Annotated in this window: 53 protein-coding genes and 2 tRNA genes (2 of these 55 running past the window's edge); 15 read left to right on the top strand and 40 right to left on the bottom strand. The window is 62.7% G+C overall.

What is annotated here, in order from left to right; translation table 11 throughout:
• Nucleotides 1-888 carry the 5' portion of a LysR family transcriptional regulator gene (locus ACEN9O_RS18400; protein WP_495613283.1) on the bottom strand. It extends 18 nt beyond the left edge of the window, so only the first 888 of its 906 coding nucleotides appear in the window; it begins with the start codon at nucleotides 886-888; its stop codon lies off the left edge, out of view.
• Between the two features lie 111 nt (nucleotides 889-999).
• On the opposite strand from ACEN9O_RS18400, the gene ACEN9O_RS18395 reads away from it, so the two are divergent.
• From ACEN9O_RS18395 to ACEN9O_RS18385, 3 genes are read left to right on the top strand one after another with little or no spacing between them, the layout of a single operon-like run.
• The gene (locus tag ACEN9O_RS18395; protein WP_495613282.1) at nucleotides 1,000-1,869 is read left to right on the top strand and encodes an NmrA family NAD(P)-binding protein; all 870 of its coding nucleotides are present in this window, start codon (nucleotides 1,000-1,002) and stop codon (nucleotides 1,867-1,869) included.
• Entirely contained in the window at nucleotides 1,866-2,591 is a 726-nt protein-coding gene (locus ACEN9O_RS18390; RefSeq protein ID WP_495613281.1) for an SDR family oxidoreductase, read from the top strand. Before ACEN9O_RS18395 ends, ACEN9O_RS18390 begins: the two co-directional genes overlap by 4 nt.
• 47 nt (nucleotides 2,592-2,638) lie before the next feature.
• Entirely contained in the window at nucleotides 2,639-3,052 is a 414-nt protein-coding gene (locus ACEN9O_RS18385; RefSeq protein WP_495613280.1) for a DUF433 domain-containing protein, read from the top strand.
• Here the strand turns inward: ACEN9O_RS18385 and ispF are convergent.
• The 37 genes from ispF to ACEN9O_RS18200 form a co-directional block, all read right to left on the bottom strand.
• On the bottom strand, nucleotides 2,992-3,480 hold the full coding sequence (gene ispF, locus ACEN9O_RS18380; protein WP_070268912.1) for a 2-C-methyl-D-erythritol 2,4-cyclodiphosphate synthase: 489 nt from the start codon (nucleotides 3,478-3,480) through the stop codon (nucleotides 2,992-2,994). The two genes, ACEN9O_RS18385 and ispF, sit on opposite strands and share 61 nt — an antisense overlap.
• A 14-nt stretch (nucleotides 3,481-3,494) precedes the next feature.
• Complete coding sequence (gene ispD / locus ACEN9O_RS18375) at nucleotides 3,495-4,208, bottom strand: 2-C-methyl-D-erythritol 4-phosphate cytidylyltransferase (protein WP_495613279.1); 714 nt, start codon at nucleotides 4,206-4,208, stop codon at nucleotides 3,495-3,497.
• A gap of 9 nt (nucleotides 4,209-4,217) precedes the next feature.
• Nucleotides 4,218-4,910 carry a hypothetical protein gene (locus tag ACEN9O_RS18370; protein ID WP_495613278.1) on the bottom strand — a complete coding sequence of 231 codons (693 nt, stop codon included), beginning with the start codon at nucleotides 4,908-4,910 and terminating at the stop codon, nucleotides 4,218-4,220.
• Nucleotides 4,907-5,461, bottom strand: coding sequence for an NUDIX domain-containing protein (locus ACEN9O_RS18365; RefSeq protein WP_495613277.1), 555 nt, complete (start codon nucleotides 5,459-5,461; stop codon nucleotides 4,907-4,909). The genes ACEN9O_RS18370 and ACEN9O_RS18365 overlap by 4 nt, the downstream gene beginning before the upstream one ends.
• A 33-nt stretch (nucleotides 5,462-5,494) precedes the next feature.
• Nucleotides 5,495-5,800 carry a DUF2818 family protein gene (locus ACEN9O_RS18360; RefSeq protein ID WP_495613276.1) on the bottom strand — a complete coding sequence of 102 codons (306 nt, stop codon included), beginning with the start codon at nucleotides 5,798-5,800 and terminating at the stop codon, nucleotides 5,495-5,497.
• Entirely contained in the window at nucleotides 5,800-7,305 is a 1,506-nt protein-coding gene (gene nuoN / locus ACEN9O_RS18355) for an NADH-quinone oxidoreductase subunit NuoN (protein ID WP_495613275.1), read from the bottom strand. Before nuoN ends, ACEN9O_RS18360 begins: the two co-directional genes overlap by 1 nt.
• A 16-nt stretch (nucleotides 7,306-7,321) precedes the next feature.
• Entirely contained in the window at nucleotides 7,322-8,827 is a 1,506-nt protein-coding gene (locus tag ACEN9O_RS18350; protein WP_495613274.1) for an NADH-quinone oxidoreductase subunit M, read from the bottom strand.
• A gap of 31 nt (nucleotides 8,828-8,858) precedes the next feature.
• Nucleotides 8,859-10,949 carry an NADH-quinone oxidoreductase subunit L gene (gene nuoL, locus ACEN9O_RS18345; RefSeq protein WP_495613273.1) on the bottom strand — a complete coding sequence of 697 codons (2,091 nt, stop codon included), beginning with the start codon at nucleotides 10,947-10,949 and terminating at the stop codon, nucleotides 8,859-8,861.
• A gap of 48 nt (nucleotides 10,950-10,997) precedes the next feature.
• The gene (gene nuoK, locus ACEN9O_RS18340) at nucleotides 10,998-11,306 is read right to left on the bottom strand and encodes an NADH-quinone oxidoreductase subunit NuoK (RefSeq protein WP_008450334.1); all 309 of its coding nucleotides are present in this window, start codon (nucleotides 11,304-11,306) and stop codon (nucleotides 10,998-11,000) included.
• Entirely contained in the window at nucleotides 11,303-11,932 is a 630-nt protein-coding gene (locus ACEN9O_RS18335; RefSeq protein ID WP_495613272.1) for an NADH-quinone oxidoreductase subunit J, read from the bottom strand. The genes nuoK and ACEN9O_RS18335 overlap by 4 nt, the downstream gene beginning before the upstream one ends.
• A 95-nt stretch (nucleotides 11,933-12,027) precedes the next feature.
• Nucleotides 12,028-12,516: an NADH-quinone oxidoreductase subunit NuoI gene (gene nuoI, locus ACEN9O_RS18330; RefSeq protein WP_020702142.1), complete on the bottom strand. Its 489-nt coding sequence runs from the start codon at nucleotides 12,514-12,516 to the stop codon at nucleotides 12,028-12,030.
• Nucleotides 12,517-12,528: 12 nt separating this feature from the next.
• Nucleotides 12,529-13,614, bottom strand: a complete 1,086-nt coding sequence (nuoH, locus tag ACEN9O_RS18325; RefSeq protein ID WP_495613271.1) for an NADH-quinone oxidoreductase subunit NuoH — start codon at nucleotides 13,612-13,614, stop codon at nucleotides 12,529-12,531.
• A complete protein-coding gene (gene nuoG / locus ACEN9O_RS18320; RefSeq protein ID WP_495613270.1) occupies nucleotides 13,614-15,935 on the bottom strand; it encodes an NADH-quinone oxidoreductase subunit NuoG in 2,322 nt (773 codons plus the stop codon). Before nuoG ends, nuoH begins: the two co-directional genes overlap by 1 nt.
• A 22-nt stretch (nucleotides 15,936-15,957) precedes the next feature.
• Nucleotides 15,958-17,253, bottom strand: a complete 1,296-nt coding sequence (nuoF, locus tag ACEN9O_RS18315; protein WP_008450345.1) for an NADH-quinone oxidoreductase subunit NuoF — start codon at nucleotides 17,251-17,253, stop codon at nucleotides 15,958-15,960.
• Nucleotides 17,250-17,729, bottom strand: a complete 480-nt coding sequence (gene nuoE / locus ACEN9O_RS18310; RefSeq protein WP_495613269.1) for an NADH-quinone oxidoreductase subunit NuoE — start codon at nucleotides 17,727-17,729, stop codon at nucleotides 17,250-17,252. Before nuoE ends, nuoF begins: the two co-directional genes overlap by 4 nt.
• Nucleotides 17,730-17,739: 10 nt before the next feature.
• Nucleotides 17,740-18,993 carry an NADH-quinone oxidoreductase subunit D gene (locus ACEN9O_RS18305; protein WP_495613268.1) on the bottom strand — a complete coding sequence of 418 codons (1,254 nt, stop codon included), beginning with the start codon at nucleotides 18,991-18,993 and terminating at the stop codon, nucleotides 17,740-17,742.
• Nucleotides 18,994-18,996: 3 nt separating this feature from the next.
• Nucleotides 18,997-19,587, bottom strand: a complete 591-nt coding sequence (locus tag ACEN9O_RS18300) for an NADH-quinone oxidoreductase subunit C (RefSeq protein ID WP_495613267.1) — start codon at nucleotides 19,585-19,587, stop codon at nucleotides 18,997-18,999.
• An 18-nt stretch (nucleotides 19,588-19,605) separates the two neighbouring features.
• The gene (locus ACEN9O_RS18295) at nucleotides 19,606-20,082 is read right to left on the bottom strand and encodes a NuoB/complex I 20 kDa subunit family protein (protein ID WP_008450353.1); all 477 of its coding nucleotides are present in this window, start codon (nucleotides 20,080-20,082) and stop codon (nucleotides 19,606-19,608) included.
• Between the two features lie 3 nt (nucleotides 20,083-20,085).
• Nucleotides 20,086-20,445: an NADH-quinone oxidoreductase subunit A gene (locus ACEN9O_RS18290; RefSeq protein ID WP_028819535.1), complete on the bottom strand. Its 360-nt coding sequence runs from the start codon at nucleotides 20,443-20,445 to the stop codon at nucleotides 20,086-20,088.
• A 172-nt stretch (nucleotides 20,446-20,617) separates the two neighbouring features.
• Nucleotides 20,618-20,702 (bottom strand) — tRNA-Leu (locus tag ACEN9O_RS18285).
• A 204-nt stretch (nucleotides 20,703-20,906) separates the two neighbouring features.
• On the bottom strand, nucleotides 20,907-21,314 hold the full coding sequence (gene secG, locus ACEN9O_RS18280) for a preprotein translocase subunit SecG (protein WP_495613266.1): 408 nt from the start codon (nucleotides 21,312-21,314) through the stop codon (nucleotides 20,907-20,909).
• Nucleotides 21,315-21,374: 60 nt separating this feature from the next.
• The gene (gene tpiA, locus ACEN9O_RS18275) at nucleotides 21,375-22,121 is read right to left on the bottom strand and encodes a triose-phosphate isomerase (protein ID WP_495613265.1); all 747 of its coding nucleotides are present in this window, start codon (nucleotides 22,119-22,121) and stop codon (nucleotides 21,375-21,377) included.
• Nucleotides 22,122-22,323: 202 nt separating this feature from the next.
• A complete protein-coding gene (locus ACEN9O_RS18270; protein WP_495613264.1) occupies nucleotides 22,324-23,304 on the bottom strand; it encodes an NAD(P)H-quinone oxidoreductase in 981 nt (326 codons plus the stop codon).
• A gap of 117 nt (nucleotides 23,305-23,421) precedes the next feature.
• Nucleotides 23,422-24,030 carry a tetratricopeptide repeat protein gene (locus ACEN9O_RS18265; RefSeq protein ID WP_495613263.1) on the bottom strand — a complete coding sequence of 203 codons (609 nt, stop codon included), beginning with the start codon at nucleotides 24,028-24,030 and terminating at the stop codon, nucleotides 23,422-23,424.
• Between the two features lie 20 nt (nucleotides 24,031-24,050).
• On the bottom strand, nucleotides 24,051-24,818 hold the full coding sequence (locus ACEN9O_RS18260; protein WP_495613262.1) for a GIN domain-containing protein: 768 nt from the start codon (nucleotides 24,816-24,818) through the stop codon (nucleotides 24,051-24,053).
• Nucleotides 24,819-24,917: 99 nt separating this feature from the next.
• Nucleotides 24,918-25,118, bottom strand: coding sequence for a hypothetical protein (locus tag ACEN9O_RS18255; protein WP_495613261.1), 201 nt, complete (start codon nucleotides 25,116-25,118; stop codon nucleotides 24,918-24,920).
• Between the two features lie 142 nt (nucleotides 25,119-25,260).
• Nucleotides 25,261-26,736 (bottom strand): ATP-binding protein, encoded by a 1,476-nt coding sequence (locus tag ACEN9O_RS18250; protein WP_495613260.1) that lies wholly within the window; start codon nucleotides 26,734-26,736, stop codon nucleotides 25,261-25,263.
• Nucleotides 26,729-27,436: a response regulator gene (locus ACEN9O_RS18245; protein ID WP_495613259.1), complete on the bottom strand. Its 708-nt coding sequence runs from the start codon at nucleotides 27,434-27,436 to the stop codon at nucleotides 26,729-26,731. Before ACEN9O_RS18245 ends, ACEN9O_RS18250 begins: the two co-directional genes overlap by 8 nt.
• On the bottom strand, nucleotides 27,408-28,841 hold the full coding sequence (locus ACEN9O_RS18240; protein WP_495613258.1) for an ABC transporter substrate-binding protein: 1,434 nt from the start codon (nucleotides 28,839-28,841) through the stop codon (nucleotides 27,408-27,410). Before ACEN9O_RS18240 ends, ACEN9O_RS18245 begins: the two co-directional genes overlap by 29 nt.
• An 89-nt stretch (nucleotides 28,842-28,930) precedes the next feature.
• The gene (locus tag ACEN9O_RS18235; protein WP_495613257.1) at nucleotides 28,931-31,504 is read right to left on the bottom strand and encodes a family 20 glycosylhydrolase; all 2,574 of its coding nucleotides are present in this window, start codon (nucleotides 31,502-31,504) and stop codon (nucleotides 28,931-28,933) included.
• Between the two features lie 88 nt (nucleotides 31,505-31,592).
• Nucleotides 31,593-34,232, bottom strand: coding sequence for a TonB-dependent receptor (locus ACEN9O_RS18230; RefSeq protein ID WP_495613256.1), 2,640 nt, complete (start codon nucleotides 34,230-34,232; stop codon nucleotides 31,593-31,595).
• 40 nt (nucleotides 34,233-34,272) lie between these two features.
• On the bottom strand, nucleotides 34,273-35,412 hold the full coding sequence (locus ACEN9O_RS18225) for an ABC transporter ATP-binding protein (RefSeq protein ID WP_495613255.1): 1,140 nt from the start codon (nucleotides 35,410-35,412) through the stop codon (nucleotides 34,273-34,275).
• 95 nt (nucleotides 35,413-35,507) lie between these two features.
• Entirely contained in the window at nucleotides 35,508-36,374 is an 867-nt protein-coding gene (locus ACEN9O_RS18220) for a carbohydrate ABC transporter permease (RefSeq protein WP_495613254.1), read from the bottom strand.
• Nucleotides 36,375-36,384: 10 nt separating this feature from the next.
• The gene (locus tag ACEN9O_RS18215) at nucleotides 36,385-37,311 is read right to left on the bottom strand and encodes a carbohydrate ABC transporter permease (RefSeq protein WP_495613253.1); all 927 of its coding nucleotides are present in this window, start codon (nucleotides 37,309-37,311) and stop codon (nucleotides 36,385-36,387) included.
• 93 nt (nucleotides 37,312-37,404) lie between these two features.
• Complete coding sequence (locus ACEN9O_RS18210) at nucleotides 37,405-38,655, bottom strand: ABC transporter substrate-binding protein (protein WP_495613252.1); 1,251 nt, start codon at nucleotides 38,653-38,655, stop codon at nucleotides 37,405-37,407.
• A 231-nt stretch (nucleotides 38,656-38,886) separates the two neighbouring features.
• Nucleotides 38,887-40,245, bottom strand: coding sequence for a glycoside hydrolase 5 family protein (locus tag ACEN9O_RS18205; RefSeq protein WP_495613251.1), 1,359 nt, complete (start codon nucleotides 40,243-40,245; stop codon nucleotides 38,887-38,889).
• A gap of 3 nt (nucleotides 40,246-40,248) precedes the next feature.
• Nucleotides 40,249-41,523: a sugar MFS transporter gene (locus ACEN9O_RS18200; protein WP_495613250.1), complete on the bottom strand. Its 1,275-nt coding sequence runs from the start codon at nucleotides 41,521-41,523 to the stop codon at nucleotides 40,249-40,251.
• Between the two features lie 34 nt (nucleotides 41,524-41,557).
• On the opposite strand from ACEN9O_RS18200, the gene ACEN9O_RS18195 reads away from it, so the two are divergent.
• From ACEN9O_RS18195 to ACEN9O_RS18145, 11 genes are all read left to right on the top strand, one after another.
• Nucleotides 41,558-41,737, top strand: coding sequence for a hypothetical protein (locus ACEN9O_RS18195; RefSeq protein ID WP_495613249.1), 180 nt, complete (start codon nucleotides 41,558-41,560; stop codon nucleotides 41,735-41,737).
• 99 nt (nucleotides 41,738-41,836) lie between these two features.
• Nucleotides 41,837-42,859: a LacI family DNA-binding transcriptional regulator gene (locus ACEN9O_RS18190; protein WP_495613248.1), complete on the top strand. Its 1,023-nt coding sequence runs from the start codon at nucleotides 41,837-41,839 to the stop codon at nucleotides 42,857-42,859.
• Between the two features lie 136 nt (nucleotides 42,860-42,995).
• Entirely contained in the window at nucleotides 42,996-44,204 is a 1,209-nt protein-coding gene (locus ACEN9O_RS18185) for an AGE family epimerase/isomerase (RefSeq protein WP_495613247.1), read from the top strand.
• 1 nt (nucleotide 44,205) lies between these two features.
• Nucleotides 44,206-45,114, top strand: coding sequence for a carbohydrate kinase family protein (locus ACEN9O_RS18180; RefSeq protein ID WP_495613246.1), 909 nt, complete (start codon nucleotides 44,206-44,208; stop codon nucleotides 45,112-45,114).
• 146 nt (nucleotides 45,115-45,260) lie between these two features.
• Nucleotides 45,261-48,332 (top strand): formate dehydrogenase-N subunit alpha, encoded by a 3,072-nt coding sequence (gene fdnG / locus ACEN9O_RS18175; protein ID WP_495613245.1) that lies wholly within the window; start codon nucleotides 45,261-45,263, stop codon nucleotides 48,330-48,332.
• A gap of 19 nt (nucleotides 48,333-48,351) precedes the next feature.
• Nucleotides 48,352-49,266, top strand: coding sequence for a formate dehydrogenase subunit beta (gene fdxH, locus ACEN9O_RS18170; RefSeq protein ID WP_495613244.1), 915 nt, complete (start codon nucleotides 48,352-48,354; stop codon nucleotides 49,264-49,266).
• On the top strand, nucleotides 49,263-49,916 hold the full coding sequence (locus ACEN9O_RS18165) for a formate dehydrogenase subunit gamma (protein ID WP_495613243.1): 654 nt from the start codon (nucleotides 49,263-49,265) through the stop codon (nucleotides 49,914-49,916). The genes fdxH and ACEN9O_RS18165 overlap by 4 nt, the downstream gene beginning before the upstream one ends.
• A 70-nt stretch (nucleotides 49,917-49,986) precedes the next feature.
• Entirely contained in the window at nucleotides 49,987-50,988 is a 1,002-nt protein-coding gene (gene fdhE / locus ACEN9O_RS18160) for a formate dehydrogenase accessory protein FdhE (RefSeq protein WP_495613242.1), read from the top strand.
• Nucleotides 50,985-52,493: an L-seryl-tRNA(Sec) selenium transferase gene (selA, locus tag ACEN9O_RS18155; RefSeq protein ID WP_495613241.1), complete on the top strand. Its 1,509-nt coding sequence runs from the start codon at nucleotides 50,985-50,987 to the stop codon at nucleotides 52,491-52,493. Before fdhE ends, selA begins: the two co-directional genes overlap by 4 nt.
• Nucleotides 52,490-54,403 carry a selenocysteine-specific translation elongation factor gene (selB, locus tag ACEN9O_RS18150; RefSeq protein ID WP_495613240.1) on the top strand — a complete coding sequence of 638 codons (1,914 nt, stop codon included), beginning with the start codon at nucleotides 52,490-52,492 and terminating at the stop codon, nucleotides 54,401-54,403. The genes selA and selB overlap by 4 nt, the downstream gene beginning before the upstream one ends.
• 6 nt (nucleotides 54,404-54,409) lie before the next feature.
• Nucleotides 54,410-54,505: transfer RNA gene (locus tag ACEN9O_RS18145), tRNA-Sec, on the top strand.
• On the opposite strand, the gene ACEN9O_RS18140 is transcribed toward ACEN9O_RS18145, so the two are convergent.
• Nucleotides 54,490-55,197: an alpha/beta hydrolase gene (locus tag ACEN9O_RS18140; RefSeq protein ID WP_495613239.1), complete on the bottom strand. Its 708-nt coding sequence runs from the start codon at nucleotides 55,195-55,197 to the stop codon at nucleotides 54,490-54,492. The two genes, ACEN9O_RS18145 and ACEN9O_RS18140, sit on opposite strands and share 16 nt — an antisense overlap.
• Nucleotides 55,194-56,039 (bottom strand): subclass B3 metallo-beta-lactamase, encoded by an 846-nt coding sequence (gene bla / locus ACEN9O_RS18135; protein WP_495613238.1) that lies wholly within the window; start codon nucleotides 56,037-56,039, stop codon nucleotides 55,194-55,196. The genes ACEN9O_RS18140 and bla overlap by 4 nt, the downstream gene beginning before the upstream one ends.
• A gap of 103 nt (nucleotides 56,040-56,142) precedes the next feature.
• On the opposite strand from bla, the gene ACEN9O_RS18130 reads away from it, so the two are divergent.
• Nucleotides 56,143-56,806, top strand: partial view of a methyl-accepting chemotaxis protein gene (locus tag ACEN9O_RS18130; protein ID WP_495613237.1) — the beginning only. 998 nt of this gene lie beyond the right edge of the window; 664 of the gene's 1,662 nt are visible here — the first part of the coding sequence; it begins with the start codon at nucleotides 56,143-56,145; the stop codon falls past the right edge of the window.

The following is a 56,806-nucleotide window of genomic DNA, read 5'->3' as shown; positions in this document are numbered from 1 at the left end:
AACGAACTCCAGGAAGGCCAGCGTTTTCGCCGGCGGATGATAGCGCGACGGGTAATAGGCATACATCGGAAAGCGTTCGTCCGGCCAGGCCGTCAGCACCGGCGTCAGCGCGCCTGAACGCAGCAGCGGTTCCACCGCCAGGTCGATCACCTGCGCCAGGCCGTAACCGGCCAGCAGTACACTTTCCATGGTGCCGGCGTCGTTCAGCGTGAGCTGGCCGCGCGGACTGACCACCGTGGTTTTGCCGCCGCGATGGAACTCCCATTCGTAGGGCCGGCCTGTGGCCGGATTACGGAAATGGATGCAGGTATGGTCTTCGCTTTCCAGATCGGCCGGCTTCTTCGGCACACCGTTGCGGCGCAGGTAAGCCGGCGTGGCCACGGTGAGCACGCGCGTGTCCATCAGCTTGCGGGCGATCAGCGATGACGATTGCGGATCGCCGAAACGTATCGCCAGATCGAAGCCGTCGCCCACCATGTCGCCCAACTGGTCGCGCGCCACCAGATCCAGATCCAGTTCCGGATGCCGCTTCAGGAAGGCACCCAGTTTGGGGCCCAGCAGCAGCCGCGCCAGCAAAGGCTCGATGTTGACGCGCAGGCGGCCGCGCACCACGACCGCACCCTCTCCGGCCGAGGTCACCGCCTCCTCCAGCCCCGCCAGCAGCGGTCCGATTTGCGCGTAGAAGCGGCGCCCTTCGTCCGTCAGCGATACCTTGCGCGTGGTGCGGTCGAACAGCCGGATGTTGAGCCGCGCCTCCAGCTTGGCGATGGCGCGGCTGACGCCAGACTGCGACATCTCCAACGCCTCGCCCGCGCGCACAAAGCTGCCGGCATCGACGATCGCCGCCAGCACGCGCATGCCGTTTACTACCCGTTCGTCAAACGCCATGATATATGCCAATTAGTCATGAATGATATGAGTTCCATGTTATCGGAGTATCAGTGGTTATGCATCAAAATTCTTGCATGCGGACTTTCCGTCTCATTCAAGGAGAACACGATGTATGCAATTACAGGTATCACAGGTCAGGTAGGTTCGGAACTGGGCAGGCTGCTGCTGGCGGCCGGGCTGCCGGTGCGCGCGGTGTTGCGGGATGCTGCCAAGGGCGAGCAATGGTCGGCGCGCGGCGCACAGGTGGCATTGGCGGATATCGCCGATGCGACGGCGCTCACCAACGCGTTCAAGGGTGCCGAAGCTGTGTTCGTGCTGCTACCGCCAACCTTCGATCCGGACGAGGGCTTTCCGCAAGCACGCGCGCAGATCGAGGCGCTGTACCAGGCGTTGACAGCAGCCCGGCCGGCGCGCGTGGTAGTCCTGTCCACTGTCGGGGCGCAAGCCGCGCAGCCCAACCTGCTGAAGCAACTGGGCTTGATGGAGCGCCGGTTCCGCGAACTGGATATGCCGGTCACCTTCCTGCGCGCGGCCTGGTTCATGGAAAACAGTCTGTGGGACGTGGCGGCGGTACGCGCCAACGGCGTCATGCCGAGCTTTTTGCAGCCACTGGACCACGCCGTGCCGATGATCGCCTGCCGCGATATCTCGGCCGTTGTGGCGGAGCTGCTGCAGCAAACCTGGCACGGCGTACGCGTGGTGGAGCTGGAGGCCAGCGCGCGCGTCAGCCCGAATGATATCGCTGCCTCATTCGGCCGCTTGCTGGGCAAACCAGTGCGCGCGGTCGCGGTGCCACGCGATACCTGGATGGAGCTCTTCACGTCGCAGGGGATGAAGAATCCAACGCCGCGCATGCGGATGCTGGACGGCTTCAACGAAGGCTGGATCGAGTTTGAGGGCGGACGCGAAGGCTTACGCAAAGGTGTCACCACGCTAGATCAAGCCATCGCCGCATTGCTGGAACGGGTGCCGGCATGAGCGGTCGATTGCTAGGTCAACGCGTGATCTTACTGGGCGCATCGTCGGGCATCGGACTGGCGGTGGCACGGGAGGCCTTGCGCGAGGGGGCGGAGGTGCTGGTGGCGTCGAGCCAGATTGCGCGCATCGAAAAGGCACTGGAGTACCTCGGCAGCAAGGCCCAGGGCTGCGCGCTGGACCTGCTGGACGAGCGGGCCATTGAGCGCTTCTTCGCCACAATCGGCGAATTCGATCATCTGGTCTACACGGCGGGCGATGCACTGAAGACTGGTGCGCTATCCGATACTAATCTGCCGGCGGCGCGTTCGGCGTTCGACCTGCGCTACTGGGGCGCACTGGCGGCGGCCAAACACGGCGCGCGGCATATCCGGGCCGGAGGCTCGATCACCTTCACGACCGGCATCGCGGCGGCGCGTCCACAAGCAGGATGGTCGCTGACGGCCAGCGTCTGTGGTGCCGTTGAGGCGTTGACGCGGGCGTTGGCGATGGAACTGGCGCCAGTGCGGGTCAATGCCGTATCGCCCGGATTGATCGCGACAAATCTGTGGGCGGATTTTGCGCAGGCGCAGCGCGAACAACTGTTCGCCGATGCGGGCGACGCCTTGCTGGTAGGGCGCGTGGGCTCGGCCGAAGATGCCGCCGCAGCCTACCTGTTCCTGATGACCAGCGGCTACGCCACCGGCCAGACCCACGTCGTCGACGGTGGAGCACTATTGATCTGATCGTAGTACGGTTGAGAATAGCAGGCACAGGATATCGGATCAATGCCATGCCCAATTATGATGACGAGATCGAGATTGATGAGGATGGCCCGGAATACGATCCGCGATACTTTACCGAGCCCGTTCACAAAATTAACGGAAGGATTATTCCGCCACGAAAATCTCCAACCGATCCGATTGACCCGGAGGTTTTGGCGTTTATGAAGTCGATCACGCCGCTGGTGCAGATGGAACCGGAAATCTTGGGCGGGATGCCGGTGTTCAGGGGAACGCTGGTGCCCATCAAGCGCATGTTCGACTATCTGCTGGCGGGAAAACCAATGAATGATTTTTTGGCAGACTATCCAACGGTTTCCCGCGACATGGCCATTGGCGTGCTGGAAAACGACGCGACCTTGTTTTACGAGGCGATCAGCAAGGCGATCGACTCCGCCGCGATGCCCTCTTCCCTGCCCAGGTAACCCAGCTTCTCGTTGGTCTTGGCCTTGATGTTGACCTGGCCAACCGCCACACCCAAATCCTCCGCGATATTGGCGCACATGCTGGCGATGTGCGGCGCCATCTTCGGCCGCTGCGCGATGATGGTCGCGTCGATGTTGCCGATGCTGTAGCCGGTGGCCACCACGCGCCGCGCAGCCTCCTTCAGCAAGGTGCGCGAGTCGGCACCCTTGAACTGCGGATCGGTATCCGGAAAATGCTTGCCGATGTCGCCCAGCGCCGCAGCGCCCAGGATCGAATCGGTGATCGCATGCAGCAGCACGTCGGCGTCCGAGTGCCCCAGCAGACCCACATGATGCGGGATGTCGACGCCGCCGATAATCAGCTTGCGTCCCTCCACCAGTGCGTGGCAATCGTAACCCTGGCCGATGCGGAATGGGAGTTTGGTCATTTTTCTATCCTGTGTTATTCGCCGGCAGCCAGATACATTTCCGCGATGCGGATGTCGGCCGGCAGCGTGACTTTCAAATTACGTGGATGGCCTTCGATCAGCCGCGGCGACAGGCCAAGCATCTCGACGGCACTGGCGTCATCAGTGATGGCGTTGGCGTCCGGCGCGCTGCCCAGGGCGCGCAGCAGCAGCTCGTAGCTGAACATCTGCGGCGTCTGCGCCAGCCACAGGCCGTTGCGCGACACCGTCGTCGCGGCCACCGGCACCACGCCGGTCGCGCGCTTGACTGTGTCCACCACCGGCAGCGCCAGCAGGCCGCCCGCCGCGTCGTCGCCCACGCCGTCTATCAGCTTGGCGATCAGCGCCGGCGTCAGGCCGGGACGCGCGGCATCGTGCACCATGATCATGTCGCCGCCGGCGACTACGCCTTGCAGCTCGCGCAAGGCATTCAGCACCGTGTCCATGCGGGTGGCGCCGCCGCAGCGCAGCACCGTCACGCCATCCAGGTCCGCCGGCAGCACGCCGTCGATCTGGCCGTCAGCCGCGCTGACCACCACATAGGTATGCGCCACCAGCTCGCTGGCGCGGAAGGCGTCCACCGCGTGCCGCAGCATCGGCTTACCGCCTACCGTCAGGTATTGTTTGGGTCCGTCCGCCGCCATGCGCGCGCCGACGCCGGCGGCGGGCAGCAGCGCAAAGTAGCGCGGTGTGTGTTTGGATGCAGTCATCGTGTTCAATTATTTATGGCGACGCAGCAGGATCGCACCGATCTCGCCGTCGCAAACCTTGCCCAAGCGGGCGTATTCTTCGGGCGAATCGATCTCCGCCTGCTTCGCCTTGCCCTTGTCAAATTCATCCCGGATGAACGGGAACCAGCTGCCGTTGATCTCATGCTCCAGCGCCGACATCGCGGTGCCGGACGGCCCATAGAGCGGCTTGGCCTCGAAACGCTTGTTCAAGGCATCGCGCACCACCTGCTCCACGCGCGCCAGGTTTTCCATATACGCCTGCATATGGCGCTGCTCGTGTTCCAGGATCGCCGTGTACGCGCAAGTACCCGGCGCGAACTCGTTGCCGACATAGATCAGCACCGGCGAATAATTCAGCTTCAATTCCACGCGCGGCGCGATGCATTCATAGCCGCTGACCGGGTCCTGCAAAATCTGGCCGCCCAGGTCCACCGCGTACTGGCCCTTGGTCACGGTCAGGCCGAGCGTCACCATCTTGTTATCGATGTTGCCGTATTTAGCGGTCAATGCGCGGTACGGCAGCTGGTTGTTGATGGTATAGCCATTCTGTTTGACCGACAGCACCGACACCGTCTTCGCAATCGTATCCTCGCAACGGATCTGGAACGGCGTGCGCTGCGCGGCGGCGCTTGCGGTGCCGCTGGCCAGCAGGCCCAGACCGACGAGAATGACGAGCTTCATAGCTTCCAGTCGCCCGCGCGCAGCTTGTCCAGCCAGAAGATGCCGATGACGGTTTTGACGTCGGTGATTTTCCCTTCGCGTACCCATTGCAGCAGCTCGTCGATGGTAGCCGTGAAGGTTTCGAGGAACTCGCCTTCGTCCAGCTTCTGCGGGCCCGCTTTGAGGCCGCGCGCCAGGTACAGGTCCAGATGCTCGTCCGAATAGGCGATGGCGTTGTGGATGGTGCTGACGAACTGCCATTCGCTGGCGGTGTAGCCGGTTTCTTCTTCCAGTTCGCGCTTGGCGCTGGCCAGCGGATCTTCGTTGTGGTCGATTTTCCCGGCCGGGAATTCGATGAACACCTGGTGCAGCGGATAGCGGTATTGGCGCTCCATCAGCACCGTACCGTCGTCCAGCAGCGGCAGGATCACCACGGCGCCAGGGTGCAGCACGTATTCGCGCGCGGTGTGCTTGCCGTCGGGGAGTTCGATAGTGTCGCGTTGGACTTTGAGGAAATGGCCGTCGTAGACCATTTCACCGTCGATACGGGTTTCTGTCAGATGCTTGTCCATGCCTGCTCCACGTCGTTGAAGAACGATAGTGTATCAGCCGTGACGCTTGCGCAGGTAGCGGACAATGAATCCTGGGAAGCCCAGGACGATGAAAATACAGGCGGAGATTGCGTAGAACTCCCACGTCTGCGGGAAGCGGTTGCCGATCTGGGCTTCGAGGGCGAAGCCGATGGCGCCAACAACAAAGTACAGCACCGCCATCTCCGCCAGCCGCACGATCAGCGGCTTGCGGGGCCACTTGGTGGCCACCAGCGCGAATACTTTGTCGTTGAAAAACGGCAGGTTGGCGGCCACCAATGCAGCGGCGATCACCAACCAGCTTGCGACGGAAACATCCATCAGGTGTTCAGCGTCAGGGTCATGGCTTTCAGGCAGGCCGCCAGCAGCGGGCCTGGCAGCAGGCCCAGTGCGACGATGGCCAGGCCGTTCAGGCTCAGTGCGAAGCTCATGTCGCCCTTGACCACGATCGGTGCATTGTCGGTCGGCTCATCGAACCACATCATCTTGACGACGCGCAGGTAGTAGAACGCGCCGATCAGCGAGAACATCACCGCCAATACGGTCAGCCAGACCTGGCCGGTGCCCAGCACGGCGGTCAGCACCGAGAACTTGGCGGCAAAGCCCATCATCGGCGGCACGCCGGCCAGCGAGAACAGCAGGATCGACATCACCACCGCGAACCAGCCGTTACGCTTGCTCAGGCCCTTGAAGTCGGCCAGGTTTTCGGCTTCGAAGCCGGCGCGCGACAACAGCATCAGCATGCCGAAGCTGCCGATGGTGGTCAGCACGTAGGTGATGGTGTAGTACATCGCAGCGCTGTAGGCAGCGGCGGCGCCCGTGCGGTCGGTGCTGCCAACCACGCCAGCCAGCAGGCCAAGCAGCACGAAGCCCATTTGCGCGATGGTGGAGTAAGCCAGCATGCGCTTCAAATTGGTCTGCGCGATCGCGGTCAGGTTACCGATGGCCAGCGACATCACCGCCAGCACCATCAGCATCTGCTGCCAATCGACTGCCATCGGCAGCAGGCCTTCCACCAGCAGGCGGATGCAGATGGCGAAGGTAGCGATCTTCGGTGCGCCGCCCAGCAGCAGGGTCACTGCGGTTGGCGAACCTTCATAGACGTCCGGTACCCACATGTGGAACGGCACGGCGCCCAGCTTGAACGCCAGGCCGGCGACCAGGAACACCAGGCCGAAGACCAGGATGGTCGGCTTGATGGTGCCGGCTGCGACAGCGGTGGCCACTTTGGCGATGTCCAGCGTGCCGGTCGCGCCGTACAGCATCGAGATACCGTACAACAGGAAACCGGAAGCCAGCGCGCCCAGGATGAAGTACTTCATCGCGGCTTCGGTGGCCTTGTGGTTGTCGCGGCGGATCGCCACCAGCGCGTACAGCGACAGCGACATCAGTTCCACGCCCAGGTACACGGACAGGAAGTTGGAGCCGGAGATCATCACCAGCTGGCCCATCGTGGCGAACAGCGCCAGCACGTAGAACTCGCCGCCCAGGTTACCGCTCAACATGCCGCGGTCGTCCGCGTATTGGCGCGAGTAGACCAGCGTCAGGCCGACGGCCAGGTAGGTGAACAGCTTGAGCAGGTTCGACATCGGGTCGGACACGAACATGCCGTTGAAGGTGTAGACCGTGGTGCCGGCCGCAAAGTCGTGGTAGCTCAGCGCACCGCAGACCAACAACGTCAGCAGCGACAGCACGTAAGTCACCGAGCGCTTACCCTGCGACAGGAACATATCGATCAACAGGACCGCGCAGGCGCCGATCAGCAGAGCGATTTCTGCGGACAGCGGCATCATGTCGACAGCCGTTTGTGGAAGTGGAGTAGTCATTTATGTGTTTCCGTTTTCAGTAAGGCAGCTTGCTGTGGGCAACGTGCGCCAGCAGGTCTGCAACCGAGGTTTGCATCGTGTCGGTGAATGGCGCTGGGTACAGGCCCATATACAGCACAGCCACGGCCAGAATGCCCAGCATCAGGAATTCGCGGCCGTTGATGTCGACCAGTTCAGCGACGTGGTGGTTGGCCACCTTGCCGAAGATGACGCGCTTGGCCATCCACAGCGAGTAGGCGGCGCCCAGGATCAGCGCGGTCGCGGCCAGCAGGCCGATCCAGAAGTTGAACTGGGTGGCGCCCAGGATCACCATGAACTCGCCGACGAAGCCGGAAGTCGCTGGCAGACCGCAGTTGGCCATCGAGAAGAAGATGAACAGCGCGGCGAACTTCGGCATCTTGTTGACGACACCACCGTAGTCGGCGATCTGGCGCGAGTGCGCCTGGTCGTACAGCACGCCGATGCACAGGAACATCGCGCCGGAGATGAAGCCGTGCGAGATCATTTGTGCGATCGCGCCCTGCACGCCGATGTTATTGAAGATGAAGAAGCCCAGGGTGACAAAGCCCATGTGCGCGATCGACGAATAGGCGACCAGCTTTTTCATGTCCTTCTGTACCAGCGCGACCAGGCCGATGTAGATCACGGCGATCAGCGACAGGGTGATGACGAACGGCGCCATGTAGTGCGATGCATCCGGCACGATAGGCAGCGAAAAGCGGAGGAAACCGTATGCACCCAGCTTCAGCATGATCGCGGCCAGCACGGCGGAACCGCCGGTAGGCGCTTCCACGTGGACGTCCGGCAGCCAGGTGTGGACCGGGAACATCGGAACCTTGACGGCGAAGGCCATGAAGAAGGCGATGAAGATGAAGATCTGCTCTTTCATCGTCAGGGCGATCTTGTGCCACATCAGGATGTCGAAGCTGCCGCCCGATGCCTTGTACAGGTAGATGATGGCGACCAGCGTCAGCAGCGAGCCGAAGAAGGTATAGAGGAAGAACTTGAATGACGCGTACACGCGGTTCTCGCCGCCCCAGATACCGATGATGATGTACATCGGGATCAGCGTGGCTTCGAAGAAGAAGTAGAACAGCAGGCCGTCCATGGCGCAGAACACGCCGATCATCAGTCCGGACAGGATCAGGAAGGCGCCCATGTACTGGGCCACGCGCTTCTGGATCACCTGCCAGGCCGAGATCACGACGATCACGGTGATGAAGGCGGTCAGCGGCACGAACCACAGCGACAGGCCGTCGATGCCCAGCGAGTAGTAGATGTTGAAGCGCTCGATCCACGGCGACTTCTCGACGAACTGCATGCCGTGGGCGGCGTTGCTGAAATTGGTGATCAGCGGGATGGTCGCGATGAAGCTGACGATGGCGCCGATCAGCGAACCCACGCGGACCATCGCCGCGTTGGTGTCACGGCCTACTGCCAGCACGATCAGGCCGAAGATAATCGGGAGCCAGATCGCGAGGCTCAGGTATGGAGGTAGTGTAGATATAGTTGACTGCATCATGGTTATCGTTATCTCTTTGCGTATCAGCTAATTAAGCGTGCCAAAACGGCAGGAAGTAGACCAGGAACCCCAGAATGCCGAGGATCATGACGAACGCATAGTGGTAGATGTAACCAGTCTGCGCCAGGCGGGTCAGCGACGAGAACCAGCCCACCACTTTGGCGCTGCCGTTGACCAGCAGGCCGTCGATCAGGGTCTTGTCGCCGATGTTCCACAAGCCATTGCCGATCAGGCGCGCGCCGCCGGCAAACACCACCTCGTTGAACTTGTCCATGTAGTACTTGTTGTCCAGCAGCGTGTGCAGGAACTTGAACTTCTCATAGAACCAGGCCGGTACGCGTGGATTGATCATGTAGCAGTAGTACGCGGTAGCGACACCGGAGATGGCCAGCCACAGTGGCAGCGACGTCAGCGAGTGCATCGCCATCGCCATCGGGCCGTGGAACTCGTGCGTCAGTTCTTCCATCGCAGGGTGGTTTTCGCCGAAGGTGATCACGCCCTTGAAGAAGTCGCCGAACAGCATAGGACCGATGGTCAGGTAGCCGATGATGACCGAAGGGATGGCCAGCATCGCCAGCGGGAACCAGACCACGAATGGCGATTCATGCGGCTTCTGACCTGGCTCCAGGCCATGGTGGCCGTGGTCTTCTTCTTCGTCGTGACCATGGTCGTCGTGACCGTGGCCATCGTCATGAGCGGCAGCTGCCGGAGCATGATGGTGATCGTCATGCGCGTGGGCCTTGCCGAAACGCTCTTCGCCATGGAACACCAGGAAGTACATACGGAACGAGTAGAACGCGGTCACGAACACGCCAGCCAGCACGGCGAAGTTGGCGAAGCCTGCGCCCCAGATATGGGTCGCGGCGACGGCTTCGATGATCGAATCCTTCGAGTAGAAGCCGGAGAAGAACGGCGTACCGATCAACGCCAGGGAACCGAGCAAGGAAGTGATCCAGGTGATAGGCATGTACTTGCGCAGGCCGCCCATGTTGCGGATGTCCTGGTCGTGGTGCATGCCGATGATGACCGAACCGGCGCCAAGGAACAGCAGCGCTTTAAAGAATGCGTGGGTCATCAGGTGGAACACAGCCACCGAGTAAGCGGACGAACCCAGCGCCACGGTCATGTAGCCCAGCTGCGACAAGGTCGAGTAAGCGACCACGCGCTTGATGTCGTTCTGGATGATGCCCAGGAAGCCCATGAACAGCGCGGTGATCGAGCCGATGACCAGGATGAAGGACAGCGCGGTGTCCGACAGTTCGAACAGCGGCGACATGCGGGTCACCATGAAGATACCGGCGGTAACCATGGTCGCCGCGTGGATCAGTGCCGAGATCGGGGTTGGGCCTTCCATCGAGTCAGGCAGCCAGACGTGCAGCGGGAACTGCGCCGACTTGCCCATCGCGCCGATGAACAGGCAGATACAGGCAACGGTCAGCAGCGCCCAGTCGGTGCCCGGCAGGGTCAGCGTCATCAGCTGTTCCTTCTTGGCGAAGACTTCCTGATAGTCCATCGAACCGGCGTAGGCCAGCAACAGGCCGATACCCAGGATGAAACCGAAGTCGCCGACGCGGTTGACCAGGAAGGCCTTCATGTTGGCCACGATCGCCGTCGGGCGGGTGTACCAGAAGCCGATCAGCAGGTAGGAAACCAGGCCCACCGCTTCCCAGCCGAAGAACAGCTGCAGGAAGTTGTTCGCCATGACCAGCATCAGCATCGAGAACGTGAACAGCGAGATGTAGGCGAAGAAGCGGTTGTAACCTTCATCTTCGGCCATGTAGCCGATGGTGTAGACGTGCACCATCAGCGACACGAAGGTCACCACGCACATCATCATCGCCGACAGCGCGTCGATCTGGAAGCCGACCACCAGCTTCAGGCCGGCCACGGTCATCCAGTTGTAGACGGTGCCGTTGTAGCTGGAACCGTTGACGACGTCGTTGAGCGTCATCGCCGACAGGATAAAGGCAACCAGCACGCCCAGGATGGTCGCGGTGTGCGAGGTCTTGCGACCTACGACGTTGCCAAAGAATTTAGTTCCTAACAAGCCCGCAATCGCGGCGCCGGCCAGCGGCGCCAAGGGTATGGCTAGCAGGAGATTAGGGTTAAGTGTAACCGCCATGATGAACCTTAATCGTTATTTTTCGAGGTTTGAACTTTAGCCACGGGATCAACCCTTCAGGCTATCCAGGTCTTCAACGTTGATGGTGTCCAGGTTACGGAACATCACCACCAGGATCGCGAGGCCGATTGCCGATTCGGCAGCCGCCACGGTCAGGATGAAGAACACAAAGATCTGCCCGGCCGCATCGCCCAGGTAGTGCGAGAACGCGATGAAGTTCATGTTCACTGCCAGCAGCATCAATTCGATGGCCATCAGCAGAACGATGATGTTCTTGCGGTTCAGGAAAATACCGACGATCGAGATCGCGAACAGTATCGCGCCAAGAACGAGGTAGTGAGCGAGCGATAACGTCATGGTGCCTCCTTAACTTCAGCTTCGGCCTGGCCACGCGTGGTGACCGGCGCGATCTTGACGATCTTCAGGCGGTCATTGCGCTTGACGCGTACAGCGTCGGCAGGGTCGAAATGTTTGGTGTCCTTGCGCTTGCGCAGGGTCAGCGCCACGGCGGCGATGATCGCGACCAGCAGGATGACGCCGGCGATTTCAAAGCCGTAGACGTATTTGGTGTAGATCTGGATACCCAGCTCCTTGGTGCCGCCGATGTTGCCGGCGTTGACCGCCTGCTGGTCGAACGACAGGAAGGAGCGCCACAGTACAGCAGCCATTTCCAGCACGATGATGACGCCGACGAAGGACGCCAGCGGCAGGTAGCCCCAGAAGCCTTCGCGCATCTTGTCGGTGTCGATGTCGAGCATCATGACCACGAACAGGAACAGCACCATGACGGCGCCCACGTAGACCAGCACCAGCACGATGGCGAGGAACTCAGCCTCCAGCAGCATCCAGATGCCGGCAGCCGAGAAGAACGCCAGCACCAGGAACAGTGCGGCGTGGACCGGATTGCGGGCCGTGATAACGCGCGTCGCAGCCAATATCATGATGGCTGAGAAGGCGTAGAACAAAGCAGTTTTAAATTCCATAACTAACCCAAGAGACGTACATTATTGATCGACACGCTGACTGTGGGTTTGCCCATGGCCTCGCCTTGGCGAGGTCAGGACAACCCCAATTAATGTCAGCGGTAAGGAGCGTCCGCTGCGCGGGCTGCGGCGATCTCGTTTTCATAACGATCGCCAACGGCCAGCAGCATCTCTTTCGTGTAGTACAGATCGCCGCGTTTTTCGCCGTGGTATTCCAGCACGTGCGTTTCAACGATCGAATCAACCGGGCACGACTCTTCGCAGAAACCGCAGAAGATGCACTTGGTCAGGTCGATGTCGTAACGCGTGGTGCGGCGCGAACCATCGTCGCGCTGCTCGGATTCGATGGTGATCGCCATCGCCGGGCACACCGCTTCGCACAGTTTGCAGGCGATGCAGCGCTCTTCACCGTTCGGATAGCGGCGCAGCGCGTGCAGGCCGCGGAAGCGCGGCGACATCGGCGTCTTCTCTTCCGGGTACTGCACGGTGATCTTGCGCGAGAACATATACTTGCCCGTCAGCGCCATCCCTTTGATCAGTTCGGTCAGCATGAAGCTGCCGATAAAGTCTTTTAAACGTTCCATTTTTTCCAGTCCTTACTTCCAGATATTCCAGGATGTCTGCATCCAGCCGGCCACGAACACCAGGTACACCAGCGTCAGAGGGATAAACACTTTCCAGCCCAGACGCATGATCTGGTCATAGCGGTAGCGTGGGAAAGTACCGCGCACCCAGATGAAGACGGACACCAGGAAGAACGCCTTGGCGAACAACCAGAAGAAGCCGCCGAAACCGCCCCAGAATTCCAGGAACTTGAATGGTGCAGCCCAGCCGCCCAGGAACATGATCGAACCCAGGGTCGCGATCAGGATCATGTTGGCGTATTCGGCCAGCATGAACATGGCGTAGGCCATGCCCGAGTACTCGACCATGTGGCCGGCAACGATCTCGGACTCGCCCTCGACCACGTCGAACGGGTGACGGTTGCACTCCGCCAGGCCCGAGGTCAGGTAGACCACGAACAGCGGCAGCAGCGGCAGCCAGTTCCACGACAGGAAGTTCAGGCCGTGCTCGACCATCATGCCCTTTTGCTGGCCGGCGACGATGTCGCCGAAGTTCAGCGAACCGGACACCATCAGCACGACCACCAGCACGAAGCCCATCGGGATTTCGTAGGAGATCATCTGGGCCGAGGCGCGCATCGCGCCCATGAACGAGTACTTCGAGTTCGAAGCCCAGCCGGCGATGATGATGCCGTAGACTTCCATCGAGGTGATCGCCATCAGCAGCAGCAGGCCGGCGTTGACGTTGGCCAGCACGGCTTCGGCGCCGAACGGCACCACCGCCCAGGCGGCCAGTGCCGGCATGATGGTCATGATAGGACCGATCACGAACAGGCCGCGGTTGGCCTTGGCCGGGGTGATGATCTCTTTAAACAGCAGCTTGAGCGCATCGGCGATCGGCTGCAGCAGGCCCATCGGACCGACGCGGTTAGGACCGACGCGGATCTGAATCCAGCCGATGAACTTACGTTCCCACAGCGTCAGATAGGCAACCAGGCCCATCAGCGGCAGCAGCACGACGATGACGCGGATCAGTGCCCAGATCAGCGGCCAGGCCGGAGCCAGCACGCTGTTGGCGCCCATGGCGTTAATAGTAGTGACGAATTCAGGCAGAGCCATTATTTACCCTCCCCTGCTTTTTCAACGGTGATGGAACCGAACATGCCGCCCAGTGCAGCGGTCGACGCGTGAGCGGCGGCGACACGGACTGCGTTGGCTGGCAGTTTGGCATCAACAGCGGCGACCAGGATCGCGCTGCCGGAACCTTGCGTTACCTTGACCTTGTCGCCGGCGGCGACACCCAGCTGCTGCGCCAGAGCGCTCGACAGGTGCGCTTTAGGCGCAGCCGCGTCGGCCATCTTCTGCAGCGACTCGGCGCGACGCACCACTGCGTCGGCGAAGTAGATAGGCACGTCAGCAATACGTTCCGTACCGGTCGAAGCAGCGGAGGCTGCAACAACAGCTTGTTTGGTGACATTGTTCAGCCTGGCCGACAGGTCGGTCACGCCGGCACCCAGCACTTCGTCGCGGATCGCTTCCGAGGTTTCGTATTCGAAACCGGACAGGCCGAGGATGTTGCCCAGCACGCGCAGGACTTTCCACGCAGGGCGGGTTTCCAGCAGCGGCTTGACGGTGCCGTTGAAGCTTTGCGCGCGGCCTTCGCAGTTGACGAAGGTGCCCGAGGTTTCGCTGAATGGCGAGACCGGCAGCAGCACGTCGGCGTATTCCATGCCGTGCTTGTAGGCCGACATCACAACAACCATTTCCGCGTGTTTCAGTGCGGCGGCGGCGGCTTGCGGGTTTTGCGCGTCCAGCTCAGGCTCGACGTTCAGCAGCACGTAGGCTTGCTTCGGCTCCGAGAACGCCGGCACCTTGGTGCCGTTGGCGTTGACCAGGTAAGCGCCGACGGTGTTGGCGGCTTCGGTCAGGTAGCCCAGCTTGGCGCCGGTTTGTTCGGCGATCCATTGTGCGGCAGCGTGCAGCGCGGCGGCTTGCGGGTGCTGCGTTGCCGCGTTACCCAGGAACACGCCCTTGTTCTCGCCCGAGATCAGCGAGGCGGCGATCGCGTTGGCGGCGTCGGAAGCTTGTACGCCTTCGAAGCCTGCAGGAGCAGCAACTTCTTTAGCCTTAGCCACGGCAACTACCACTTGCGACAATGCCGACAGCCACTCCGACGGAGCAACGATCATCTTGTTCGCAACGTTCATCAGCAGGTCATCGTCGGTCGCGTGCAGGATGGACAGCTTGGCGCCGCCCTTCACTGCCGTACGCAGACGGGTAGCCAGCAGCGGGTGATCCTTGCGCAGGAACGAGCCGATGACGAAGGCGCGGTTCAGCTGGCCGAACTCGGTGATCGACATGCCCAGCCAAGGGGTCACATCGCTCAGCGAGAAGTCGCCGTGACGCAGGCGCGTGTCCACGCTGTCCGAGCCCATGGCGCGAGTCAGCTTTTGCAGCAGGTGCAGCTCTTCCAGCGTCGAGTGCGGCGTGGCCAGTGCGGCCAGCGCGTTGGCGCCGTGTTCGTGCTTGATGTTCTTCAGGCCGTGCGCCACGTATTCCAGCGCGGTCTGCCAGTCGACTTCCTTCCACTCGCCGCCCTGCTTCAGCATCGGCTGGGTCAGGCGATCGGCGGCTTCCAGGCCTTCGTACGAGAAGCGGTCCTTGTCGGAAATCCAGCACTCGTTGACGGCGTCGTTTTCCAGCGGCAGCACGCGCTTGACCTTGCCGCCCTTGACCTGAACGATCAGGTTGGCGCCCAGGCCGTCGTGCGGCGAGACCGATTTGCGGCGCGACAGTTCCCACGAACGGGCGCTGTAGCGGAACGGCTTCGACGTCAGCGCGCCTACCGGGCACAGGTCGATCATGTTGCCGGACATTTCCGAGTTCACGGTCTGGCCGACGAACGCGGTGATTTCCGAATGTTCGCCGCGGCCGATCATGCCCAGTTCCATCACGCCGGCCACTTCCTGGCCGAAACGTACGCAACGGGTGCACTGGATGCAGCGCGCCATCTCCTGCATGGAGACCAGCGGGCCGGCATCTTTCGGCACGACGACGCGCTTGTCTTCTTCGTAGCGCGATTCGCCCTTGCCGTAGCCGACTGCCAAGTCTTGCAACTGGCACTCGCCGCCCTGATCGCAGATCGGGCAGTCCAGCGGGTGGTTAATCAGCAGGAATTCCATCACGGACTTCTGTGCCTGTACGGCCTTGTCCGAAGCGGAGCGCACAATCATGCCTGCCGAGACCGGCGTTGCGCATGCTGGCAAAGGCTTGGGCGCCTTTTCCACTTCGACGAGGCACATACGGCAGTTCGCGGCGATCGACAATTTCTTGTGATAGCAGAAGTGCGGAATGTAGGTTCCCAATTTGTTGGCGGCGTCCATCACCATGCTACCAGCAGGGACTTCGACTTTTTTGCCGTCTATTTCGATTTCAACCATGGTGATCGTTACCTGACGCAGCTTAGATGTAAGCGGGCACTAAGCAATGCTTGTGCTCGACGTGATATTCAAATTCTTCGCGGAATTGCTTGATGAACGCGCGCATCGGCATCGCCGCGGCATCGCCCAGTGCACAAATGGTGCGGCCCTGGATGTTGTCGCAGATCGAGTTCAGCACGTCCAGGTCCGAAGGACGTCCCTGGCCGTTTTCGATGCGGTGGATCATGCGGTACATCCAACCCGTACCCTCGCGGCATGGGGTGCACTGGCCACACGATTCTTCAAAGTAGAAGTACGCCAGACGCTCCATCGCCTTGACCATGCAACGCGTTTCGTCCATGACGATGACGGCGCCCGAACCGAGCATCGAGCCAGCCTTGGCGATCGAGTCGTAGTCCAGGTCGGTGTTCATCATCAGTTCGCCGCGGATCACCGGAGCGGACGAGCCGCCAGGGATCACAGCCTTGATCTTTTTGCCGCCGCGCATGCCGCCTGCCAGTTCCAGCAGTTTGGCGAACGGGGTGCCCAGCGGGACCTCGTAGTTGCCCGGCAGTTCAACGTCGCCCGAGATCGAGAAGATCTTCGAGCCGCCGTTGTTCGGACGTCCCATGCCCAGGTACTTTTCAGGACCCATGTTCAGGATGAACGGAACAGCCGCGAACGTCTCGGTGTTGTTGATGGTGGTCGGCTTGCCGTACAGGCCGAACGACGCAGGGAAAGGCGGCTTGAAGCGCGGCTGGCCTTTTTTGCCTTCCAGCGATTCCAGCAGCGCGGTTTCCTCGCCGCAGATGTAGGCGCCATAGCCGTGGTGCGCGTGCAGCTGGAAGCTGAACTCGCTGCCCATGATCTTGTCGCCCAGGAAGCCGGCGGCGCGCGCCTCTTCCAGTGCATCTTCAAACTGGGTGTAGACCTCGAAGATCTCGCCGTGGATGTAGTTGTAGCCCACGGTGATGCCCATGGCGTAAGCGCCAATGGCCATGCCCTCGATCAGCGCATGCGGGTTGTAGCGCATGATGTCGCGGTCCTTGAAAGTGCCCGGTTCGCCTTCATCTGAGTTGCATACCAGGTACTTCTGGCCGGGGAACTGACGCGGCATGAAGCTCCACTTCAGGCCGGTAGGGAAACCCGCGCCGCCACGGCCGCGCAGCGACGACGCTTTGAGGTCGGCGATGATTTGTTCCGGGGTGATCTTCTCTTCGAGGATCTTGCGCAGGGCGCTGTAGCCGCCGCGCTTGACGTAATCTTCCAGGTGCCAGTTCTTGCCGTCCAGGCCGGCGAGAATGACTGGGTCGATGTGACGATTGTGGAGTGACGTCATTTCTTGAGTTCCTCCACCAGGGTATCGATTTTGTCGTTGGACATGAAGCTGCACATGCGCTGATCGTTCACCAGCATCACCGGCGCGTCGCCGCAGGCGCCCATGCACTCGCCTTCCACCAGCGTGAAGGCGCCGTCTGCCGTGGTGTCACGGAAGTCGATGCCCAGCTTTTCCTTCAGGTGGTTGGCCGCGCGCACGCCGCCCGACAAGGCGCATGGCAGGTTGGTGCACACGGAGATCTTGTGCTTGCCGACCGGCTTGAGGTTGTACATATTGTAGAAAGTGGCGACTTCCTGCACGGCGATGGCCGGCATGCGGATGTACTCGGCCAGCTCGGCCATCACTTCCGACGAGACCCAGCCCAGTTCAACCTGGGCGTGGGCCAGCGCGGCCATCACGGCCGACTGACGCTGGTCGGCCGGATACTTGGCCAACTCGCGGTCGATTTTTTTGTAGCACTGCTCTGATAACAACATACTTTTTTCCTTAGCGGTCGATACTGCCGAACACGATATCTTGCGTGCCGATGATGGTTACGGCGTCGGCGATCATGTGGCCGCGCGCCATTTCATCGAGCGCTTGCAAGTGCGCGTAGTCGGGAGCGCGCAGCTTCATGCGGTATGGCTTGTTGGCGCCGTCGGAAATCAGATAGATGCCGAACTCGCCCTTCGGATGCTCCACCGCGCTGTACGCTTCGCCCGGCGGCACGTGCATGCCTTCGGTGAACAGCTTGAAGTGGTGAATCAGCGATTCCATATTGGTCTTCATGTCCACGCGGCCAGGTGGCGCCACCTTGCGGTTGTCGGTCATGACCGGACCCGGATTGTTGCGCAGCCATTCCACGCACTGCTTGATGATCTTGTTCGACTGGCGCAGTTCTTCCACGCGCACCAGGTAGCGGTCATAGCAGTCGCCGTTGGTGCCGATAGGCACGTCGAAGTCCATCAGATCGTACACTTCGTACGGCTGGTGCTTGCGCAAGTCCCACTGGATGCCCGAACCGCGCAGCATGGCGCCGGTGAAGCCCATGGCCAGCGCATCTTCCGGCGCAACCACGCCGATGCCGACGGTACGCTGTTTCCAGATACGGTTGTCGGTCAGCAGGGTCTCGTATTCGTCAACATAGGTCGGGAAACGGCGGGTGAAGTCTTCGATGAAGTCCAGCAGCGAACCCTGGCGGTTTTCGTTCAGGTTGGCGACTGCCTTGGCCGAGCGGATGATCGACGGCTTGTGCTGCGGCATCGCGTCCGGCAGGTCGCGGTAGACGCCGCCCGGACGGTAGTAGGCCGCGTGCATGCGCGCGCCCGACACCGCTTCGTAGCAGTCGAACAGGTCTTCGCGGTCGCGGAAGCAGTACAGGAACGGGCCCATGGCGCCGACGTCCAGCGCGTGCGCGCCCAGCCACATCAGGTGGTTCAGGATGCGGGTGATCTCGTCGAACATCACGCGGATGTATTGCGCGCGCAGCGGCACTTCCAGGCCCAGCAGCTTCTCGATGGCCATCACGTAGGCGTGCTCGTTGCACATCATCGAGACGTAGTCGAGGCGGTCCATGTACGGCACGGATTGCAGGTAGGTCTTCTGTTCCGCCAGCTTCTCGGTACCGCGGTGCAGCAGGCCGATGTGCGGGTCGGCACGCTGGATGACTTCGCCGTCCAGCTCCAGCACCAGGCGCAGCACGCCGTGCGCGGCCGGGTGTTGCGGACCGAAGTTCAGGGTGTAGTTCTTAATTTCAGCCATGTTTTACTTCCCGTAGTTTTCTTCGCGGATCACGCGAGGCACGTTTTCACGCGGCTCGATGGTGACCGGCTGGTAGATCACGCGCTTCTGCTCGGGGTCGTAACGCATTTCGACATAGCCCGATACCGGGAAGTCCTTGCGGAACGGATGGCCGATGAAACCGTAGTCGGTCAGGATGCGGCGCAGGTCGTTGTGGCCTTCGAACAGGATGCCGAACATGTCGAACGCTTCGCGCTCGTACCAGTTGACGGCGCGCCACAGCGGCACCAGCGACGGCAGCAGCGGCATGTCGTCGTCGGCGCAGAACGCGCGCACGCGCACGCGCCAGTTGTGCTTGACCGACAGCAGATGGACGACCACTGCGAATCGCAGGCCGTCCCAGGCGCCTTCGCCGTAGTTCAGGTAGTCGACGCCGGCCAGGTCGATCAGCTGATCGAAGCCCAGCGACTTGTCGTCGCGCAGCGTTTGCATCACGCCGTAGTAGTCGGCGGCTTTCACGACCAGCGTGATTTCGCCCAACGCAACGGTCGTAGTAACGCGATCGCCCAGGGCAGTGCCGAGGGCGGTTTGCAGTTGTTCCAGATGTGTAGTCATATTCTTGAAGCGACCCCGTTAGCGTGCGATCGTATTGGTGCGCTTGATCTTGTTTTGCAGCTGCATGATGCCGTACAGCAGAGCCTCAGCCGTGGGCGGGCAGCCCGGCACATAGACGTCCACTGGCACGATGCGGTCGCAACCGCGCACCACGGAGTAGGAGTAGTGATAGTAGCCGCCGCCGTTGGCGCAGGAGCCCATCGAGATGACCCAGCGCGGTTCCGGCATCTGGTCGTAGACCTTGCGCAGCGCGGGCGCCATCTTGTTGCACAGCGTGCCGGCCACGATCATCACGTCGGACTGACGTGGCGACGGGCGGAACACGACGCCGAAGCGGTCCATGTCGTAACGGGCTGCGCCCACGTGCATCATTTCAACCGCGCAGCATGCCAGACCGAACGTCATCGGGAACATCGAACCCGTGCGCGCCCAGTTGATCAGCTTGTCGGCCGAGGTGGTGATGAAACCTTCGTTTAATACGCCTTCAATAGCCATGGCTTATTCCCAATCAAGGGCACCTTTCTTCCAGATATACCAAAAACCGACGACGAATTCAGCGATGAAGCTCATCATCACCAGGAATCCGTTCCAGCCCAGTTCGCGCATGGATACGCCCCACGGGAAGAAGAATGCCGTTTCCAGATCGAACAAAATAAAGAGAATTGCGACGAGGTAGTAACGCACGTCGAATTTCATGCGCGCGTCTTCGAACGCTTCGAAGCCGCATTCATACGGGGAGAGCTTAGCCGCATCTGGCTTGTTAGGCCCGAGGAGGTGGCCCAGAACTTGGGGAGCGATGCCTACGCCGAGACCGACGAGGATGAACAACAGGACGGGGAGATAATTTTCGAGGTTCACGATTGATGAGCTTATATTGAACGGTCGGTTAAAAGGACACACTGCGGTGTTCTGCGGTGCTCTTAACGTTCGTCCCAATCGTAAGACTGCTTAGACCAGGATCGAACGACACATCCTCGTAAAAAAGCCAGCTCAGGTACACTTCGGTGCTCCCTTGCTGGCCTTATATTTCTGGTGCCGACGACGAGACTCGAACTCGTACAGCTTGCGCCACTACCCCCTCAAGATAGCGTGTCTACCAATTTCACCACGTCGGCGTAAGGCCGCTATTCTACTGTGTTTTCACGCCGTTGTTAATCCGTATTGCGCCAAAACAAGAAGAAAAACGATAAATCTTTGCTTCTTTTCACTCTGAATTGTTTTTCTAGCTTGTGAGGCTAATTTACTGCCAAAACAATGAGCAAACAACTTAAAAAGTTGCTAAGGGAACTGCATAACTTCACAACTAGTTCATTATTATATTACTTTGGGATCGATGCTGCAGGACCCGTGGCTGCCGGAGCGGCCGGTGCGGCTGCTGGAGCTGCTGGTGCGGTCGGGATGGCTGCCGCGCCGGTCGCAGGCGCCGGTGCTGGAGCTGGTGCCGCTGGCAGGGCCTTATCCATCACGCCGCCGCTGACGGTGCTGCCGTGCTGGGTCGAGATGTAGGACAGGGCCAGCGTGGCGCTGAAGAAGACTGCGGCGGCGACGCCGGTCGACTTGGACATGAAGTTCGACGAACCGGTCGCGCCGAACAGGCTGCCCGAAGCGCCCGAACCGAAGGCCGCGCCCATGTCGGCGCCCTTGCCATGCTGCAGCAGTACCAGGCCGATAATGGCGATGGCGGAAATGACTTGCACTACGATAACCAGGTTGAACAAGGAGTTCATGTTATTCCATTCAAAAATAAAAGATTTGTATCGTTTTGTTTCTACTGCTGAATTCACTACTTACACGGCTTGAATAATCCCAAGGAAATCCGTCGCCTTTAATGCGGCGCCGCCTATCAGGCCGCCGTCGATGTCCTGCTGGGCCATCAATTCTTTTGCGTTGTCCGGCTTCATGCTGCCGCCGTACAAGATCTGCACGCCGGCCGCGACCGGTGCATTCTTTTGCGCCATGCGCGCGCGCAGCAAGGCGTGCGCCTCCTGGGCGATTTGCGGCGTCGCGGTCTTGCCGGTGCCGATCGCCCAGACCGGCTCGTAAGCCAAGACGATCCGGGCCAGGTCGTCGGCGCCGATCGCATCCAGCACCGCCTGCAACTGGCCACAGATGACCGCTTCGGTCTCCCCTGCTTCGCGCTGCGCCAGCGTTTCGCCCACGCACACCACCGGCGTCAGGCCGGCGGCCAGCGCCGCGACAGTCTTCTGCGCCACCAGTTCACTGCTTTCCTTGTGATAGGCGCGGCGCTCGGAGTGGCCGCACAGCACATAGCGGGAGCCGAAATCGACCAGCATGCCGGCCGAGACTTCGCCCGTGTAGGCGCCGCTGGCGTGGACCGACACGTCCTGCCCGCCCCAGGCGACCGCGCTGCCTTGCAGTTCAGCCTGGCACTGGGCCAGGTAGGGAGCCGGCACGCACACGGCGCAATCGGCGCCAAAGTCGTTCAGGCCGGCCAGTATGCCGGACAACAATGCCGTATTGCCGGCGCGGTTGCCGTTCATTTTCCAGTTGCCGATGACGAGTTTGCGACGCATAGTAGCCTAAAATTCAATAACCCGCTATTTTAACGCGAGGCTGGAAGCCCGGTCAAACCAGCGGATGGGCACGACGTCCACAAAATAGCAAAAATACTACGAACGCCCGCCCCGTCATTCCCGCGCAGGCGGGAATCCATACTTGGCCGGCCAGGTGGCGGCCTATGGATTCCCGCGTGCGCGGGAATGACGGTGGCTTGACCTAGATTACTTGCAACATGATCTTGCCGACATGATTGCTGGTCTCCATCAGCGCATGCGCGGCGGCAGCCTGCTCCAACGGAAACACTTCGTAGATCACCGGCTTGAGCTTTCGCGCCGCCATCAGCGGCCACACCTTGTCCAGCAGCTGCTTGGCGACCGCGCCCTTGAAGGCGGCCGAACGCGGCCGCAGCGTCGAGCCGGTGATGGTCAGCCGGCGGCGCAGCACCTGCCCCAGGTCCACCGTGGCCTTGCTGCCGCCCAGCGTCGCGATCAGCGCGATGCGGCCGTCGTCGGCCAGGCAGGAAATTTCACGCGGCAGGTAGTCACCACCCACCATGTCGAGGATGACGTCCGCACCACGGTCGTTGGTCAGCGATTTGACGATGACGGCGAAATCCTCGGTCTTGTAGTTGATGCCGCGCTCGGCGCCCAGTTGCATGCAGGCGGCCACCTTGTCATCGCTGCCGGCCGTGGCAAACACGCGGTGGCCCAGCGCGCTGGCCAGCTGGATCGCCGTCACGCCGATGCCGGAGCTGCCGCCCTGCACCAGCAAGGTCTCGCCAGCGGCCAGATGGGCGCGGTCGAACACATTGCTCCAGACGGTGAAGTAATTCTCGGGAATCGTGGCCGCCTCCAGCATGCTCCAGCCCTTGGGAATGGGCAGCACCTGCTCCAGCGGCGCGACCACGTATTCGGCATAGCCGCCGCCCTGCACCAGGGCGCAAACTTTATCGCCGATATCGAAGGTGGTGTAGTCGAGGTCGCCGTCGACGATCTCGCCGGCCACTTCCAGGCCCGGCAGGTCGGAGGCGCCCGGCGGCGGCGCATAGTTGCCCATGCGCTGGAACACGTCCGGGCGGTTGACGCCGGCCGCGTGGACCTTGATCAGCACCTCGCCGCCCTTGACGACCGGCATCGGCCGCTCGCACAGTTGCAGGACATCGGCCGGGCCGGGATGGGTGATTTCAATCGCGCGCATGGCTCGCCCTCTCATGAAGAAAGGGCGATTGTACCCCGCACCGCGACACTGGGGTCGGACCCCGTACGGGGTCCGACCCCGCCTTGCCCGGGGGTCGAACTCCGCCTTGCCCGGGTTTCAACCGCCGCCGGTGCGCGATTGCTTGGGCAGCGGCGTGTTCGGCTTCCAGGCGGCCGACAAGGCCTGCCCCTCCTCGATCTGCTCCGGCGTCATGCTCTTGACCACGGCCGAACGCTGCTCGGCCGCGTTCATCGAGCCATTGGCCGCCGCCAGGTTCCACAGCATGTAGGCGATCACGTTATCCTGCGGCATGCCGGCCATGTGATAGCGGTACATCAGCCCCAGCGCCTGCTGCGCGTCGGGATGGCCCTGCTCGGCCGCCTTGCGGAACCACGTCACCGCCTGCTTGTGATCCTGGATCACCGCGTTGCCGGTGTAGTACATGGCGCCAACCACGTACTGCGCGTCGGCCTTGCCCTGCAGCGCGGCCTTGCGGTGCCACTCCAGCGCCTGCTTGTAATCCTGCGGAACGCCGCGGCCCATGTAATACATCAAGCCCAGCAGGTGCTGGGCGTCGGCATTGCCGGCCTTGGCCAGCGGCGCTATCTCCTTCAAGGCCGCCGCGTAGTTCTTGTTGTTGTAGGCGGTAGCGCCTTCGGCGAATCCGGCCATCGCAGCCTGTTGCAGGCTTAGTACGAGTCCGATCGCTAGTATGATTTTTTTCATGTCGCGTAGGTGTGTATGTTTTACTTCCAACTTACCTTGCCCAGGCCGTCAACGCTGACGTTGCGATTCAGGGGCTTGCCATAAACAGTGACCGATCCCAGGCCGCTCAAGTTCAATGTCGCATTGGTCTTGGCGTTGACGGTGGCGTTGCCCAGTCCGCTCAAGTCGACGTCGACCGAGTCGGCCTGGAACTGCTGCGCATTCAGCCCGCCCAGTCCGCCCAGGTTCGCCTTCAACAGCTTGCTGTGGCCGCCGAGCGTGATGTAACCGGCGCCGCGCAGATCCAACTCCACGCTGTCGTTCTCGCTGACCCACAGGTGCATGCTGCCGACGCCGCCCAGGTTGGCCTTCAGGCTCTTGTAGTCACAGACCACTTTCATCGTGCCGGCGCCATCCATCGTCAATTCCAGTTCGTCGCCGCTGAAGCCGCTGATCTCGGTCGAGCCCACGCCTTCCGACACCACTTCCCGCAACATCGGCAACACCAGCTCGGCGCGCGTGGACGAGCGGCCGATCTTCAGGCCGCGGCCTTCGGTCTCCAGATGCAGCGTGTCGCCTGTGGCCGAGGCCGTCACCTTTTCCATGGTGCGCTTGTCCGCGTACAGCGTCAGCGACGGCGTGTCGCCCCGGCGCAGCTTCAGGTCCAGTACGCCATCGAGCTTGACGCGCACCACGCGGGCGTCGAGCTGGACCACGCGCTTCTCGGTCGGCTCGTCGGCAGCTTGGGCGCGGCCGAACAGCGCACAGAAAGCGGCAAACAGCAGGCCAAATTGGAAAAGCTTGTTCATTGTCGGGTTCCTCTGGTGTTGTACTTAGCTGCTGCGAACGGCTAATGTAGCAGCGCACTAAGCTTTTTAGCAATCTTTGCAGTACGACCAATTGTCAAATTACGACAGGCTGGCTTTTTCCACTGCGGTCAGGCGCTTGGCCTTGATTACTACAACTTGCATCGGAGCTTGGGCGGCGGCCACCTCGATGGCCGGTTTCAACGCCACGCTCGCTTGGGCGGCGGCGCTGGCGTAGGCGGAAGCGCCCAGCAGCACGGCGGCGACAACGAAGATGGCTTCCATGTTTTTGGCGATGTTCATTTTGCTCTCCTTGAATACGTTTCGGTATGTGATCACTATAGCGATCACCTGCCTGACGCTCATGCGGATTGCGACGAACTGCACAAATAGGGGACTGGGCGACAAAAAACGGGGAATAAGGATGAAAAGCGCGGCGCGGCACTCAGGCCGGCAGGCGGATGATGGCGTTCAGGCCGCCGTCGCGATGATTTTCCAGCACCAGCTGACCGCCATGCGCCTCGATCACGCTGCGCGCGATACCGAGGCCCAGGCCCATGCCGGCGTCGTTCTGCTCGCGGCCGTGGGCCAGCCGCACATAGGGATCGAACAGGCTGGCAAAGGCATCCTCAGGCACGCCGGGGCCGTGATCGCGCACGGCGATCGCCACCGCGCCCGGCTCCACGGCGACGCTGATCTCGGCGCGGTCGCCGTAGTACAGGGCGTTGTCCAGCAGGTTGCCGATGGCACGCTTCAGAGCCAGCGGCTTGGCGCGCACGGTGATGCCGCTGTCGCGATACCCCACCTCGTGCCCCGCCAGCCGCGCGCTGCGCACCATGCGCCCCAACAGCGCGTCGAGCTTGACCTCGGCCGGGTTCTCGTGGATGTCGCTGTCCTTCACGCATTGCAGCGCGCCTTTGACCATCATGTCCAGCTCATCGAGGTCTTCTTCGAACTCGTTGCGCAACGCTTCGTCGTCCAGCAGCTCGGAGCGCAGCTTGAGGCGCGTGATCGGCGTGCGCAGGTCGTGCGAGATCGAGATGAACAGGCGCTCGCGGTCCTCGATGTAGCGCTGGATCCGTTCACGCATGGCGCTGAAGGCGCGCGCGGTGTTGATGAATTCACGGCTGCCCGTTTCCGGCAGCGGCGGCGCGCGGTCGTCCTGTCCCTGGCCGAAGGCGGCGGCGGCGTCGGACAAGGCGGCCAGCGGCCGCGTGATCCAGCGCACCACCAGCAGGCAAAGCAGCAGCACCACGGCCAGCGACAGCCCTTGCAGCGCCAGGCGGTCCCACGCCAGCGGATCGTTACTGCTCAAGAAGTACGGGTTGGGCATCAGCGCCGCCATGTACAGCCAGTTGCCAGGCTCGATCTCGGTCTGGATCACCAGTATCGGCGCGGGGTCCGGCTGGATCAGCAGGATGTGCTGGACCCAGGCATCCGGCAGGTCGCTCAGGTGGACGCCGTCCTCAGACACCACCAGCTGGTCCGGCCAGGCGAAGGCCAGGTGGAAGCTGGGCGAATGCGGCAGGTCGCTCTTCAAGGTAGCGCCCACGGTCGCCAGCACACTGCTGGCCAGCGGATGCTCGGCGATCTGCTTGACCGGCACATAAGCGTGATTGAGGTTGACGAAGAAGCGCGTACCGCCCATCTCGCGCAGCTGCTGGATCAGCAGCAGACGATAGTTGGCCGGCAGGCTGCGGAAGAAGCGGATCGCGCCGGATGCGCCATGCGCCACGTACTGCGACGCCGATTGCGCCTCCACCTGCGCCTTGGCGCGCAGCTGGCTGGCCCAGATCACGCTGGCCGCCAGTTGCGTGACCAGCAGGCCGGCCGCCATCACCAACATCAGGCGCCCCAGCAGCGACTGCGGCCAGATCCTGCGCAGCCGCTGCAGCATCCGGCCGGATGCGCGCTTAAGCATGCGAGACGCTGACGTCGGCCGAGAACACGTAGCCGGCGCCGCGCACAGTCTTGATCAGGGCCGGCTGCTTGCCGTCGTCGTTGAGGCGCAGGCGCAGGCGGCTGATCTGCACATCGAGCGAACGGTCCAGTGGACCGGCGTCGCGGCCACGGGTTTCCTCGCACAGCACGCTGCGGTCCAGGATCACGCCCGGATGTTCGACAAAATACTTCAGCAGCTGGAAGTCCAGGCCTGTCAGCGCAACGACCGCGCCGGCGTGGTCCAGCACCTTGCGCTCCATCAGGTCCAGCGTGAAACCAACGAAGCGGTAATAGCGCGCCGACGGCGTCTCCAGCGCGGTGCGGCGCAGGATGGCCTTGATGCGGGCCAGCAGCTCGCGTGGGCTGTATGGCTTGGCGATGTAATCGTCCGCACCCAGCTCCAGCCCGACGATGCGGTCGGTCTCGTCGGAGCTGGCCGTCAGCATGATGATGGGGACATTCGAACGCTGGCGCACCTGTTTGCACAGCGCGAAGCCGTCGGTATCGGGCAGCATCACGTCCAAGATCACCAGCGACAGCTGCTCGGCATGCGCGTGCAGCTCGGCCAGGAAGCTCTCGCCGTTGTGCGACAGGATCACCTCGTACTGGTTTTTCTCCAGATAGGTCTTGAGCAGGACGCGGGTCTTTTGGTCATCGTCTACGATCAGTATCTTGCGCACCGGGTGCTCCTTGGCTTCTGAGGTTAAACAACCGGAACAGCACGCCCAGGCGGCGTTGCGCCTCGGCCGGCGTGGCCCGGTCGTCTAGAAAATATCGGTGGATTTCGGCGATGATGGCGTCGCGGCTGGCTTCATCGGTGGCCATGCGGTGCACCAGACTGGGCGCCTGCCCCGCCGCGCCCTGCGCGAAGGTGGTCCAGGAGGCGCGCGCGCAGCTATCCATTTTGGACGGATCGGCGTCGCGTCGCACCGGCACGGCGCCCTTCAGCGCATTGAACTCCGCCTGCACCGTCGGCGACACTAGCAGGCGCGCCATCTTTTCCTGCGACGGCATGTGGCGGTAGTCGCCGGCAAACATGGTCAGCGTGTCGACGCTGTAGAGGTGGTACTTGCCGGTGCCCGGCGCGGTGCCGCAGGCATAGTCCTCGTCCAGCGCCATGCCGCGTTCGGCCAGCTCCGGCTTGGCCCAGTCGCCCATGATCATCATCGCGGCCTCGCGGCGCGCGAACTGGCGCACTACCTCCGGCCACGGCCGCTCATCGAGCTGGCCGCTGATCCAGCCCTTGACGATGCGCAGCCGCTCCAGCGCTTCGGCGGTGCGGCGGTCGGCGGCGGCGGCCGGATTGCGGCGCACGAACAGCTCGCGGTAAAACTCAGGGCCGCTTTCGGCCAACACCAGGTTTTCGAACAGCGCGGCCACCTGCCACGATTCGCTGCTCTGCGCCAGCGGCATGATGCCGGCGGCCTTGAACTTGAGCGCGACGGTCTGGAATTCTTCCCACGTCTGCGGCGGCGCTAATTTCAGCTGGGCGAACAGCGCGCGGTTGTAGTACAACGTATTGACGCGGTGGATGCCGAGCGGTGCCGCCACCACGTGCTTGCGATGCTGGATCAGGGTCTGGATGGTCGGGAACAGGAAGCCGCTCCAGTTGCCGGCGCCGGCGACGTTGTCGATCTCCAGCAGCAGGCCCAGTTCCGCCCATTCGGCGATGGAGACGCCGATGATCTGCGTGACTTCCGGCGCATCGCCAGCCAGCACGCGGCTTTTCAGCACCTTGCCGGCACCCAGGCCAGCGCCGCCCGGAATGGCGGCATCCTTCCATTCGAGGCCTTCGTCGGCCATGCGCGCGGCCAGCGCGTTGGCGGCCTTGCGCTCGCTGCTGGAAGTCCACCAGTGCAGTACCTGCAGCGTGTTGAGGGAAGTGGCCGGCGCCACGGCGCCCGCTGCAGCATGCTGCGACTGTTGCGCCGCATAAGCCATGGGCAGTGCGCCGCCATTGAAGGCGCAGGCCGCGGCGAGCAGGCCGAAGGTCCACGCCCGCCCGGACGGCGCGCGGAGGGCGGTCGAACGAAAGCGTAACCAGTCGAACCTCGGCAAGGCTACTTTTTCTATCGACGCAATCACTCGTTATCCCGAACAAAACAGTGCCATGATTATAATGGAGAAGCCAGCATCCGGGATCAATTGGTATGCTCCGCGTGCGCGCGCCCGGCTCAAGGGTTGTCGATGTACGACACCCTGCCCATCCTGCCGTTACGGTCGAACGCTGCCACTTTGATCGGTCCCTTGTCGGATATCGGCCCGTTCACTGGTTTGCTATTGGTATTCGGTTCGCTGCCGTCGCTGGTGTAGCGCATGGCGATGCCCGGCAAGACATGGTTGACCAGCACCCGGCCGCCGTCCAGCGTCAGGCCCGGTGGCGCGATGCGGTAATCGACGCCAGCACGTTCCAGGTCGAGGCGCGGCAGCACGCGCTGGCTCAGCGTGTTGACGAAGCCGGACCATGCGGCGCGGTGCAGCGCCGCCGCTTTGCCGGCATCGTGCTCCGTCGCCCAATCGGGATCGGCAGCCCATGCGCGTTCGGCCACCGCCAGCAGGCGTGGCATGACGAGGTAGTCCAGGCGTTCCGGCGTGCGCACGGTTTCGGTGAACAGCGTCGCTTCCAGGCCGCGTATGCGGCGCTTGCCGTAGTCGGTCAGGGAGTCCTTGCCCACCAGCGGCGGGTTGGCGTTCTTCAGGTAGTCCAGCGGGATGAAGTCGTAGACCGTGTCCAGCTCGACGTAGGCACCCCAGTTCACGCCCGGCTCTTCGGGATTGGCGTTGTAGGCCATGTCCATGTACATCCTGGTCACCGGCGCCAGCACGATGTCGTAGCCGGCGTTGGCGAGACGGTAGGCAAAGTCCTCGGCACCCTCGGTGTTGTTCCAGACGTAGGCGCTGAAGCCGCGCTGCGTAAAGTGCGGATTCGGTATCAGTTTGTGCTCGCCGCGCAGCCTGGTCGCGCGGGCCGCCATCTCCTCCCATCCGGAGGCGTACAGGCCGCGCTTGCGCAGGATGGCGTCGACCCGGTCATAGAAATAGTCCCACAGTTCAGCGGTGCTCTCCAGTTTTTGCTTCCGCATGACCGCGCGGCTGGCGGGCGACTGCTCCCATGCGCCGGCCGGCAGTTCGTCGCCACCGACGTGGATGGTATGCAGCGGCGCGCCGGCTTCCTTGTGCATCGCCACGACCTGCGCTATCACGTGGTCGATGAAGTTGAAGCTGGACTCCAGGCCGGGATTGATCACTTGGTCGTTGTACAGCTGCGCCGACGTGTAGACAGACTTGTCGGCGAGATCGTTGAGCAGGTATTTGGCGGCGTCGCCCTTGCCTTCCGCTTTCAGGCGGTGGTAGCGCGCTTCCATCGCCTTGACGGCGGCGCGCGCGTGGCCCGGCATTTCGATTTCAGGGATCACTTCGATGTGGCGTGCGGTGGCGTAGCGCAGGATCTCGATGTATTCGGCGCGGGTGTAGTAGCCGCTGCCGCTGGCGTCGCGTGGATCGGGGCCAGAGCCGTAGGCCGGTTGCAGCCGTACACCTGGCTTGGCGCTGTGGCCGCGCACCGCGCCGATGCTGGTCAGTTCTGGCAAGCCGGCGATCTCAAGCCGCCAGCCTTCGTCGTCGGTCAGATGGAAGTGGAATTTATTGAGCTTGTAGCGCGCCATCAGGTCCAACAGCTTGAAGACAGTCTGCCTGGTGTGGAAGTTGCGGCTGACGTCCAGCTGGAAGCCACGGTACTCGAAGCGCGGGGCGTCGGTAATGGTCAGCTCGGGCAGTTCCATGTTGGCGACGCCCGGCAGCGGCAGCAGGTCGCGCAGCGATTGCAAGCCGTAGGCGACGCCGGCGGCGCTGTTACCGACGATGTCGATGCCGTCCTTGATCGTCAGCGTGTACGCTTCCGGCGAGGCGGAGCCAGGCACCGCGCCGACGCGCAGGCGCAGCGTCGTTGCGGCGCCGCTGGCCGTTGGCAAATTGGCCGGGAACAGCGAGCGCGCGAAGGCGGCTTCGGTTTTCAATGCCGCCGGGGCGACGATATTCGGCAGCGCGGCCAAGCGCAGCTTGCCGGCGCCCGCTTGCAGATGCTGCGGTGTCGGGAATACCGGTGGCAGCGAGGCGGCCGGCATCCAGTCCGCATTGGCATTGCGTCGATATGTGTCCTGCACGGTGACCACCGGCTTGGCGCCGCTACTGCCCTTGTCCAGCTGTTCGGGACGCGTGAGCGGCAGCAGCTGGTAGTCGGCGATGGCCTGGCCGACGTCCGGCGCGGCATCGTAGACCAGGTAAGGTCCTTCCGGCGCCTTGGCCAATTTGATGATCAGGTTGGGATGGTGGTAAGCGATGTTCAGCGTCTGGCCCGCCGGCACGCCCGCAAATCCGGGCGCGGGGCGAATGCGGAACAGATTGCCGGCTACCTGCTCCAGCAGCAGATTGCCTTCCAGCGGGCCGGTGGCAACGCCGTCCATGACGTTGAAGTACAGCGTCCAGCCCTGCGGGGGCAACGGCTGCTGGCTGAGATTAGTCAGGATCAGGCGCGCCTGCGTACCGCCGCGCGGCGCTTCAGGTGTGAACACATTGCGCACCAGCTCCCAGCGCAGGCGGATCTGCGCGCCGTTGGCATATCCCGCCACCGCACCCTGCCCGGCCGCCATCTTTGCTTCCGGCGCGGCCTGCGCCGCCACCCCGCCCGCCATCGCCACCATCAGCCACGAGGCCAGCGCGATACCACCGTACTTGGTCTGCTTACGCATTCGACTCCTTCTCAATCGCCAGGGGGCGACGAAGCGGATGGCGAGACGTTATTTATCCCGCCATCCGCTAGTCGCCACGCCTGGTTTTTTAGAACTTGGCTTTCAAGCCAATGCTGTAACGCGCGCCGTTTTCATACACGCCCACCGGCAAGCCGTCGGTCGTATTGGTGCGGATAACTTCATTGGTGATGTTCACTGCCGTCAGGTACAGGCTGATCTTCGGCGTGATATCCCAGCTGGCCGAAGCATCCCACTGGCCGTAGGCGCTGGTCACGTCCTGGCCGCCCTCATCCAGCGCACCGTAGGCCTTGGAGCGGTAATTGTACGACAGCCGCGCGCTGTAGCCGTTCTTCTCAAAGAAGCCGGTGATATTGGCCTGGTTGCGCGAGTTGCCGACCACGTTCAACTTCACGCCGCCCGCGTTGGCGCCGGTTTTGGCGTCGGTGTAGGTGTAGTTGACGATGGCGCCAAAGCCGCTGCTAAACGCCTGCTGCCATTGCAGTTCCAAGCCGTTGACCGTTTCGCCGTTGTTGGCGTTGTACGGACGGCTGACCGGACGCATTACGCCACCCACGTTCTCCGTCGCTGTCTGCGTGTAGATGAAGGTATCGAGCTTCTTCGCAAACACCGTGGCCGACAGCAGCGATGCATCGGCGTAGTACCACTCGGCGCCGATCTCCGCCTGGTTGGCGTGATAAGGCTTGAGCAGTGGATTGCCGGAGGTGGCGGCGTTGGTGGTGCCGCTGACTTCCGTACTGGCGCTCAAGTCGCTGTAGGTGTTACGCGCCATCACACGCGCCACAGCGCCGCGCACAAGCAGGTCCTTGTTGACGGCATAGACCGCGTTCAGGTTGGGCAGCACGTCGGTGTAGCTGCGGCTGACGTTGGCCAGCGTGTAGTTGCCGCTACCGGTCAGGTCCTGGTAAGCCTCGGAGTTCTGGTCGGTCTTGACGATACGCGCGCCGAAGTCGCCGCGCCATTGGCCGGTGGCGAAATCCGCACGCGCATAGGTCGCGTAGATCTTCTCCTTGATCTTGTAGTACTCGCCCTTCGCTTCCGCGTAGACCATGCCCTTGTCGTACATGGGGAAGCCCTTGGAGTAGGCCAGGCCATCATCCACCCACGCGTACTGGGTCAGCGAGCCAGGATTGGCGGCCTTTTGGCTCAGCAGCGGCGAGGCGCCGGTCGACAGGTCGGCCAGCGAGAACGACTGCCAGCCCACATTGCCCGGACCGTCCGTGCCGATGGTGCGATGGTTCTGCACCGTGGTGTCGCGGAACTTGGCGCCGACCTTGAACGACTTGAAGAAGCCATTGTTCAGATCCAGCGTCAGGTCGCCCTGCGCATAGTTTTCCTTGGTCTCCATGCGGCGGATCCAGTCGCGCGAGCTTTGCAGCGTCAGCTTGCTCGGATCGAGCGGATTGATATCCAGGTACTTGACCTCATACGTGTCCGGCGCGATGTTGATGGTGGTGCGGGTATTCCCGACGAACCAGAAGTTGCGGTCATGATCGCTGCCGCCCGAGCCCTTGGTGGTGCCGGCCTGGCCGTGGAATTTCCAGTTGTCGGCATCGTAGGTGCCTTCCAGGTCCAGCACTTCCGATTTGATGTAGGACTGGCGGAAGATAGGCTCGAACGAAACGCCACCCGTCGGGCCGACGGTGCCGCCGACCAGCGCCTTGGTGCCGTTGGACGTGGTGATGAACTTCGGATTGGTGACGGCGATATTACCATTCGCATCCGCCAGGCCGCCCGCTTCCCACAGGTAGTTCTGGTTGCTGTTGTCCATGCTCATATCGGAGTTCATGTAGTTCAGCGAGATGTCGGTGTTGACGTTCGGGCGGGCCTGCAGCGTGATGTCGCCGGTGGTGCGTTTGCGGTCCTGACGGAAGATGGCCGAGCCACCGCCCCACGATGCATACGCGCCCGGCGTCACAACGCCGTTCTGGTCGACGATGTTGTACTTGGTCGCGTCGGTGAAGTCTTCCAAGCCGTCGCGGCGCATGGTGCGCTGCTGGCGGCTGATGGCGACCAGCGCGCCGAAGGTCTTCTGCTCGTTGGTCCAGCTCAGCAGGCCGGATATCTGCGGATCGGTTTTCTTCGGCAGCTTACTATAGGTCTCCTCGACCGACACCTGCGCCACCAGCGGCTTCAGTTGGAGCGGCTTGCGGGTCTTGACGATTACCAAGCCGCCGATGCTGCCCTCGTCCAGGTCGGCCGACGGGCTTTTGTAGACGTCGATGCTACCCACCAGCTCAGACGCCAGGATGTCGTAGTTGAAGCCACGGCTTTGCGAATCGTTCTTCCACCAGTAGCCGGAAGCGACGGCCTGGCCGTTCAACTGGGTCAGGTTCAGGTTCTTGTCGGTGCCGCGCACGAAGATGTCGCGGCCCTCGCCCCAGGTGCGGTCGACCGAGATGCCGGGCACGCGTTGCAGCGAGTCGGCCACGTTCTTGTCCGGGAATTTGCCGACTTCCTCGGCGGTGACGGTGTCGATGACGTTGCCGGAATCGCGCTTCTCGGCCAGGTTGCGCTTCAGGCGTTCGCGGATGCCGCGCACTTCGACGGTGGCCGCGTCGCCAGTAGCAGCTGGCACACCGGCATCGCTGGTTTGAGCCGCTTCGGCCGCAACCGGATCTGCCGCATACACGTGGTGCGCAAAGCCTCCGCTCAGCGCCAGCGCGATCAGGTTAGGTAGTAGTTTTTTCTTAAATACCGGCTTAGTCATTCAATTCTCCCTGTTTGAAAAATGTGAACCGCATTGGATATCAAACGCTGCGCATCATGCCGCGAGCGGCCGACACCATATTCCCCGGACGCAGGCGTCGTAGCGCCTGTCCCCCTTCGTCAAACACCTGGAAGGCGGTGCTGTCGGCCGAGAAGACGATGGACTGTCCGATCTCGACGTGACGTTCGCCGTCTCCGCGTATCACCACGTCTTCTGCACCTTCACGACTGACGTAGATGTAATTGGCTTCACCCAGGTGTTCGACCACACTGACCTCGCCCTTGAAAACTTCCGAACCGGCGCGCGATTCGTTGATATGTTCGGCGCGCAGGCCGAGCGTGACCTTCATGCCCGCGCGCAGGCCGCTGCCGTCGACGTAGGCACGCACCGATTCGCCGCTGGGCAGCAGCACCAGCACGCCGCTGGCGCCCGCCTCGGCGACGGTGCCGGCCATCAGGTTCATCTTCGGTGAGCCGATGAAGCTGGCGACGAACAGGTTGCGCGGCTGCTGGTACAGGTCCAGTGGCGTGCCGGCCTGCTGGATCTGCCCTTCGTGCATGACAACGATCTTGTCGCCCAAGGTCATCGCCTCGACCTGGTCGTGCGTGACGTAGACGATGGTGGCGTCCAGCTGGCGATGCAGCTTGGCGATCTCCAGGCGGGTTTGCACGCGCAGCGCGGCGTCCAGGTTGGACAGCGGCTCGTCGAACAGGAACAGGCGCGGTTCGCGCACGATGGCGCGGCCGATGGCCACCCGCTGCCGCTGACCGCCGGATAGCTCGCGCGGCAGGCGCTCCAGCAGGTGCTCGATCTTCAGCGTCCCGGCGGCGCGGGTGATGCGCTCCTTGATTGCCGCCTTGTCCTGCCCCGCCACCTTCAGGCCGAAGGCCATGTTCTGGTACACCGTCATGTGCGGATACAGCGCGTAGCTCTGGAACACCATGGCTATGCCGCGTTCGGCGGGCGGCAGGTGATTGACCACCTCGTCGCCGATCGCCATGCTGCCGCCGGTGATGCTCTCCAGGCCGCACAACATCCGCAGCAGCGTCGATTTGCCGCAGCCGGAGGGACCGACCAGCACCACGAACTCGCCGTGCGCGATATCCAGGTCGATGCCGGCCAGGATATCGGTCTTGCCGTCATAGGATTTACGCAGTTCTTTTAAGCTGACACTTGCCATTGCATTCCTCTTTTAAATCGTTTCATCGTCATTCCCGCGCAGGCGGGAATCTATACTCAGCATGGATTCCCGCTTTCGCGGGAATGACGTTGGCGCTATTTCACCGCGCCGGCCGTCAGGCCACGGATCAATTGACGCGAGAAGACCGCGTACAAAATCAGCATCGGGATCACCGCCAGCGACAACGCCGCCAGCACGGAATTCCAGTCGGTGACGTACTGGCCGATGAACTGCTGCACGCCCAACGTGACGGTCTTGGTGCGGTCGGACGGCGCCAGGATCAGCGGGAACCACAAGTCGTTCCACGCCGGGATCATGGTGAACACCGCCACCGTCGCAATCGCCGGCCGTATCAGCGGCAGGATCACCTGGAAGAAAATGCGGATTTCGCCGACGCCGTCGCAACGCGCCGCGTCCTTCAGCTCCGAGGGCACCTGGCGCATGAATTCGGACAGGATCATGATCGCCAGCGGCAGGCCCTGCGCCGTGTACACCAGGATCAGCGCGGCCAGCGTGTTGACCAGGTCAAGCTTGACCATCAACTCCAGTATCGACACCGTGCCGAGACGGATCGGGATCATGATGCCGAGGGCGAGGAACAGCGTCAGCACGCGGTTGCCCATGAAGCTGTATTCCGACAGCGCCCATGCCGCCATCGCGCCGAACAGCACGATGCACAACAGCGCCGCCAGCGTCACGTACAGGCTGTTACCGAAGTAAAGAAGGAAGTTGGTGCTGGCCAGGACCTTCTGGAAGCCGATGAAGGTCAGCGACTCCATCGTCGGCAACGCCAGCGGATCGTCGAAGATCGCTGCGCGGCTCTTGACGGAGTTAATCAGGATCAGCGCGATCGGGAACAGTGCCAGCACGGTGTAGGCGATCAGCGTTGCATGCACCATCAGGCGGCCCAGGTCGAAGCGACTGGCCAGCGGTACGGGTGGATTCATGGCGATAGCGGTCATGGTGCGGCCCTCACAGAGCAAAGCGGGTCAGCCTGCGCTGGACACCGATGAAATAGACACCCACGCCAGCCAGGATTACCAGGAACATCAGCGTGGCGACGGCGGAACCCAGATAGGCATTGCCGACCTGCGCCTGGTAGCCGAAGAAGGTGCGGTAGAACAGCGTGCCCAGGATATCGGTCGAATAATTCGGCCCGGCCAGCGCGCCCTTGATCGAGTAGATCAGATCGAAGGCGTTGAAGTTGGCGACAAAGGTCAGTATCGTCACCAGGCCCAGCGTCGGATAGATCAGCGGCAGCTTGATCTGCCAGAAGATGCGCAGCGCGCTGGCGCCTTCCACGTGGGCCGCTTCGACGATTTCCTCCGGCACCGCCAGCAGTGCGGCGTAGATCAGCATCATCGGCATGCCGATGTACTGCCACACCGAGATCATCGACAGCGTCGCCAGGGCGGTTTCCTCCTGCCCCAGCCACGGCGCGAACCAGTCGGCCAGGCCGGCAAAGCCCATCAGCTTCTCGCCTACGCCCCACAGCGGCGACAGGATCAGCTGCCAGATAAAGCCGATGATCACCACCGACAGCAGTGTCGGCAAAAAGATTAGCGTGCGATAGGTACGGGCGCAGCGCAGTCCTTTCAGACTAAACAGCGTCGCCAGCAGCAGGCCGATCGGGTTCTGCAGCAGCATGTGGATGCAGAAGAATTTTGCGTTATTGGCCATCGCATTCCAGAAGCCCGCCGACCAATCCGGATCGAGCAGGATGGTGCGGAAGTTCTCCAGGCCGACGAAGACGGCCTTGCCGCTATCGTCCGCGCTGAAGAAGCCCTGCGCCAGCGTCTGCACCAGCGGCAGCGCGCTAAACAGGGAGTAGACGATCACCGCCGGCGCCAGGAACAGCAGCAACTGCCAGGGCCGCACCGTATTAACAACGTGTTTCAAGTAAGCCTCCAGAATTCGGGCAAAAAAGAGCCGGCGCCGCGCCCGGCGCCGGCCAAAGGAATCACACAATCAGGGGGAGGGATTGGTGTGATACTACTTTTGCTGTGGCTTGTACCACTTCGCAAATCCGTTTTGCAGCTTGGCTGCGGCATCCTTGGGCGCCAGCTTGCCGTTCAATACCTGCGCGTTCACGTTCCACAATTCGCTTTCCATGCTGGGCTGCCCGCGATTCAGCACCTGGGCGTTGAAGCGTATCGTCGAAGCGCAGCTGCCGCGCCATTCCGCCATCTGCTTGGCTACCGGATCGCGCACCGAGATCAGGTGGTTCGACAGCGAGAAGAAGCCGGTCACGCGGTTGGTGTAGATGTCGGCGAATTCCTGCGAGCCCACCCAGGCCAGGAACTTGTAGGCGTCTTCCTTGTTGCGGGATTTTTTGTTGATGCCGATGCCGATGTCCATGTGATCGGAAATGAAGCACGGGTCGCCAGCCTTGCGCACCGGCGGCGCGAACGCGCCCAGCTCCAGGCCCGGCGTCTGGGCGAAATATGAGATGTCCCACGAGCCGGTCGGATAGATCGCCGCGCGGCCCAGAGCGAACTGGTTCTGGCTGTCGCCGTAGGTCTGGGCGCTGGCGCCCTTGCCGAGGTAAGTGCCCATCTTCTGCTCGAACTGCAGGGCCTCGACGAACGGTGCGTCGGTCAGCTTGGCTTTGCCGGCGATCAGCGCCTTGCGGCCTTCCTCGCCACGCCAGAAGTTCGGGCCGATATTGGTATAAACCATTTGGCTCGATTCCCACTGGTCGGCCGTGCCCAGCGCCAGCGGTGCGACGCCGCCCTTCTTCAACGCTTCCAGCACGGCGAAGAATTCATCGACGGTCTTCGGCGCTTGCAGGTTCAGCTTCTTGAAGATCTTCTTGTTGTATAAGAAGCCGTGGATCACCGAGGCCACCGGCATGCAGAAGGTATCCTTGCCGTCGTCGGTCTGCCAGGCCACCGTTGAAGTGGGCGCGAAATTCTGCATGCCCGGTTTGCCGTCCAGCTTATCCAGATGGCCTTTCTTGTAGAGCGACAGCGAGACATCGAACGGGCGGCAGGCTATCAGGTCGCCCGCGGTGCCGCCGGCCAGGCGCGCGGCCAGGCTGGAATCGTACTCGGTCGGCGCAGTCGGTGCGAATTTGACTTCGATGCCGGGGTTGCTCTTTTCGAAGGCCGGCAGCAGGACTTTTTCCCACAGCGTCTTGTCGTCGACGCGCCAGCTTTCGATCACCAGCGTGCCGGCCTGGCAGGCCTGGGCGGAAAACAGGGCGATCAATAGAGCGCGGCGAACAGTACGGCTTACTTGCATGGTGAGTCCCTTTGCGTAGCTTTATTTACAACGATGAATTTATTCTAGCATTGGCTTTTCTGTGACAGGCGAGTGAGTTGCCTTACGGAATAAACAAGCTAAGCCATTGAATTCATTGATATAAATTTCCACCAAAGGATCACGACATTACATTTCCTTACCGCCGATGGGAACGCAAAGGGGGTGTGGCGGGGACAGCAGCCCCGCCCTGCAAAGCTTCGTAAGAAATGCTTACATAACTTTACAAAAAGCTTGCGAACTTGTTGTTGGAAGGCGGCAGATGGCGTGCAGGCGGTCGGCATATTCCTTAATCAGCAGCAGCGAGCTGACGTCGGAATCGAATACCGAATACAGGCCCTGCTCTTCCTGCGGCGGGTCGCCGACGAAATCGTTCCCGGGCTTCCACCAGTAATCCGCGTTGGCCGCGCGGCCGGCGCCGCCCCACGCCCAGAAATTGAAGCCGGCGACGGGATCGCCTTTGCTGGCGCGCTGGTAGATGACATCGAAGACTTCGCGATAGAAGCGATCGCGGATCTTGGTGGTGGCCTTGATGCTGAACGAAGGTCCGTCGCGGTCGAGCCCAAACTCTTCCAGCACGATAGGCTTGTTCAGTTTCTTCGCCAGTTCGATGTGCGCGTTCAGGTACTCGCGACTCTTGGCGACGGCACCGTCCCAGCTGCCGCCTGGGTTCTTCGAATCGAACCAGCCCCAGTTCTTGGGCCACAGGTGATAGGTCAGGTAGTCGATATTGTTGGTGCGGTGCGCGTCCAAATAGAGCTGCGCATCCTGCGCGGAGCCGACCACGCCCTCGCTGCCGCTGCTGACCATGTGGTTCTTGTCCAGGCTATGGATGTAGCCCGCCGTCTCGTCTATCCACTTGACGTAGACCGCCCTTTCCTTCGGCGTTACCTGGCTGGTGCCCGGACGCGGCTCATTGGCCAGCTGCCACGCCATGATGCTGGCGTCTTCGGAGTATGGCTTGCCGGTGACGGTGTTGACACGCTTGACGATGCTGGCGATCACGTTGCGGTACTCGGCCTGCGCGGCGGCGCTGCGATAGAAGCCGGCGGTACTCGTCAGGAAGCCGTCGAAGTCGTGGGTGGCGTTCGGATCCAGCGCAGGCGTGCCTTCGAACCAGTTCAGGTACTGCGTCATGCCGCCGGACCATTGCCAGAAGTTGTTCAGGTAGAGCACCACCGTCATATCGCGCTTGGCGACTTCCGCCATCAGGAAGTCCAGGCCGACCAGCAGTTCCTCGTCGTATCGACCCGGCGCCGCCGTCGTCGCGGGACTGACCGCGCTCTTGATGTCCGTCTTTTCCGAGACGGCCAGCACGCGCAGGTTATTGATGCCCAGCGCATGCATATTGTCCAACTCCTTCAGCAGGCGGGCGCGTTCGCCGACACCTCCGGCGGCGCCGAGGTAGCCGCCGTACCAGAAGTTTGCGCCAGCGATGTAATAAGCCTGGCCCTTGCGGGTGAAGTGCGTCTTCTTGACGCTGACGAAATCGCCGTGCGCTTCGGCCGCGCCAGCCGTGCCGCAAGCGCCCGCCATCAGGGCTGCGGCGCAGAATTTGATTAGTGGCTTCATGATTTATTTTGTAGAGTACATGCTGGCATACTTCACGCCGAAGTAAAGAATAAAGGTGTAGCACGCGGCCGGCACGAAGAACGACCATTGCAGGCCGATGGAGTCAGCCAGCAAGCCCTGTGCGAAAGGCACGACGGCGCCGCCGACGATGGCCATGCACAGGATGCCCGAGCCCTGGCCGGTCTGCTTGCCCAGCTTGTGCAGCGCCATGCTGAAGATGGTCGGGAACATGATGGAGTTGAACAGGCCAACCGCGATGATGCTCCACATGGCGAGCGCGCCGCTGCCGAAGATGGCGGTCAGGATCAGCACAATGGACGCTGCGGAATTGAACGCCAGCGCCTTGCCTGGGCTGACATAACGCATCACGCCGAAGCCGACGAAGCGGCCTATCATGGCGCCGCCCCAGTAATAGCTGACGTAGTGCGCGGCCGCGCCGGCGGGCAGGCTGGCGACGTTCGCTTCGCCGAGGAAGTTGATCAGGAAGCTGCCGATACTGACTTCGCCGCCCACGTACAGGAAGATGCCGATCGCGCCCAGCACCAGGTGACGATGGGCCAGCACGGATTTCTCAACGGTGGAGATAACGCCGCCCTCTTCTTCCGCATGGCTCATCTTCGGCAAGCGCACCAGCGCGAACAAGATGGCCAGCGCCAGCAGCGCCGCCGCCAATGCCAGGTACGGTCCCTGCACGGCGGCCGCTTCCTCGGCCTTGGTCTTGACCAGGTTCGCCACGGCGGGCGCGCCTTCGGACAGGATCAGGATACCGCCCAGCGTCGGCGCAATCGTGGTGCCCAACGAATTGAAGGCTTGGGTCAGCGTCAGGCGGCTCGATGCGGTGGCCGGCGCGCCCAGCACCGTCACATAAGGATTGGCCGCCACCTGCAGGATCGTGATGCCGCTGGCGAGCACGAAGAAGGCCAACAGGAACAACGCATAGCCGTTCATCGACGCCGGATAGAACAGCGCGCAACCGCAGGCCGCCAGTACCAGGCCGCTGACCGCGCCGCGCTGGTAGCCGATACGCTTGATCAGCATCCCGGCTGGCAGCGAGACGATGAAGTAGGCGCCGAAGAAGCAGAACTGCACCAGCATCGCTTGCACATAATTAAGGGTATAAATCGATTTCAGATGCGGAATCAGCACGTCGTTTAGCGACGTTAGCAGCCCCCACATGAAAAACAGCAGCGTGATGATAACCAGCGGGACGCTGTTGCCGGCCCCCTCCTGATCCGCCTGGCCGTGAGCGCGCATAGCGGCCGATGCAACGTGTTCCATAAATCTGTCTCCCATATGGATGGTTTTTATATTAATGAAAAAGATTCTGCATGGGCGCTATCCGGCGGTCAAACAGCAAGCGTATTTCGGCCGCAGTTTAGCCACCTTCACTAAACACACCGATATAGCCGCGACGCCGCCACAGCGGCATGGCGAAGGGCTAAAGCTGGCATGTTTAGTAAATTGCGCTAAACTTTTCGGGAAAATCATCTAGCTGTTTGACCGGGCATGGACGCTTATGCAAGACTGCGTCACACAGAATCCTGTCGACGGCCGCGCCGCGAGCAGTTTCATAAAGATACTTGGAGGGTAGATGGGCAATGCCACGAATGTCGCCGGAGTGACGATACGGGATATCGCCCGTGTCGCCGGGGTGTCCGCCGGGACCATCTCGCGGGCGTTGAAGAATGAACCGGGATTGACCGAGGCCACCCGCCAGATGGTGCTGGAAGCGGCGCGGGAACTGGGCTACGACTTCTGCAAGCTGCGGCCGAAGCGTCTGCGGCGGCTGACCTTCCTGCTGCACCGCCAACACAACACCGCGTCGAGCAGCCCGTTCTACTCGCCGGTGCTGCACGGCGCCGAGGAAGCCTGCCGCAAACAGGGCATCGTGCTGTCGTTCATGGCGGTCGGTCCGGCGGACGGTTTGATCGACCAGATACGCATGCATGCGCCGGACGGCATCGTCTGCGCCGGCTTCTTCGAACCGGAAACCTTGAGCGCCCTGCGCTCGACCGGCAAGCAGCTGGTGCTGATCGACATGCAGCTGCGCGGTTACAGCTCCGTCAACCCGGACAATATGATGGGTGGCTACCTGGCCACCAAGCACCTGATCGACACCGGCCGCACACGCGTGGGCTTCATCTCCGGCCCGCTGTCGCACTACAGCATCCGCGAGCGCGCGCGCGGCTACCGGCAGGCGCTGTTTGAAGAAGGCATCCTGGCCGATCCGCGCCTGGAAGCCGGACTGCCGGACGGCGTGGACCTGGAAACCGGCGCCTGGGAAGCGATGGAGCAGCTGCTGTCCCTGCCCCATCCGCCCGATGCGGTGTTCTGCTACAACGACAGCGCCGCGCTGGTGGCGATGCGCTGCTGCCTGGCCAAGGGTTTGAAGGTCCCGCACGACATCGCCATCGTCGGCTTCGACGACATCGCGACCGCCGTGCTGGGACATCGGCCGCTGACAACGCTGCGCATCGATAAGAAAGCGTTGGGAGCACTTGGCGTGGAACTGCTGCTCAGCGGGCAGCAGGAAGAAACGGTAGAAAAGATCGCGCCGGTGGAATTGATCGTCCGCGCAAGCACCGTTTTCGACGGCTGGCGCATACAGAAATAATCTTTACAGACCAGGTTTTGCCGCAGGGCGTACGGTTCGCAGGAGCCGTACGCGGGGACTGCTGCGCGCCTGGAAAACATACAGCGCTTGCCGTACAAGGCGGCCTGCTCTTTTTAACCCACAAACGGACCTGACGATGGTACCAGATTTTCAATCCCGCGCGACGCTGCTGAACCACATACGCCACACCAAGCACTTCTACGACGATCGCTGCGTGGACCCCAGCGGCGGCTTCTATCACTTCTACAAGGATGATGGAACGGTCTACGATGCGCACACCCGCCACCTGGTCAGCAGCACACGCTTCATCTTCACGCATGCGATGGCGTGGCGCCAGTTCGGCGAAGCCGGCGATCAACAGCGCCTGCGCCATGGCCTGGACTTTTTGCGCAAGGCGCACCGTAACGCCGACACCGGCGGCTACGCCTGGCAGCTGGACTGGAACAACGGCGCCGGCATCGTCACCGACGGCACCAACCACTGCTACGGACTGGCCTTTGTGCTGCTCGCCTACAGCCATGCACTGATGGCCGGCGAGACCCAGGCACGTATCTGGATCGCCGAAACCTACGCGCTGATGGAACAGCGCTTCTGGCAATCCGCGCACGGCCTGTACGCCGACGAAGCCAGCGCCGATTGGTCTACCCTCGCCTCCTATCGCGGCCAGAACGCCAACATGCACGCATGCGAAGCGTTGATCGCAGCGTTCGAAGCAACCGGCGAACGAGCCTACCTGCTGCGCGCCGAAACGCTGGCCCACAACATCACGCAACGCCAAGCCACGCTGGCCGATAACCTGATCTGGGAGCACTACCACGCCGATTGGTCGGTCGACACCGAATACAACCGCCACGACAAGAGCAACATCTTCCGCCCCTGGGGTTATCAACCGGGTCACCTGACCGAGTGGGCCAAGCTGCTGCTGCTGCTGGAGCGCCACGGTGCGCAACTGGAAGGCGGCAGCAACTGGCTGCTGCCGCGCGCCGTCGAGCTGTTCGACGCGGCGCTGGCCAAGGCATGGGACCACCAGCACGGCGGCATCTACTACGGCTTCGCTCCGGACGGCAGCATCTGCGACGACCTCAAATACTTCTGGGTGCAGGCCGAAAGCCTGGCCACCGCGGCGCTGCTGGCCGCGCGTACCGGCGAGATGCGCTACTGGACCTGGTACGATAAAATCTGGGCCTACAGCTGGGAGCATTTCGTCGACCACCAGCATGGCGCCTGGTATCGTATCCTTGGCGCGGACAACAGCAAGCTGACCGACGAGAAGAGCCCCGCCGGCAAGGTGGACTATCACACCATGGGCGCCTGCTACGAAGTGCTTAACGTTTTAAAGGACTAAGATGACAGCCTTTCCGGTATTCGTGGCGGCGGGTGAAGCGCTGACCGACATGATCGTTCAGGACCCGCAACAGCAGCAGTGGCTCAGTCAAGTGGGTGGCTCGACCTGGAACGTGGCGCGCACCATGGCCAGGCTGGATGTGCCGACCGCCTTCGCCGGCGCCATCAGCCGCGATGTCTTCGGCGACGCGCTGTGGCAGGCCAGCGAGGCTGCGCGGCTGGATCTGCGCTTCCTTCAGCGCTGCGACAAATCGCCGCTGCTGGCGATCGTGCACCGCACCGATCCACCGGCCTACTTCTTCGTCGGTGACGACAGCGCCGACTTGCAGTTCGATGCGACGGCGCTACCGGACGGCTGGCGCAAGCACTGCAAATGGGTGCACTTTGGCGGCATCAGCCTGGCGCGCCAGCCGCTGGCGGACAAGCTGGTGGCACTGGCCGAACAGCTCAAGCAGGACGGTGTGCGCATCAGCTACGACCCAAACTATCGCTTGCTGATGGACGAACGCTACGACGCCACGCTGCGCCGCATGACGGAGCTGGCGGACGTGATCAAGGTGTCCGAAGAAGATCTGGAAGGACTGTTCCGCACCACCGATATCGATGGCGCCTTCGCTACGCTGCGCGGCTGGAATCCCGCCGCCACCTGCCTGTACACCAAGGGCGGGGCCGGCGCATCGCTGCACGTCGGCGACCAGGCGTGGCACCTGCCTGCGCCGCTAATCACCGTGATCGACACCGTCGGCGCGGGCGACGCCAGCATCGCGGCGCTGGCGTGGAGCATGATGCATCGCCCGCAAAACCAGCCTTTGCAGCATTTGCAGTTCGCCGTGGCGGCAGGCGCCGCCGCCTGCCTGGGTGCCGGTGCTTCGCCGCCGTCGCTGGCGCAGATCGAGGCGCTGCTCCAGTAAGAACGTCGATGCAAACTTGGCATTTAAGCTATCCCCTAAGACTAACGGCTGCCGAAAACACAACAACCGATGCAATTCGGTACGGAACTTCTTTTTTTATAGTGATAGACTTGGTAGGTCTTTTCATAATATGAGAGGCTTACCCCATGAACCAGATGACCAGGCGTCAGTTCCTTCGGGTGACTGGCGCGACCATCGCGGGTTCGAGCATCGCGCTCCTCGGTTTTGCGCCGGCATCGGCCCTGGCCGAAGTCCGGCAGTACAAGCTGGCGCGCAGCACCGAAACCCGTAACACCTGCCCCTACTGCTCCGTGGGCTGCGGGATTCTCATGTACGGCCTGGGCGACGGCGCCAAGAACGCCAAGGCCAGCATCATCCACATCGAGGGCGATGCCGACCATCCGGTCAACCGTGGGACGCTGTGCCCCAAAGGCGCGAGCCTCATCGATTTTATCCACTCCGAAAACCGCCTGATGGTGCCGGAGTACCGCGCGCCCGGTGCGACCGAATGGAGCAAGATGTCCTGGGACGACGCGCTGACCCGCATCGCCAAGTTGATGAAGGCCGATCGCGACGCTAATTTCATCGACAAGACGGCGGACGGCAAGACCGTCAACCGCTGGACCACCACCGGCATGCTGTGCGCGTCGGCGAGCACCAACGAAGTAGGTTACCTAACCCATAAAACCATGCGCAGTCTGGGCATGCTGGCATTCGACAATCAAGCGCGTGTATGACACGGTCCGACGGTGGCAGGTCTTGCCTCGACATTTGGACGTGGTGCGATGACGAATCACTGGGTGGACATCAAGAACGCTGATGTCATCCTGGTCATGGGCGGTAACGCAGCAGAAGCACACCCTTGCGGATTCAAATGGGTCACGGAAGCGAAGGCGCATCGCGGCGCCAAGTTGATCGTGGTCGATCCGCGCTTTACCCGTACCGCTTCGGTGGCGGACTACTACGTCCCTACGCGTACCGGCGCGGACATCGTCTTCCTCGGCGGGATCATCAACTACCTGCTCACGAACGACAAGATACAGCACGAGTACGTCCGCAATTACACGGACATGCCCTTCATCGTCCGCGAGGACTTCGCCTTTAACGACGGCCTGTATTCGGGCTACGACGAAAAGGCGGGCAAGTACACCGACAAGAGCAGCTGGAACTACGAGATGGGCGACGACGGCTTTGCCAAGATCGACGCCACGCTCGAGCATCCACGCTGCGTGTACCAGCTGATGAAGAAGCACTACGCGCGCTATACGACGGCGATGGTGGAGAAAGCCTGCGGCGTACCGCCGGAGAAGTTCCTCAAGGTCGCCGAGATGCTGGCATCGACCGCCGTTCCAGGCCGCGCCGCCACCATCCTGTACGCGCTGGGCTGGACGCAGCACTCCACCGGCGCGGAAACGCTGCGCACCGGCGCCATGGTGCAGCTCCTGTTGGGGAACATCGGCATCGCCGGCGGCGGCATGAACGCGCTGCGCGGCCACTCCAACATCCAGGGCCTGACGGACCTGGGGCTGCTGACCAATATGCTGCCCGGCTACCTGACGCTGCCCGGCGAAGCGGAGCAGGACTTCGAGGCCTATGCCGCCAAGCGGGCGCTGAAGCCTTTGCGTCCGAATCAGCTCAGCTACTACAGCAACGCGAAGAAGTTCCTGGTCAGCTTCATGAAGTGCTGGTGGGGCGACGCCGCCACGGAGGAGAACAACTACGCCTTCGACTACCTGCCCAAGCTGGACAAACCCTACGACATGATGCAGGCCTTCGAGCTTATGCATCAAGGGAAGATGAACGGCTACATCTGCCAGGGCTTCAACATCCTGGCCTCGGCGCCGGACAAGCAGAAGATCACGGAAGCCTTGTCCAAGCTGAAGTACCTGGTGGTGATGGACCCGCTGGCGGTTGAGACAGCGGAGTTCTGGCGTCCGTTCGGCGAGTTCCACCAGGTCGATCCGACCAAGATCCAGACCGAGGTGTTCCGCCTGCCGACTACCTGCTTCGCCGAGGAACGCGGCTCGCTGGTGAGCTCCTCGCGCGTGCTGCAGTGGCACTGGCAAGGGGCCGATGGTCCGGGTCAGACCAGGAGCGACCTTGAGATCATGTCCGGTATTTTCCTGCGCATCAAAAAGATGTACCAGACCGACGGCGGCAAATTCCCCGACCCTATCGTCAACCTGACCTGGCCCTATACCAAACCGTTCAGCCCAACGCCGGAAGAACTGGCGATGGAGTACAACGGCAAGGCGCTGAAGGAGCTCACCGATCCCAAGGACCCGACAAAAGTCATCCTGAAGAAGAATGAGCAGGTGGCCGGCTTCGCGCAATTGCGCGACGACGGCAGCACGGCGTGCGGCTGCTGGATCTTCGCCGGCTGCTGGACCGCGGCGGGCAATCAGATGGGACGGCGCGACAACTCCGACCCGAGCGGCATCGGCCAGACGCTGAACTGGGCCTGGGCCTGGCCAGCCAACCGCCGCATCCTGTACAACCGCGCCTCGTGCGACCCGAAAGGCAAGCCGTGGGACCCCACCCGCAAGCTGGTGGGATGGAACGGCACCAACTGGGCCGGCGCCGACGTCCCCGACTTCAAGGCGGACGAGCCGCCGGAAAACGGCATGGGTCCCTTCATCATGCTGGCCGAAGGCGTGGCGCGCTTCTTCTCGCGCGACGCGATGGCCGAAGGTCCCTTCCCGGAGCACTACGAGCCGTTCGAAACGCCGGTGGGCCACAACCCGCTGCATCCGAACAATCCGCGCGCCACCAGCAACCCGGCCGGCCGCATGTTCCCGAACGACCGGGCCAAGCTGGGCAAGGTGGCGGAGTTCCCGCACGTGGCCACCAGCTACCGGCTGACGGAGCACTTCCACTACTGGACCAAGCACGCGCGCCTGAACGCCATTATCCAGCCGGAGCAATTCGTCGAGATCGGCGAGGAGCTGGGCCAGGAGCTCGGCGTCGCGCACGGCGACCGCGTCAAGGTCAGCTCCAAGCGCGGGCACATCGTGGCCAAGGCCGTGGTGACCAAGCGTATCAAGGCGCTCATCATCGACGGCAAGAAGACCCACCAGGTCGGACTGCCGATTCACTTCGGGTTCAAGGGAGTCACCAAACCGGGCTACCTGATCAACACCCTCACGCCGACGGTTGGTGACGGCAATTCACAGACACCGGAATTCAAGTCCTTCCTGGTGAAAGTGGAAAAAGCATGACCGCCCGAGGAGAATGACCATGGCACTACAATCCCTTGATATCAAGCGCATGTCGGCGACGACGGTGCAGGAGCCGGTGGCGCGCACGCCTGTCACCGGCACCGTCGCCAAGTTGATCGACGTGTCGAAGTGCATAGGCTGCAAGGCCTGCCAGACCGCCTGCATGGAATGGAACGACCTGCGCGACGACATCGGCGAGACCACCGGCGTGTACGACAATCCTATCGACCTGTCGCCGCAATCGTGGACCGTGATGCGCTTCTCGGAACACGAGCGCAACGACGGCAACCTCGAATGGCTGATACGCAAAGACGGCTGCATGCACTGCGAAGACCCCGGCTGCCTGAAGGCCTGCCCGGCGCCGGGCGCCATCGTCCAGTACACCAACGGCATCGTCGACTTCCATCAGGAGAACTGCATCGGTTGCGGCTACTGCGTGGCCGGCTGTCCGTTCGACGTGCCGCGCATCTCGAAGAAGGACGACCGCGCCTACAAGTGCACGCTCTGTTCGGACCGCGTGGCGGTGGGCCAGGAACCGGCCTGCGTCAAGACCTGCCCTACCGGGGCCATCGTCTTCGGCACCAAGGAGGACATGAAGGAGCACGCGGTGGAGCGCATCGAGGACCTGAAGTCGCGCGGCTACGCCAACGCCGGCTTGTACGATCCGGCAGGCGTCGGCGGCACGCACGTGATGTATGTGCTGCACCATGCGGACCAACCGGGCCTGTACCACGGCCTGAAAGCGAATCCGAGCATCAGCCCGATGGTCGGGCTGTGGAAGGGCTTGACCAAGCCCCTGGCGCTGGCCGGCATCGCCGTCACCGCGCTGGCGGGATGGTTTCACTATTCGCGCGTCGGTCCGAATGAAGTCAGCAAGGACGAGGAAGCCGAGGCGCTGCATGAGGCCAACCGTATCCGGGAGGGCGAAAAATGAGCACCCCAAATCGCGACAAGGATGGCAATCCGCTGATCGAGCGCTATACGCCGAATGAGCGCAGCAACCACTGGGTGACGGCCATCTGCTTCATCCTGTTGGCGGTGTCCGGGCTGGCGATGTTCCATCCGGCGACGGCGTGGATGGCCGTGTTCCTCGGCGGCGGCCAGTGGACGCGTATCCTGCATCCGTTTATCGGGCTGGTGATGTTCGTGTCGTTTGCGCTGCTGGTGATGCGCTTCTGGCACCATAACAAGTTCGAGCCGGGCGACAAGCAGTGGCTGGATCAAATCGGCGACGTCGTCAACAACCGCGAAGACAAACTGCCCAAGGTGGGCCGCTACAACGCGGGGCAGAAGCTGCTGTTCTATGTGCTGATCTTCTGCATGGGCGGGCTGCTGCTGTCCGGCGTGGTGATCTGGCGGGCTTACTTCGCGTTCTACTTCCCGATCGAGATCGTGCGCTTCGCCGCGCTGCTGCATGCCTTCTGCGCGTTCGTGATTATCTGCTCCATCGTGGTCCACATCTACGCGGGTTTGTGGGTGAAAGGTTCGATCGGCGCGATGGTGCGCGGCGCCGTCACTTATGGGTGGGCGCGCAAACATCACCCGCGCTGGTTCGAGGAAGTCGCCCGAAAATCGCGTGATTAGCTCAGCAATTTAGGATTAGAATAGTCTCCGGGCCGGCGGCTCCGTCGCCGCCGGTAATCTGGGAGACATCTTGGTACAACGTCTACTTGCACCCGGCGAGATCGAAGCGCTCGATCACAACGCCATTCCGCGCCTGCTGCTGCCGCAGTCACGCAGCCTGTTCTCCGCGCGCGCCGCCCGCCTGCGCCAGCTTGCAAAAAATGAAATCAAAGGTATCCCGGTCGGCGAGACGCTAAGCGGCTACCTGCTGCTGATGGCGGCACTGGTCGACGCGCAGGCCGCCGTGGCGCTCTCCCTTCCGGCAGAGGCCTTCGCCCTGCCCGACGCTGCCGACATCGACGTCTCGCTCGAACACAATATGCCGCCGCTGCCCGTCAGCGGCGCGCGGCCGCCGTCGTGGCGCGCGGTGTTCGACGCCCTGCTCGATCAACTCGATCCGCTGGCGGAAGGCCAGCCGCAGATCGCCACGGTGCTGGCCGAACTGCGCGCGCTCGACAGCGCCGAGCTGGAAGGCTGCGCCGACGCCGTGCTGTCGGAGCTGACCGACAGCGTGAATCCATTGCACGCGCCGTTCGTGGCGGCCGCATTGCAGGTGATGTGGACCATGCGCGCCGGCCAGCTGGACGCGCAGCGCGTGCAGCCACTGGTGACGAATACACTGTGCCCCGTGTGCGGCGCGCATCCGGTGGCCAGCGTGATCCGCATCGGCGGACAATCGCAGGGCTATCGCTACTTGCAGTGCAGCTGCTGCGCCAGCGAGTGGCATATGGTGCGGGTCAAATGCTCGTGCTGTGAGCATACGGCGCGCATCGCCTACCAGAGCATCGAACCGGCCGAGGCAGCCGGCACTACGTCGGAAATCGCCAACAAGGCCAATGACCCAAGCAAGGTGGCGCGCGCCGAAACCTGCGACGACTGCCGTACCTACCGCAAGATCTTCAACCAGGAGCACGACTACAACGTCGAACCGCTGGCCGACGACCTGGCCAGCCTGGCGCTGGATCTGCTGGTGGGCGAAGCCGGCTACGCCCGCGCCAGCGGTAATCCTCTGCTGTGGTTCAACGCCGAATGAGCGGCAAGCCGGACACCGCGACCACCGCCGGCCGGCGCAAAGACGCCGCCTCGCCCACTGGCGCCGAAGCGGGCGCGCCAGCAGCGGCGGGCGCCATCCACCTGCCTGCCGTTCACCTGATCCTGTCGGACACCGCATGCGAACCGCTGATCGCCGAATACGGCCGCGTGCAGACGCTGGAGGCGGCACGCGTGCTGTTGGCCGAACGGCGCAGCATCATGCTGGCCAGCCGCCGCGACGGCATGCCGGCCGCCGCCACTGGCGATACCGGCATCCCGGCCTTGCTGGCCATGCTGGCCAACCGCCTGCACGACGCCAGCCGTTCGCCGCTGCGCCCTGTCTTCAATCTCACCGGCACTGTCCTGCATACCAACCTTGGCCGCGCGCTGCTGCCCGACAGCGCGGTGCAAGCCGTGGCCGAAGCGCTGCGCTGGCCGATGAACCTGGAATGGGATATCGACACCGGCAAGCGCGGCGACCGCGACAACCTGGTCGAAGACCTGCTGCTGGAACTGACCGGCGCCGAGGCGGCCACCATCGTCAACAACAACGCGGCCGCCGTGCTGCTGATGCTGAACACGATCGCGCAAGGCAAGGAGGTGATCGTCTCGCGCGGCGAGCTGGTGGAAATCGGCGGCGCCTTCCGCATCCCGGACATCATGACCCGCGCCGGCGCCGTGCTGCGCGAAGTGGGCAGCACCAACCGCACGCACCTGAAGGACTATGCCGAAGCCGCCGGCCCACAGACCGCGCTGATGATGAAAGTCCATTGCAGTAACTACGCCATCACCGGCTTCACCAAGAGCGTCGAGTTGCCGGAGCTGGCGCCGCTGGCGAAGCAGCACAACATCCCGCTGGCGGTGGACCTGGGCAGCGGCACGCTGGTCGACCTTGAACAATATGGCCTGCCGCACGAAACCACGGTGCGCGAAACCATCGCCAGCGGTGCGGACCTTGTCACCTTCAGCGGCGACAAGCTGCTGGGCGGGCCGCAGTGCGGCATCATCGTCGGGCGCGCCGACTTGATCGCACAGATCAAGAAGAATCCGCTCAAGCGCGCACTACGCGTCGGCAAACTGACGCTGGCCGCGCTGGCGCCGGTGCTCGCGCTGTACCGCGCGCCGGACTTGCTGCCCGAACGCCTGACCACACTCAAGCTGCTGACGCGCCCCGCCGCCGCCATGCGCGAGCTGGCGCAGGCGCTGCTGCCGCCATTGCAGGCGGCGCTGGGCGCCGGCTATGAAGTCAGCAGCGAAGCGATGATGAGCCAGATCGGAAGCGGCGCCCTGCCCGTCGACCAGCTACCCAGCCACGGCCTGGTGATACGCGCCGCCGCTGCTGGACGCATCAGCAATGCGCTGGGCGTGCTGGAACAGCGCCTGCGCGCATTGCCGCTGCCGGTGATCGGCCGCATCGCGCAGGACGCCTTGTGGCTAGACCTGCGCTGCCTGGACGACCACCAGCGCCAGCGCTTCACAGACCAACTGGCGCTGCTGGCCATATGATCGTCGGCACGGCAGGCCATATCGACCACGGCAAGACCACGCTGACGCGCGCACTTACCGGCGTCGACACCGACCGGCTGAAGGAAGAAAAAGCGCGCGGCATATCCATCGAACTCGGTTACGCCTACACGCCGCTGCGCATCGACCACCCCGACGGCGAGATCCTCGGCGTGATCGACGTGCCAGGTCATGAAAAATTTATCCGCACCATGGCCGCAGGCGTTACCGGCATCGACGCCGTGCTGCTGGTGATCGCCGCCGACGACGGCATCATGCCGCAGACGCTGGAACACCTCGCCATCCTGCGGCTGCTGGGCGTGCGGCGCGGCGCCGTGGCCCTGACCAAAATAGACCGTGTCGACACGCCCCGCGTGGAACAGGTGGAGCGGGACATCAATGCCCTGCTGGCGGCGACCGACTTTGCCGAGGCGCCGATCTTCCGCACCAACGCCAGCGCGGACGCGGACGCCGGCGTGCAGGCTTTGCGGGGATATCTGGCGCAGATGGCCGCATCGCTGCCGGCCAGCGACGAACGGCGCCTGTTCCGGCTTGGCGTGGACCGTGTGTTCACCTTGTCCGGCCAGGGCATCATCGTCACCGGCACGGCGCTGGCGGGCAGCGTGCGCGTTGGCGATGTGCTGCAACTGGCGCCGGGCGGACAGCAGGCGCGCGTGCGCAGCATCCATGCGCAGAACCGGGGCGCCGACAGCGGCCGCGCGGGTCAGCGGCTGGCATTGAATTTAAGCGGCGTGTCGAAGGAAGAGATACAGCGCGGCACCTGGGTAGTCGCCCCGGCGCTCGCCGCCTGCTCCGAACGCATCGACGTCGAACTGACGCTCATGCCGGACTGCGGTCAGACGCTGAAGCCATGGTCGCCGTTGCACGTGCACCTGGGGGCTGCGCACCATACGGCGAACGTGGTGATGCTGGACGGCGACGTGCTGGCGCCGGGCCAGACCGGCCGCGTGCAGCTGGTGCTGGACGCGGCGGTGCACGCCGTCCCCGGCGACCGCTTCGTGATCCGCAATGCGCAGGCCACCGCCACCATCGGCGGCGGCATGGTGCTCGATCCCTTCGGCCCGGCGCGCAAGCGGCGCAGCGCCACGCGGCTGGCGTGGTTGCAAGCGCTATCAGATTTCGTCGCCAGCGGCGATGTCGCCTCGCTGCTGGCCCGCAGCGCGCTGGGCTTGCGCATGTCGGCGCTGGTGCGCCTGTCGCAGCTGCCGGCCGATCAAATCGCACTACCGCCGGATACCATCCAGGTCGCCCTGCAAGGCGGCGACCAGCTGCTGTTGGCCGCCGCCGAAGTTCAAACGCTGGAAGCGCGCATCCTGAACGGCCTGACCGAATTCCACGCGCGCGCGCCGGACGACGCCGGCCCCGAACTGTGGCGCCTCAAGCGCATCGTCGCGCCGGAGATGGAAGACCGCTTATGGAGCCGCTTGATCGAAACGCTGATCGGCGCAGGCCAGGTGAAACAGCGCGGCCGCAGCCTGCACCTGCCGGGGCACAGCGTGGAACTGAGCGAACAGGAACAGGCGCAGGCCAAGCCCCTGCTGGCCGCCCTGCTGGAAGGCGCATACGATCCGCCGTGGGTACGCGACCTGTCGCGCGATTACGGCATGCAGGAAGCGGAGGTGCGGCGCCTGCTGCTCAAGCTCTCCAAGACGGGAGCGATCAGCCAGCTGGTGCCGGACCTGTTCTACCATCCAAAACGACTGGCCGAACTGGCGGCGCTGGTGGCGTCGCTGCCCGAAGCGCAGGCGTCGGCGTTCCGCGACGCGACCGGACTGGGTCGCAAGCGGGCCATACAGATATTGGAGTTCTTCGATCGCGTCGGCTATACTCGGCGCGTGGGTAACACCCACTTGATACGACCCAACGCGGTCTGGTCGTACAGTGGCGAGTAGTACCACGGAAGGCATACTCATCCGGTGATGGGGCCGGGCTTCAAACCCGGTGGGGGGCGTCAGACGCTCCCCTGTAAGTTCGACTCCTACTGCCTTCCGCCATTCACCGTGTCGGCCACCATATCGACGGCGGCATCGAAGCTGGCCGGGTCTTCCGCCAGCAGCGACCACAGACGATTGTGTTCCGCGCCCGGCACCACATACAGCCGGCTCGATTGCGCGCGCGTGGCGGCGGCCACCAGGCGTTCCGGAATCTCCCGCGGGATCGTGGCGTCGTTCTCGGCGGCGATCACCAGCAGGCGGCCTTCGAAGCGCGACATGATGTCCCAGGCGTCGCTGTCGACCCAGCTGCGCTCGCGCCGTATCACGACCGAGAAGTCTGGTCCGAACGGTACTTCATATGCCGACGGCGTGAAGACGCCGGGCACGATCAGCACCAGCGCGTCGACGCGATGACTTTGCGTGAAGCGGATGGCGTTGTAGGCGCCCATGCTGGCGCCGATGATCGCCAGCGGCTCAGGCAGGCCACGCGCAGCGGCCACCGCCTGCGCCTGGCGCGTGCGGCTCGCCACCGACGATTGCGCCAGCGTCCCGCCGGTGTCGCCATGGCCAATGCAATCGAAGCTGCTGCTGCCGATGCCGCGCTGCTGCAAGGCGCTGCGCAGCATATGATGGCCGCGACGGCTGCCGGTGCCGGCGCCGTGCAGATACAGCACGCGGTTGTTGCTGTCGCCAACGTACTGGTCGCCCTTCAGCACATGGCTGTCAAAGGGCACATCGAAATCCACGATCATTTGCTTGTCTCCTCGGCCAGACGCAGATTGAGCTTGTCGCGCGCCACCTTGACGTAGGCTTTGCAGCCTTCGCCGCCATCCAGCAAGGCATTCGGCTTGCCGCTTTTGAGCTTGTCCCACATGCCGGAGAATTCCGGGTGCACGGCGACGATGATGTCGCACGAGGCGCGCTCCAGCGCCGCATAACTTTGTTCGAATTGCTTCACCACTTCCGGGTGCGCGGTGAATTTATAGCCATCGCTGGAAATCGCATTGATGCTGTCGGCGAAGACGATGTTGGCGCAGCGGTCTTGTTCGCAGGAGCGCCACGTCCAGCTGGTGCCGCCTGCCGTGTGGCCCGGCGTGTACATGGCGGTCACCGTCAGCGGCCCGACTTTGACGGCTTCCCCATCACGCACCGTGCGTACCTTGCGCACCTTGGCAAACGGCGTGCTGCCGACGAACTGCGGATCATCCTTGGCCATGCTGCCTTGCTTCAGCGCGGCGGCCGTCAGCGGACTGGCCACCACCGTCGCGCCGGTCATGCGCTGCAGTTCGGCGATGCCGCCCGCGTGGTCGAAGTGATCGTGCGAGCTCAGTATCAGCTTGACGTCCTGTATGCGGAAACCCAGCTTGCGGATGCTGGCGGCGATGCGCTGCGGCGAGTCTGGATAGCCGCCGTCGAGCAGGATATGGCCTTGCGGTGACGTCACCAGCACCGAGCTGAGGCTGCTCACGCCGACGTAATAGCTATTGCCATGAATTTGAAACGGTTCGACCGGTTTATTCCAGTCGTCGGAATTTTGGGCGGTTGCGGTGACGGCCAGGCCGCACAGCAAGAGCGCGAGACAGTTTTTGATCATCAATGTGTTAGCAGAGGGTGAAAAGGCCACGGCATTGTACCTTGATCAAGGTGGAAAGATTGCTTAAGAAGCAGTATGTCCTTTTTACCGCGAGGAAATGGTCATGAACTTATCCGCTATGAAGGTTGGCAAACGGCTAATGATCGGCTTCGGCGCGACTTTGCTGCTGTTGCTGTCCATCGCCGCGAGCAGTTGGCTCAGCATCCGCAGCAGTGCCGCCGACACCGATAATCTGCTGCGCGGGCGCTTGAAAGTGGAGCGCCTGATCCTGCATTGGAAGGGGCTAGTCGATACCAATCTGCAACGGTCGCTGGCGGCGGTCAAGTCCACCGACCCGGAGGTCCAGAAGTTCTTTGAGGACAGCATCGCCCGCACCTCCGCGCAGGCCCAGGAAGACCTGAAGCAGATCACCGAACTGATGAAGGACCCGGCGGCCAAGGCGCTGTTCACGGCGACCGCCGACAAGCGCACGCAGTACCTGGCCGTGCGCAAGCGCGTGCTGGCCGAAAAGAACGGCGGCGATCCCGAGCAGGTCCGCCGCCTCGTCGAACAGGAATTCCTGCCCGCCAGCGCGGCGTATCTCGCCAGCCTGCAGGTGCTGATCACCCGCCAGACCGAGGTGATCGACGAGATCGGCGACGGCATCCTCCAGCGCAGCGCGCAGTCGGCCTGGATGATCGTGGCGCTGAGCGCCGCGTCGGTCGCGCTGGCGCTGTGCCTGGGCTGGCTGATCAGCCGCTCGCTGCTCAGGCAACTGGGCGGCGAGC

This window comes from Duganella sp. Dugasp78 (assembly GCF_059491455.1).
This window is presented reverse-complemented; position numbering and strand designations above follow the sequence as displayed.

Bases quoted from the DNA above. Each gene is read 5' to 3' on its own strand.
- ACEN9O_RS18360 (WP_495613276.1), bottom strand. From the start codon at position 5,800: ATGGATGTTTCCGTCGCAAGCTGGTTGGTGATCGCCGCTGCATTGGTG.
- ACEN9O_RS18220 (WP_495613254.1), bottom strand. From the start codon at position 36,374: ATGACCGCTATCGCCATGAATCCACCCGTACCGCTGGCCAGTCGCTTC.
- ACEN9O_RS18250 (WP_495613260.1), bottom strand. From the start codon at position 26,736: ATGCTTAAGCGCGCATCCGGCCGGATGCTGCAGCGGCTGCGCAGGATC.
- ACEN9O_RS18255 (WP_495613261.1), bottom strand. From the start codon at position 25,118: ATGAACATCGCCAAAAACATGGAAGCCATCTTCGTTGTCGCCGCCGTG.
- selA (WP_495613241.1), top strand. From the start codon at position 50,985: ATGAGCGGCAAGCCGGACACCGCGACCACCGCCGGCCGGCGCAAAGAC.
- nuoL (WP_495613273.1), bottom strand. From the start codon at position 10,949: ATGGCGGTTACACTTAACCCTAATCTCCTGCTAGCCATACCCTTGGCG.
- ACEN9O_RS18265 (WP_495613263.1), bottom strand. From the start codon at position 24,030: ATGAAAAAAATCATACTAGCGATCGGACTCGTACTAAGCCTGCAACAG.
- nuoI (WP_020702142.1), bottom strand. From the start codon at position 12,516: ATGGAACGTTTAAAAGACTTTATCGGCAGCTTCATGCTGACCGAACTG.
- ACEN9O_RS18230 (WP_495613256.1), bottom strand. From the start codon at position 34,232: ATGACTAAGCCGGTATTTAAGAAAAAACTACTACCTAACCTGATCGCG.
- ispF (WP_070268912.1), bottom strand. From the start codon at position 3,480: ATGACCAAACTCCCATTCCGCATCGGCCAGGGTTACGATTGCCACGCA.
- ispD (WP_495613279.1), bottom strand. From the start codon at position 4,208: ATGACTGCATCCAAACACACACCGCGCTACTTTGCGCTGCTGCCCGCC.
- nuoF (WP_008450345.1), bottom strand. From the start codon at position 17,253: ATGACGTCACTCCACAATCGTCACATCGACCCAGTCATTCTCGCCGGC.
- ACEN9O_RS18270 (WP_495613264.1), bottom strand. From the start codon at position 23,304: ATGCGCGCGATTGAAATCACCCATCCCGGCCCGGCCGATGTCCTGCAA.
- ACEN9O_RS18210 (WP_495613252.1), bottom strand. From the start codon at position 38,655: ATGCAAGTAAGCCGTACTGTTCGCCGCGCTCTATTGATCGCCCTGTTT.
- ACEN9O_RS18295 (WP_008450353.1), bottom strand. From the start codon at position 20,082: ATGGCTATTGAAGGCGTATTAAACGAAGGTTTCATCACCACCTCGGCC.
- secG (WP_495613266.1), bottom strand. From the start codon at position 21,314: ATGAACTCCTTGTTCAACCTGGTTATCGTAGTGCAAGTCATTTCCGCC.
- ACEN9O_RS18165 (WP_495613243.1), top strand. From the start codon at position 49,263: ATGAGCACCCCAAATCGCGACAAGGATGGCAATCCGCTGATCGAGCGC.
- ACEN9O_RS18390 (WP_495613281.1), top strand. From the start codon at position 1,866: ATGAGCGGTCGATTGCTAGGTCAACGCGTGATCTTACTGGGCGCATCG.
- ACEN9O_RS18185 (WP_495613247.1), top strand. From the start codon at position 42,996: ATGGTACCAGATTTTCAATCCCGCGCGACGCTGCTGAACCACATACGC.
- ACEN9O_RS18140 (WP_495613239.1), bottom strand. From the start codon at position 55,197: ATGATCGTGGATTTCGATGTGCCCTTTGACAGCCATGTGCTGAAGGGC.
- ACEN9O_RS18195 (WP_495613249.1), top strand. From the start codon at position 41,558: ATGAAAAAGATTCTGCATGGGCGCTATCCGGCGGTCAAACAGCAAGCG.
- ACEN9O_RS18385 (WP_495613280.1), top strand. From the start codon at position 2,639: ATGCCCAATTATGATGACGAGATCGAGATTGATGAGGATGGCCCGGAA.
- tpiA (WP_495613265.1), bottom strand. From the start codon at position 22,121: ATGCGTCGCAAACTCGTCATCGGCAACTGGAAAATGAACGGCAACCGC.
- ACEN9O_RS18235 (WP_495613257.1), bottom strand. From the start codon at position 31,504: ATGCGTAAGCAGACCAAGTACGGTGGTATCGCGCTGGCCTCGTGGCTG.
- nuoH (WP_495613271.1), bottom strand. From the start codon at position 13,614: ATGGCTCTGCCTGAATTCGTCACTACTATTAACGCCATGGGCGCCAAC.
- ACEN9O_RS18350 (WP_495613274.1), bottom strand. From the start codon at position 8,827: ATGATGCAGTCAACTATATCTACACTACCTCCATACCTGAGCCTCGCG.
- bla (WP_495613238.1), bottom strand. From the start codon at position 56,039: ATGATCAAAAACTGTCTCGCGCTCTTGCTGTGCGGCCTGGCCGTCACC.
- ACEN9O_RS18190 (WP_495613248.1), top strand. From the start codon at position 41,837: ATGGGCAATGCCACGAATGTCGCCGGAGTGACGATACGGGATATCGCC.
- nuoG (WP_495613270.1), bottom strand. From the start codon at position 15,935: ATGGTTGAAATCGAAATAGACGGCAAAAAAGTCGAAGTCCCTGCTGGT.
- nuoN (WP_495613275.1), bottom strand. From the start codon at position 7,305: ATGACTACTCCACTTCCACAAACGGCTGTCGACATGATGCCGCTGTCC.
- ACEN9O_RS18370 (WP_495613278.1), bottom strand. From the start codon at position 4,910: ATGAAGCTCGTCATTCTCGTCGGTCTGGGCCTGCTGGCCAGCGGCACC.
- ACEN9O_RS18300 (WP_495613267.1), bottom strand. From the start codon at position 19,587: ATGACTACACATCTGGAACAACTGCAAACCGCCCTCGGCACTGCCCTG.
- ACEN9O_RS18395 (WP_495613282.1), top strand. From the start codon at position 1,000: ATGTATGCAATTACAGGTATCACAGGTCAGGTAGGTTCGGAACTGGGC.
- ACEN9O_RS18225 (WP_495613255.1), bottom strand. From the start codon at position 35,412: ATGGCAAGTGTCAGCTTAAAAGAACTGCGTAAATCCTATGACGGCAAG.
- fdxH (WP_495613244.1), top strand. From the start codon at position 48,352: ATGGCACTACAATCCCTTGATATCAAGCGCATGTCGGCGACGACGGTG.
- nuoK (WP_008450334.1), bottom strand. From the start codon at position 11,306: ATGACGTTATCGCTCGCTCACTACCTCGTTCTTGGCGCGATACTGTTC.
- ACEN9O_RS18335 (WP_495613272.1), bottom strand. From the start codon at position 11,932: ATGGAATTTAAAACTGCTTTGTTCTACGCCTTCTCAGCCATCATGATA.
- ACEN9O_RS18200 (WP_495613250.1), bottom strand. From the start codon at position 41,523: ATGGAACACGTTGCATCGGCCGCTATGCGCGCTCACGGCCAGGCGGAT.
- ACEN9O_RS18180 (WP_495613246.1), top strand. From the start codon at position 44,206: ATGACAGCCTTTCCGGTATTCGTGGCGGCGGGTGAAGCGCTGACCGAC.
- ACEN9O_RS18305 (WP_495613268.1), bottom strand. From the start codon at position 18,993: ATGGCTGAAATTAAGAACTACACCCTGAACTTCGGTCCGCAACACCCG.
- ACEN9O_RS18260 (WP_495613262.1), bottom strand. From the start codon at position 24,818: ATGAACAAGCTTTTCCAATTTGGCCTGCTGTTTGCCGCTTTCTGTGCG.
- selB (WP_495613240.1), top strand. From the start codon at position 52,490: ATGATCGTCGGCACGGCAGGCCATATCGACCACGGCAAGACCACGCTG.
- ACEN9O_RS18365 (WP_495613277.1), bottom strand. From the start codon at position 5,461: ATGGACAAGCATCTGACAGAAACCCGTATCGACGGTGAAATGGTCTAC.
- ACEN9O_RS18205 (WP_495613251.1), bottom strand. From the start codon at position 40,245: ATGAAGCCACTAATCAAATTCTGCGCCGCAGCCCTGATGGCGGGCGCT.
- nuoE (WP_495613269.1), bottom strand. From the start codon at position 17,729: ATGTTGTTATCAGAGCAGTGCTACAAAAAAATCGACCGCGAGTTGGCC.